General features: G+C 45.7%; 38 protein-coding genes, 1 tRNA gene and 12 pseudogenes. 21 read left to right on the top strand and 30 right to left on the bottom strand.

Annotation, left to right across the window (positions count from 1 at the left end; translation table 11 throughout):
• The first annotated feature begins 162 nt into the window (after nt 1-162).
• Nucleotides 163-2,701: pseudogene (locus UA76_RS25020) on the top strand (Ig-like domain-containing protein).
• 70 nt (nt 2,702-2,771) lie between these two features.
• On the opposite strand, the pseudogene UA76_RS21550 reads toward UA76_RS25020, so the two are convergent.
• Nucleotides 2,772-3,532, bottom strand: a pseudogene (locus tag UA76_RS21550) (YggN family protein).
• 124 nt (nt 3,533-3,656) lie between these two features.
• Nucleotides 3,657-4,132 (bottom strand): annotated as a pseudogene (locus UA76_RS21545) (GreA/GreB family elongation factor).
• An 86-nt stretch (nt 4,133-4,218) separates the two neighbouring features.
• Between UA76_RS21545 and UA76_RS21540 the strand changes: the two are divergent.
• Entirely contained in the window at nt 4,219-6,147 is a 1,929-nt protein-coding gene (locus UA76_RS21540; protein WP_047049911.1) for a RecQ family ATP-dependent DNA helicase, read from the top strand.
• Between the two features lie 29 nt (nt 6,148-6,176).
• On the opposite strand, the pseudogene dinB reads toward UA76_RS21540, so the two are convergent.
• Nucleotides 6,177-7,180 (bottom strand): annotated as a pseudogene (dinB, locus tag UA76_RS21535) (DNA polymerase IV).
• A gap of 222 nt (nt 7,181-7,402) precedes the next feature.
• Between dinB and UA76_RS21530 the strand changes: the two are divergent.
• Nucleotides 7,403-8,617: a response regulator gene (locus UA76_RS21530; protein ID WP_047049975.1), complete on the top strand. Its 1,215-nt coding sequence runs from the start codon at nt 7,403-7,405 to the stop codon at nt 8,615-8,617.
• 65 nt (nt 8,618-8,682) lie between these two features.
• On the opposite strand, the gene nqrM is transcribed toward UA76_RS21530, so the two are convergent.
• The 9 genes and pseudogenes from nqrM to UA76_RS21485 form a co-directional block, all read right to left on the bottom strand.
• A complete protein-coding gene (gene nqrM / locus UA76_RS21525) occupies nt 8,683-8,937 on the bottom strand; it encodes a (Na+)-NQR maturation NqrM (protein WP_047049909.1) in 255 nt (84 codons plus the stop codon).
• 45 nt (nt 8,938-8,982) lie between these two features.
• Nucleotides 8,983-9,978 (bottom strand): FAD:protein FMN transferase, encoded by a 996-nt coding sequence (locus tag UA76_RS21520; protein WP_047049907.1) that lies wholly within the window; start codon nt 9,976-9,978, stop codon nt 8,983-8,985.
• Nucleotides 9,979-10,135: 157 nt separating this feature from the next.
• Nucleotides 10,136-11,361, bottom strand: a pseudogene (nqrF, locus tag UA76_RS21515) (NADH:ubiquinone reductase (Na(+)-transporting) subunit F).
• Between the two features lie 33 nt (nt 11,362-11,394).
• A complete protein-coding gene (gene nqrE / locus UA76_RS21510) occupies nt 11,395-11,991 on the bottom strand; it encodes an NADH:ubiquinone reductase (Na(+)-transporting) subunit E (protein WP_047049905.1) in 597 nt (198 codons plus the stop codon).
• 7 nt (nt 11,992-11,998) lie between these two features.
• Entirely contained in the window at nt 11,999-12,631 is a 633-nt protein-coding gene (locus UA76_RS21505) for an NADH:ubiquinone reductase (Na(+)-transporting) subunit D (protein WP_047049903.1), read from the bottom strand.
• Nucleotides 12,631-13,398, bottom strand: a complete 768-nt coding sequence (locus UA76_RS21500) for a Na(+)-translocating NADH-quinone reductase subunit C (protein WP_047049901.1) — start codon at nt 13,396-13,398, stop codon at nt 12,631-12,633. Before UA76_RS21500 ends, UA76_RS21505 begins: the two co-directional genes overlap by 1 nt.
• Nucleotides 13,388-14,629, bottom strand: a complete 1,242-nt coding sequence (locus tag UA76_RS21495; protein ID WP_047049899.1) for an NADH:ubiquinone reductase (Na(+)-transporting) subunit B — start codon at nt 14,627-14,629, stop codon at nt 13,388-13,390. Before UA76_RS21495 ends, UA76_RS21500 begins: the two co-directional genes overlap by 11 nt.
• A 4-nt stretch (nt 14,630-14,633) precedes the next feature.
• Nucleotides 14,634-15,973, bottom strand: a pseudogene (locus UA76_RS21490) (Na(+)-translocating NADH-quinone reductase subunit A).
• 431 nt (nt 15,974-16,404) lie between these two features.
• On the bottom strand, nt 16,405-16,710 hold the full coding sequence (locus tag UA76_RS21485) for a BolA family protein (protein ID WP_047049896.1): 306 nt from the start codon (nt 16,708-16,710) through the stop codon (nt 16,405-16,407).
• 156 nt (nt 16,711-16,866) lie between these two features.
• On the opposite strand from UA76_RS21485, the gene UA76_RS21480 reads away from it, so the two are divergent.
• The 8 genes and pseudogenes from UA76_RS21480 to csdA all read left to right on the top strand — a co-directional run bounded on the left by UA76_RS21480 (nt 16,867) and on the right by csdA (nt 24,506).
• Nucleotides 16,867-17,997 (top strand): methyltransferase, encoded by a 1,131-nt coding sequence (locus tag UA76_RS21480; RefSeq protein ID WP_047049893.1) that lies wholly within the window; start codon nt 16,867-16,869, stop codon nt 17,995-17,997.
• A gap of 61 nt (nt 17,998-18,058) precedes the next feature.
• Nucleotides 18,059-18,628, top strand: a complete 570-nt coding sequence (locus tag UA76_RS21475; protein ID WP_047049892.1) for a YajG family lipoprotein — start codon at nt 18,059-18,061, stop codon at nt 18,626-18,628.
• The gene (locus tag UA76_RS21470; RefSeq protein WP_047049890.1) at nt 18,628-19,173 is read left to right on the top strand and encodes a peptidylprolyl isomerase; all 546 of its coding nucleotides are present in this window, start codon (nt 18,628-18,630) and stop codon (nt 19,171-19,173) included. Before UA76_RS21475 ends, UA76_RS21470 begins: the two co-directional genes overlap by 1 nt.
• 51 nt (nt 19,174-19,224) lie before the next feature.
• A pseudogene (locus UA76_RS21465) lies at nt 19,225-20,588 on the top strand (AmpG family muropeptide MFS transporter).
• A 360-nt stretch (nt 20,589-20,948) separates the two neighbouring features.
• Nucleotides 20,949-21,695 (top strand): outer membrane protein OmpK, encoded by a 747-nt coding sequence (locus UA76_RS21460; RefSeq protein WP_047049888.1) that lies wholly within the window; start codon nt 20,949-20,951, stop codon nt 21,693-21,695.
• Between the two features lie 113 nt (nt 21,696-21,808).
• Nucleotides 21,809-22,699 carry a 2-dehydropantoate 2-reductase gene (gene panE / locus UA76_RS21455; protein ID WP_047049885.1) on the top strand — a complete coding sequence of 297 codons (891 nt, stop codon included), beginning with the start codon at nt 21,809-21,811 and terminating at the stop codon, nt 22,697-22,699.
• Nucleotides 22,696-23,295, top strand: a complete 600-nt coding sequence (locus UA76_RS21450; protein WP_047049883.1) for a DJ-1 family glyoxalase III — start codon at nt 22,696-22,698, stop codon at nt 23,293-23,295. Before panE ends, UA76_RS21450 begins: the two co-directional genes overlap by 4 nt.
• A complete protein-coding gene (gene csdA, locus UA76_RS21445) occupies nt 23,295-24,506 on the top strand; it encodes a cysteine desulfurase CsdA (protein WP_047049881.1) in 1,212 nt (403 codons plus the stop codon). Before UA76_RS21450 ends, csdA begins: the two co-directional genes overlap by 1 nt.
• Before the next feature lie 127 nt (nt 24,507-24,633).
• Here the strand turns inward: csdA and csdE are convergent, their stop codons facing one another.
• The 4 genes and pseudogenes from csdE to UA76_RS21425 all read right to left on the bottom strand — a co-directional run bounded on the left by csdE (nt 24,634) and on the right by UA76_RS21425 (nt 27,561).
• Nucleotides 24,634-25,062, bottom strand: a complete 429-nt coding sequence (gene csdE / locus UA76_RS21440; protein ID WP_047049879.1) for a cysteine desulfurase sulfur acceptor subunit CsdE — start codon at nt 25,060-25,062, stop codon at nt 24,634-24,636.
• Between the two features lie 12 nt (nt 25,063-25,074).
• Nucleotides 25,075-25,884 carry a tRNA cyclic N6-threonylcarbamoyladenosine(37) synthase TcdA gene (gene tcdA / locus UA76_RS21435; protein WP_047049973.1) on the bottom strand — a complete coding sequence of 270 codons (810 nt, stop codon included), beginning with the start codon at nt 25,882-25,884 and terminating at the stop codon, nt 25,075-25,077.
• Between the two features lie 82 nt (nt 25,885-25,966).
• Nucleotides 25,967-27,033 (bottom strand): annotated as a pseudogene (gene mltA, locus UA76_RS21430) (murein transglycosylase A).
• A gap of 105 nt (nt 27,034-27,138) precedes the next feature.
• Nucleotides 27,139-27,561 carry a DUF2850 domain-containing protein gene (locus UA76_RS21425; RefSeq protein WP_047049877.1) on the bottom strand — a complete coding sequence of 141 codons (423 nt, stop codon included), beginning with the start codon at nt 27,559-27,561 and terminating at the stop codon, nt 27,139-27,141.
• A gap of 135 nt (nt 27,562-27,696) precedes the next feature.
• Between UA76_RS21425 and argA the strand changes: the two genes are divergently transcribed.
• Together argA and UA76_RS21410 are read left to right on the top strand one after the other, a co-directional pair.
• Nucleotides 27,697-29,034 (top strand): amino-acid N-acetyltransferase, encoded by a 1,338-nt coding sequence (gene argA / locus UA76_RS21420; RefSeq protein WP_047049874.1) that lies wholly within the window; start codon nt 27,697-27,699, stop codon nt 29,032-29,034.
• Nucleotides 29,035-29,243: 209 nt separating this feature from the next.
• Nucleotides 29,244-29,423: an SPRY domain-containing protein gene (locus UA76_RS21410; protein WP_047049871.1), complete on the top strand. Its 180-nt coding sequence runs from the start codon at nt 29,244-29,246 to the stop codon at nt 29,421-29,423.
• Between the two features lie 52 nt (nt 29,424-29,475).
• Here the strand turns inward: UA76_RS21410 and recD are convergent, their stop codons facing one another.
• The 5 genes and pseudogenes from recD to UA76_RS21390 all read right to left on the bottom strand — a co-directional run bounded on the left by recD (nt 29,476) and on the right by UA76_RS21390 (nt 40,351).
• On the bottom strand, nt 29,476-31,629 hold the full coding sequence (gene recD, locus UA76_RS21405; protein WP_047049870.1) for an exodeoxyribonuclease V subunit alpha: 2,154 nt from the start codon (nt 31,627-31,629) through the stop codon (nt 29,476-29,478).
• A gap of 70 nt (nt 31,630-31,699) precedes the next feature.
• A complete protein-coding gene (gene recB, locus UA76_RS21400) occupies nt 31,700-34,129 on the bottom strand; it encodes an exodeoxyribonuclease V subunit beta (RefSeq protein WP_420340935.1) in 2,430 nt (809 codons plus the stop codon).
• Nucleotides 34,126-35,352 (bottom strand): UvrD-helicase domain-containing protein, encoded by a 1,227-nt coding sequence (locus UA76_RS25760; protein ID WP_420340934.1) that lies wholly within the window; start codon nt 35,350-35,352, stop codon nt 34,126-34,128. Before UA76_RS25760 ends, recB begins: the two co-directional genes overlap by 4 nt.
• A 428-nt stretch (nt 35,353-35,780) precedes the next feature.
• Nucleotides 35,781-39,290, bottom strand: a pseudogene (gene recC, locus UA76_RS21395) (exodeoxyribonuclease V subunit gamma).
• A gap of 92 nt (nt 39,291-39,382) precedes the next feature.
• Complete coding sequence (locus UA76_RS21390; protein ID WP_047049868.1) at nt 39,383-40,351, bottom strand: TDT family transporter; 969 nt, start codon at nt 40,349-40,351, stop codon at nt 39,383-39,385.
• 117 nt (nt 40,352-40,468) lie between these two features.
• Here UA76_RS21390 and UA76_RS21385 point away from each other — a divergent pair, with 117 nt between their 5' ends.
• The 5 genes and pseudogenes from UA76_RS21385 to UA76_RS21365 all read left to right on the top strand — a co-directional run bounded on the left by UA76_RS21385 (nt 40,469) and on the right by UA76_RS21365 (nt 44,556).
• Nucleotides 40,469-41,374, top strand: a complete 906-nt coding sequence (locus UA76_RS21385; RefSeq protein WP_047049866.1) for a LysR substrate-binding domain-containing protein — start codon at nt 40,469-40,471, stop codon at nt 41,372-41,374.
• A gap of 129 nt (nt 41,375-41,503) precedes the next feature.
• A pseudogene (locus tag UA76_RS21380) lies at nt 41,504-41,795 on the top strand (YebG family protein).
• 210 nt (nt 41,796-42,005) lie between these two features.
• Complete coding sequence (locus UA76_RS21375) at nt 42,006-42,752, top strand: copper homeostasis protein CutC (RefSeq protein WP_047049865.1); 747 nt, start codon at nt 42,006-42,008, stop codon at nt 42,750-42,752.
• A gap of 27 nt (nt 42,753-42,779) precedes the next feature.
• Nucleotides 42,780-43,715, top strand: a complete 936-nt coding sequence (locus UA76_RS21370; protein WP_047049863.1) for a LysR family transcriptional regulator — start codon at nt 42,780-42,782, stop codon at nt 43,713-43,715.
• 457 nt (nt 43,716-44,172) lie between these two features.
• Nucleotides 44,173-44,556, top strand: a complete 384-nt coding sequence (locus tag UA76_RS21365) for a hypothetical protein (protein WP_052772127.1) — start codon at nt 44,173-44,175, stop codon at nt 44,554-44,556.
• Here the strand turns inward: UA76_RS21365 and phoU are convergent.
• The 7 genes and pseudogenes from phoU to phoB all read right to left on the bottom strand — a co-directional run bounded on the left by phoU (nt 44,557) and on the right by phoB (nt 53,161).
• Nucleotides 44,557-45,254 (bottom strand): annotated as a pseudogene (gene phoU, locus UA76_RS21360) (phosphate signaling complex protein PhoU).
• A gap of 54 nt (nt 45,255-45,308) precedes the next feature.
• Nucleotides 45,309-46,127, bottom strand: a complete 819-nt coding sequence (gene pstB, locus UA76_RS21355; RefSeq protein ID WP_047049862.1) for a phosphate ABC transporter ATP-binding protein PstB — start codon at nt 46,125-46,127, stop codon at nt 45,309-45,311.
• A 2-nt stretch (nt 46,128-46,129) separates the two neighbouring features.
• Nucleotides 46,130-47,776 carry a phosphate ABC transporter permease PstA gene (gene pstA / locus UA76_RS21350; RefSeq protein WP_047049860.1) on the bottom strand — a complete coding sequence of 549 codons (1,647 nt, stop codon included), beginning with the start codon at nt 47,774-47,776 and terminating at the stop codon, nt 46,130-46,132.
• A gap of 17 nt (nt 47,777-47,793) precedes the next feature.
• On the bottom strand, nt 47,794-50,001 hold the full coding sequence (locus UA76_RS21345) for an ABC transporter permease subunit (protein WP_047049859.1): 2,208 nt from the start codon (nt 49,999-50,001) through the stop codon (nt 47,794-47,796).
• 172 nt (nt 50,002-50,173) lie between these two features.
• Complete coding sequence (locus tag UA76_RS21340) at nt 50,174-51,145, bottom strand: PstS family phosphate ABC transporter substrate-binding protein (RefSeq protein WP_047049858.1); 972 nt, start codon at nt 51,143-51,145, stop codon at nt 50,174-50,176.
• 9 nt (nt 51,146-51,154) lie between these two features.
• Complete coding sequence (gene phoR / locus UA76_RS21335) at nt 51,155-52,453, bottom strand: phosphate regulon sensor histidine kinase PhoR (RefSeq protein ID WP_047049856.1); 1,299 nt, start codon at nt 52,451-52,453, stop codon at nt 51,155-51,157.
• Between the two features lie 18 nt (nt 52,454-52,471).
• Nucleotides 52,472-53,161, bottom strand: a complete 690-nt coding sequence (gene phoB, locus UA76_RS21330; protein ID WP_047049855.1) for a phosphate regulon transcriptional regulator PhoB — start codon at nt 53,159-53,161, stop codon at nt 52,472-52,474.
• Nucleotides 53,162-53,378: 217 nt separating this feature from the next.
• On the opposite strand from phoB, the gene rdgC reads away from it, so the two are divergent.
• From rdgC to UA76_RS21315, 3 genes are all read left to right on the top strand, one after another.
• Nucleotides 53,379-54,293 (top strand): recombination-associated protein RdgC, encoded by a 915-nt coding sequence (gene rdgC, locus UA76_RS21325; RefSeq protein WP_047049853.1) that lies wholly within the window; start codon nt 53,379-53,381, stop codon nt 54,291-54,293.
• 165 nt (nt 54,294-54,458) lie between these two features.
• Complete coding sequence (gene trhP / locus UA76_RS21320) at nt 54,459-55,859, top strand: prephenate-dependent tRNA uridine(34) hydroxylase TrhP (RefSeq protein ID WP_047049852.1); 1,401 nt, start codon at nt 54,459-54,461, stop codon at nt 55,857-55,859.
• A gap of 14 nt (nt 55,860-55,873) precedes the next feature.
• Nucleotides 55,874-56,128, top strand: a complete 255-nt coding sequence (locus UA76_RS21315; RefSeq protein WP_047049851.1) for a YfhL family 4Fe-4S dicluster ferredoxin — start codon at nt 55,874-55,876, stop codon at nt 56,126-56,128.
• Nucleotides 56,129-56,179: 51 nt separating this feature from the next.
• Here the strand turns inward: UA76_RS21315 and mepA are convergent.
• Nucleotides 56,180-56,901: pseudogene (mepA, locus tag UA76_RS21310) on the bottom strand (penicillin-insensitive murein endopeptidase).
• 588 nt (nt 56,902-57,489) lie between these two features.
• A tRNA-Trp gene (locus UA76_RS21300) sits at nt 57,490-57,566 on the bottom strand.
• Nucleotides 57,567-57,671 lie beyond the last annotated feature (105 nt).

Raw genomic sequence — 57,671 nt, 5'->3', positions numbered from 1 at the left:
TGCGTGATGTCAGCCCAGAAGTTATATGTAATAGATGTATCAATATAACTTTCACTAGTGAAGTGACGCGAAAAGATTCCTAACTATCAGTCATTTACCCACCATCACACCTTTTGTCGTCTAGACCTATAGTGTCCACAAACAGATTACAAGGAGAAAGGGATGGGCTCTAATGTACTCAGAGTAGCAATACTGACCGCGGTAGGGATGAGTTCCCAAGCATATGCATACAACTGTACTGGGTTGGCGCCATGGGATAGCAGTACCGTTTATACTTCTGGAGACGAAGTTCAGAATACGAATCAAGCCTACAAAGCGCGCTATTGGACACAAGGAAATGATCCAGCAAGCAATTCTGGCCCTTGGGAAGCGTGGGAGTCCTTGGGGCAATGTAGCGGGGATGGTAACCTGCCTCCTGAGGTTGATATCTCGTCACCACTGAACAATGCCTCAATACCTGAAGGTACCATCACGACCTTGCAAGCTAATGCCAGTGATCAAGATGGCAGTGTGGTCAGTGTCGAGTTCCTAGCTGGCACTCAAAGTGTCGCGACCATAACGCAAGCGCCTTATCAAGTAGACTGGACTGCGCAACTTGGTACGTCCTCAATCACCGCTATTGCCACAGACGATAAAGGGGCGACTAGCCAATCTCAAGTGGCCATTAGTGTGACACCAGCAGGTGGCTTAGTTCCACCAACAGTCTCACTCACAAGCCCAACCGGCAGTGAAACCTTAACTGCGGTGATGATTTACTTATGAGTGCCGACGCCGCTGACTCAGATGGCGATGTAACTCAAGTAGAATTCTTCGTAAATAATCAATGGGTTGCCACCGATACCACCGCCCCTTATCAACATAATTGGAGTGCTCAAGCAGGTACGCATAGCTTTAAAGCGATAGCCACGGACAATGACAATCAATCGACAACCAGCCAAGAAGTGAGCGTAACCGTCTCTTCTGGTTCTAGTGGTGGCTGTGCTGGAGCCCCGGCTTATGTTGCGGGAACCAGCTACAACACGGGCGATGAAGTTCAAAACCTCAATAACAAATATCGCTGTGATGTCGCGGGCTGGTGTTCATCAAGTTCCGATTGGGCATATGCACCGGGTGATGGTTTATATTGGACTGATGCATGGACCGACTTAGGCGCTTGCTCTACACCACCGGTCGTGTCGATTACTTCACCTCAAGATAACCAAGTCGTACTTGCGGGTGCGAATGTTGCGATAGAGGCCACGGCAGCAGATGCCGACGGCAGTATCACGCAAGTAGAGTTTTTTGCCAATGATCAGAGTTTGGCCGTTGTCACTCAAGCTCCATACCGCCATGAATGGTCTGCCACTCTTGTTGGTGCTAATACCCTTAAAGTGGTTGCCACAGACAATGACAACAATCTCGGACAAGATGTGGTGAACATTACCGTCAGTGATCAAGATCTGGTGGTGTCACTGACTTCTCCGACATCAGGGCAAACTGTTGGCTTAGGTAAAGCCGTCAAAGTCGCTGCTGATGCAACATCGCTTACTGCCGATGTGCAAAGCGTTGACTTCCTCGTTAATGGTTCCATCGTCGGGACAGATACAACAGCCCCTTATGAGTACAGTTGGACACCAACAGCAGTAGGAAGCTACAGCGTTTCAGCTGCCGCTGTTGATACCGCAGGCAGTAGAGTTAACTCTGCTGCAGCCTCTGTGACCGTGGTGGAGCAGACTGAGAAAACACATAAACTCATCGGTTACTGGCATAACTTTGTTAATGGCGCGGGCTGCCCGATTCGCTTAGCAGAGATGTCTAAGGCATGGGATATCATCGATATAGCCTTTGCCGAAAACGATCGCAATAGCATGGTACGGTTCACTTCAACCTCTACTCCGGTGACATCCACAGTTCTTGTCCAGCGCTTGATCCAACGCAGTTCAAGCAAGATATGGCTGCGCTACAAGCTGAAGGTAAAAAGTTCGTGCTTTCACTTGGTGGGGCAGAAGGCACCATCACACTCAACACCGATGCCGATGAAGCCGCATTTATTAGCAGCTTAACAGCAATCATTGCGGAGTGGGGTTTTGATGGACTGGATGTCGACCTAGAAAGTGGTTCAAACCTACTGCACGGTTCGCAGATCCAGGCACGTCTTGGCCGCGCGCTACTGCAAATTGAGCAGAACATGGGTGGCGATATGTACCTCACCATGGCACCAGAGCATCCTTATGTTCAAGGTGGTTTAATTGCTTACACAGGTATTTGGGGTGCTTACATTCCGGTGATCGACGAAGTGCGTAGCACGCTAGATATCCTGCATGTTCAGCTCTACAACAACGGTGGGTTACCAAACCCTTATACACCGGGCGCAGCACCTGAGGGCTCTATCGACATGATGGTTGCACAATCTAAGATGCTAATTGAAGGATTTGAGCTCGCAGATGGCACCATGTTCGCACCACTTCGTGATGATCAAGTCGCGATTGGCCTGCCATCAGGTCCAAGTTCGGCGAACTCCGGCCAAGCCCCTACGCAAAACATCCTTGATGCACTCGATTGTCTAACTAAAGGTGTGAAGTGTGGAACCATCAAGCCTGACTTCAATTATCCAAACTACGCAGGTGTGATGACGTGGTCGATCAATTGGGATGAGCATGATGGCTTTAACTTCTCAGTTCCTGTTGGCAACAAACTGACGGAAATGAATACTGGCCAGTAAATTCTAAGTTGTCTTGAAAAGCAAAAGAGCGCCAAACTGGCGCTCTTTTTTCTATCTCTCAGACACATTTTTAAATCGTGAATGTTTGATAATCTTTCAAAGCCGGAATCTTTTTATGTAGCTGCTGCTCTTGCTCGACCATGTCATCCAAAGAGTCACACAAGTCTTCGCCTTGCTGCTTGATCTCCGCGGAGTGCTCGTCCAAACGTTTTTCTATTTTCGCTTTAAGCTCGGCCATGGTATCAGCCAACTCGGTTAGGTTAATACTGCCCTCTTGCTGCATCTTCTCTGACAAAGCGTTAAACGCACTGGTCACAAACTCAGTGTTAAACATACTTTTGGCTTTTTCGAAATCTAGCACCCAACGCTCGACCATAGAGTCGAAGCTTTCGGCAGGGATGACCAAGTCCCCTTCCTTGTAGTAACGCGATTCTAGGTTGACAAAGAACTCTGTCATGGATTGCTTAAGCTCTTCAAACGCCTCGGGCGCATCTAAACTCACTGCCACATCATCAATGATGTCGTTGGTAGATCCAAGCTGTCTTTCGCCAATTTCCTCGCTTTCGGTAAGTACTCGTTCATACTTTCGCGATACTGTTCAATCGCCGCTTGCTGGTCTTCAGTTAACTCGATTTTTTCGCCATGGATATACAAATCGTTATTGGCCTCTATGCGAGCGCTTGAACCATTAATTTGGACGACTTCCATGGCCTTGCCATCCAAGTGGATCTCATTTTGCACATCAACACGGCACTGGGCTGCGTGTGCACCAGCCGTAATAAAAGGCGTTGAAGCCATGATGGCTAACGTAACCGTTTTGATTACGCTCATTCTTGAAACATTTATTTTGGGAACGTGCATAGTGACTCCATATACTTTCACTATCATGCCTTTAAGTATAAACAGGCGAAAAACGACACTGCGTCAGTCTAACGTCAATTAGATGAACGCTAAATTAACAAACGGTTAGAATCTCATAAGTAATTGATTCATCACCAATCAATACCGACACCTCATCGCCAGATTGCTGCTTCATCAGTGCTTTACCTAAGGGGCTTGGGGAGTTAGAACCGACACTTCTCGACCTTGCCATGTGACCACCAATCCGCCTGCTCTCGGACCTATAAAGAACTGTTTTTCGTTGTCGTCTTCATTAACGACCTTAACAAAAGCCGTCAGCTGTACTTGTTCGAGGTCTTCTCTCAGCACAAGTTCCCGATAAACTCGAATATCTTCTTCACACTCTTTCAGTCGCATAGCTTGACCATGAGCCAAATAGGAAGCCTCTAATGCTAACGTGTCATATTTGTGTTCCGGCACCGTCTCTTCGTCGGTCGCAGCATCAATCGCTCTTTGCGCAGCCGAGAGTGTCACCAAACGAGTTTGCTCTAACTGGTGGATAATTATTTGCTGCAACTCTGATTTATTCATTCTTTTACCCACCTATTTTTACTCAGCTCAAGGATAGATTCGGGTACAATTATGCACAACTCATCCAACAAAGATACCGCTCTACCATGCAGTCACCTAATTCCGTCCAGCAGACGCTCATCAATCAATTTGGCTTTGATTCGCTCCGAGAAGGACAACAGCAAGTCATTGATACCGTGTTATCAGGCCAATCATGTGCAGCGATCTTTCCAACAGGTTCGGGGAAATCTCTTTGTTATCAGCTACCCGCTCTGCACCTGCCGCACCTGACCTTGGTTATCTCTCCACTGCTGGCATTGATGAAAGATCAGCTCGCGTTTTTGCATAGCAAAGGTGTGCCCGCAGCCTCTATCGATTCAAGCCAAGAACGACTGCAGATCCAACAAACCATGCAAGAAGCAAGAGATGGGCGATTAAAAATATTGATGATTTCAGTCGAAAGATTGAAAAATGAACGATTTAGACAATTTATCTCTCAAGTACCGATTTCGATGTTGGTTGTCGATGAAGCGCACTGTATCTCGGAGTGGGGTCATAACTTCCGCCCAGATTATATGAAGCTGCCTAGCTATCTAAACCAACTAAACATCCCTCAATCTCTGCTTCTAACCGCGACCGCTACACCGAACGTTATTGCAGACATGCAAAGCAAGTTCAACATCGCGCCTGAAAACACCGTTGTGACAGGTTTCTATCGCAGCAACTTAGACTTAGATATTCAGCCATGCGCGGAGACGGATAAGCCTCAAGCACTCGAAGCGCTCATAGAGCAAGACCCAACGCTGCCAACCATCGTTTATGTGACGCTGCAGAAAACTGCAGAAGAAGTTGCCACAATGCTTTCACGTCGCAACATCAATGCATTGGCCTATCATGCCGGCTTAAAAAGTGATGTACGAGAAAGCATTCAACAACGCTTTATGAACGGTGAAGTCGATTGTATTGTCGCCACTATTGCCTTTGGTATGGGCGTCGATAAAGCTAACATTCGTCGTGTCGTTCACTTTGATTTACCAAAATCGATTGAAAGCTACTCTCAAGAAATTGGCCGCGCTGGTCGTGATGGTCTCCCGTCCAACTGTACGATGCTCGCCAACCAATCTGGGCTCACCACGCTCGAGAACTTTGTCTATGGCGACACACCCGATTTAGCCAACATTAAAACTGTGGTCGATGACATTTATCAGCACCAAGGGCAATGGGAAACCGTGTTATCCCGCCTGTCGAGTGATTCCAACATTCGCCAACTCGCACTCAAAACGCTTCTCGTATATCTGGAACTAGAAAACGTCATTGAGCCAACCTACAGTTATTTCGCGGAATATAGATTTAAGTTCAATCAAGACAGAGCATTTATTTGCCAGCAGTTTGAAGGCGAAAGACGCCAGTTTGTCGAGGCCATTTTTGAGTGCTCACCAAAAGCGAGAACTTGGTGTCAGGTTGATTTTGATGCGCTGTGGATGAACTACCAAGCGGATAGGCAGCGTGCGATAACTGCCATTGATTACTTCCATGAAAAAGGATGGATTGAACTGGAAAGTAAACAAGTGACTGATGTCTATAAAATTGTATCGAAAGACATACCAAATGATGAGCTTGCAGCAAAACTCCATCAACTATTCAAAGCTAAAGAGCAGGCTGAAATCAGTCGAATTCAAGAGATGCTAAGTTTTTTCCAATCGGAACAGTGCCTCAGCTCAGAGCTCGCTCGTTACTTCAGTGACAACAATGCCCCTCAAGCCTGTGGCCATTGTTCAGTATGTAGAGGAAATGTGGCGAGCTTGCCTGCGCAAACGCAGTACGACATTGACGATGAACAGCTAGGAGCATGGATATCACCGTTTATCAGTAAGTGTGAGGGAAGCGTCAGTGATGAAGCTATCGCGCGATTCTTATGCGGTATCACAACGCCATTAAGTACCAAGGTAAGGGCTCGCTCTATGAGTGGTTTTTCTACGCTCGAACATGTGCCTTTCGCAGAGGTCATTCAAGCGGTTAGTCGAATCAGAGATTAACGATAAAATGTGCTAAAAGATAAGTGCAGCTAACTAAAAAAGCTTAGTTGCTTGGTTTGAGCTTTCGATTTCAGCATGACGTTCAAGCCAAGCAGCCTGATCTCTCTGCCCTGCTGACGAGCCATAATATCACGCAATAAACCCTTAAAGTCCTCTAGCTCAAGCATGGAATGGGTATGCTCAATCGTTGTGAGTTGAAAGTCAGCGAACTTCATTTTAATGCCCTGCTTGGTGATCGACTTGTCAGGGCTCACTTTTTCCAATCGACGCTCAAGTTCAGGAAACAGCTTCTCTTCAATCACTTGCCAACACTCTTCATAGGTTGAAATGTTTTGGCTAAATGTCCTCTCCACACCAACCGATTTGCGCTCTCGTTCAACCACAACTTCACGCTCATCAATCCCATGGCTACGCTTCCACAACGAGGCTCCCAAACGTCCAAATCGCTTCAAAAGCTCTCGATAATCGGAATTTTTGATGTCTTCACAATGGTAAAAACCGGCGCCATGCAGTTTACGCAGACTGACTTTCCCTACACCTGGAATCTTTTCTAATGGCAAGTTGTCCACCACTTTTTGTACATTTTCAGGTGGGATAACAAACTGGCCATTAGGTTTGTTCATGTCCGACGCTACTTTAGCGAGAAACTTAATTGGAGCGACGCCAGCAGATGCAGTGAGATGAAGTTCTCGCCAAATATCATCACGAATAGACTGAGCAATTAGGGTAGCAGACCCTTGGCAAGCTGTTGAATGTGTAACATCCAGATAAGCCTCATCCAAAGACAGCGGCTCAATCAAAGATGTATAGCGTTCAAATATAGAGCGAATATGGCGAGAGGTTTCTTTGTAGACGTCCATTCGTCCGGGAACAACCAGTAACTGGGGCAGAGCTTTAGAGCTTGAGCCGTAGGCATAGCACTACGGATACCAAATTTTCGCGCTTGATAATTACAAGTGCTTAAAACACCGCGTTGACGCTCATGCCCGCCGACGGCTAATGGTCGATTGCGATAGTTCGGGTTATCACGCATCTCGACTGCTGCGTAAAAACAATCCATGTCTACATGAATAATTTTACGAACCACTTCCATAATCTATCCGAACCAATGAGAGCTGTATAAAAAAACAGTATACCAATAATCTTAAACGGAAGAAATATCCGCTTAAATTATGTATTTTTTAGCTCAATCTATAGAACTATCAAAATGAGCGATTATTATTAAAAGACTAGAATATAAAAATGGGTGGTAGACTTGAACAATAAAGTCCTTGTTGTTGAGGATAGTCGTGCATTCAGAAATTACCTCGTCCAACAACTAACTCAGTTAGGATGCGAGGTCACCGCATGTGAATCTGTAGAGCAAACCCAAGAAGCCTTACAACAACACAACGATTTTGCTTGCGCCGTATTAGATTATTGCCTGCCCGATGGGCAAGATGGTGAAGTTATCGATTTGGTCCTCGACCACAGACAGAAGGTCATTGTCTTAACGGCCATGTTTGATGTCGACACTCGTGAGCGCTTTATCGCAAAGGGTGTGATGGATTACATATTGAAAGACAGCATGAGCTCAGTATCTTACCTCATTCCTTTGGTAAAAAGGCTGATGAACAACGTCAATCATCATGCGCTCGTTGTGGATGATTCGAAAACTGTTCGTCGTCATGTCACCCAGTTACTTGAGCATCAATATATTCAAACCACTCAAGCCGAGAATGGTGAAGAGGCTCTCAAGGTACTCGCTGAAGAACCTAATATAAGCTTCATCATTACCGACCACGACATGCCTGAAAAAGATGGAATCAGTATGATCCGAGAAATCAGGCAGACCTTAGATAAAAACCGCCTTGCGATACTCGGCCTTTCCGCCAGTGATGATCGAACGATCACGGCTCAGTTTCTTAAAGCCGGGGCAAATGACTTTCTCCATAAGCCATTTAATCAAGAAGAGTTCTACTGTCGCGTTCATCAAATTTTGGACATGAGAGAGGCAAATGACGAGCTCTACAAACTCGCTAATCAAGACTCACTCACAGGATTATGGAACCGTCGTTATTTCTTTAACCAAGCGTGTAATGGCTGTGAGATCCGAAACATCGCCATGATCGATATCGACTTCTTTAAGAAGGTCAACGATACCTATGGTCATGATGGCGGTGATAGCATATTGGTGACCATTGCCAACATACTCAAGATCTACTTCAAAGATGATGTGGTTGCTCGATTTGGTGGTGAAGAGTTCTGTATTCAGCAATGCGGCCCCTACGATGACTTTGTCACTCGTTTAGAGCACATGAGAAAGCGCATTGAAAAAACGGCCGTTCCTCATGATGGTCACGAAATTTCGGTCACAATCAGTATTGGCGCAACTAATCTACAAGACAAGTTGGACCAACAGATCAAGTGTGCCGACGATAGGCTTTATAAAGCCAAAGAGAATGGTCGAAACCAAACCATTTATCAGTGATTGAACAATCTGCAAATAATAAAAAACTCGGCAATCGCCGAGTTTTTTGATGTTCGCTTTTTGAATCAAGCAATGCGATCTTTTTCCCAAGCCGCTTGCTTCTCTGCACGTGCCGCAAGCTTTTCAGCACGCTCAGCTTCACGCGCTTCACGCTTCTTACGCGCATCACAAGGCTCTGGACAGTTACACACCTTATCTACGCCAACGGCACCTAGGCCGCCGCAGCTACCTTTAACTACTTTCTTTTGGAAAATGTAACCGACCGACATCAGCACAATCACACCTAAGAAAGCTCCGAAAGTCATAATAAATGTTGTCATTGCTACCTACTCTTCTCGTTATTACGCTCTGCGGCGATTATCGATTCATATAAGCTTAAACGCCTCTGAAACTAATTCTGTAAATCCGTCTTCTGTTTTCACAATCATCAGCATCGGAATGCCATGCTGATTGGCGATTTCCATACCTTGTTGTTCACCCAATACCATTAGACCGGTTGAAAGGCCATCTGCTGTCATAGAAGACTCATTTAAAACCGTCACCGACACTACTTTATTGTTGATAGGAAAAGCGGTTTTAGGGTCGATGATATGTGAATAACGAATACCATCGCGTTCAAAATAATTTCTGTAGTCGCCCGATGTAGCAACCGCCATATTACCTGGCTCAATGATCTCTTGGATACTTCTCTCATCAACTGACGGCTTTTCAATGGCAATTCGCCACGGCACGCTTTCACGGTTAAGGCCCGCCACACGCATCTCACCGCCCACTTCCACCATGAAGTTTTCTATACCCAATGAGCCAATGTAATCAGCGACGACATCAACACCCCAGCCTTTGGCTATCGTAGATAAATCAACGTATAGATTCGGGATGTCTTTGCGAATCGTCGACTCAGTTGCCGATAGGTGCTGTATCCCCGTCATCTCGCGGCGCTTCGCTATCTCTTGTTCAGACGGTACCTTTTCGCGTCTCGCTTCTGGGCCAAAGCCCCATAAGTTAACCAACGGGCCAACTGTTACGTCTAAAGCTCCGTGCGTAAGTTGGTTCAAACGAATCGCTTCATTAACGACTTTTGCCGTCTGCCAAGACACTTCAAACTCATCGTCGCCTTGGTATTGGTTGAATTGGCTTAGCTCAGAGTCTTTACGGTACGTCGACATCTGCTGATTCACTTCTTCAAGCAGCCTGTCTACTTCAATTTGCACATCAGAAGAACTTGGCAGGCCTTCCGCTGGAATGTACTTAATGTTGTAGGTTGTGCCCATCGTCGGGCCAGTTAAATGCACTTGCTCTAACGGCTTTCCACAGCCAGCCAAAACAAAAATAGAAGTTAATGCAACAAGCCAAAATCTCACTTGCTTACTCCTGTAATAATTAACAATGCGAAAGGAAACATAAGTAAAAAAGCAAACTGCACGTAGAAACGAATGCGACTGTTTTACGTATGATGCCTTTAGAAAAACAAAGGCTGACTCAATAGAGCCAGCCATAATTTCAACAACTTAGTTGGGATTAACCACCAAAGTCATCAAGTAGGATGTTCTCATCCTCAACACCAAGATCTTTCAGCATGCCGATAACAGCTGCGTTCATCATCGGTGGACCACACATGTAGTACTCACAATCTTCAGGCGCTTCGTGGTCCTTCAGATAGTTTTCATACAGTACGTTATGGATGAAGCCTGTGTAGCCATCCCAATTATCTTCTGGCATTGGGTCAGAAAGAGCACAGTGCCATACGAAGTTGTCGTTTTCTGCTTGTAGGCCGTCGAAATCTTCTACATAGAACATTTCGCGCTTAGAACGTGCACCGTACCAGAACGACATCTTACGCTTAGAGTTAAGACGCTTAAGCTGATCGAAGATATGAGAACGCATTGGAGCCATACCCGCACCACCACCAACGAAGACCATCTCGTTGTCTGTGTCTTTCGCAAAGAACTCACCAAATGGACCTGAGATAGTACACTTGTCGCCTTCTTTTAGAGACAGATGAACGAAGACATGATACCTGGCGGTACATCAGGATTATTAGGCGGCGGCGTAGCGATACGCACGTTTAGCATAATAATACCTTCTTCTTCTGGGTAGTTCGCCATTGAGTAAGCACGGATTGTCTCTTCACTTACCTTAGACTCGTAGCGGAATAGGTTAAACTTATCCCAATCTTCACGATACTCTTCAGGTACATCGAAATCAGAGTACTTAACGTGGTGAGCAGGTGCTTCAATCTGGATGTAACCACCAGCACGGAAAGGTACTGACTCGCCATCTGGAATTTGAAGCTTAAGCTCTTTGATGAAGGTTGCTTTGTTATCGTTAGAGATAACTTCACATTCCCACTTCTTAACGCCGAAAATCTCTTCAGGAAGTTCGATATCCATGTCAGTTTTCATTGCTACCTGACATGCTAGACGCTCCCCTTCACGCGCTTCACCTTTAGTAATGTGGTCAAGCTCGGTTGGTAGAATGTCACCACCACCTGATTTAACTTTTACGCGACACTGGCCACAAGAACCACCGCCACCACAAGCAGAAGATACGAATACACCAGCACCCGCTAGTGCACCCAGTAGCTTGCTACCTGGCTGTGTAACGATAGCCAATGAAGGGTCATCGTTTACAGAAATAGTAATGTCACCTGATGGTACAAGCTTAGACTTAGCGAAAAGAATCACTAGTACTAAAGCCAGTACAATAAGGGTAAACATCACTACACCAAGAATAATAGTATTCATTGATTATTCCTTAATTGTTACGGTTTACCCGAATTACAGTTGAACACCAGAGAAAGACATAAAGCCTAACGCCATAAGACCTACAGAGATAAACGTAATACCAAGACCACGTAGACCAGGAGGTACATCAGAGTACTTCATCTTCTCACGGATACCTGCTAGAGCAACGATCGCTAGCATCCAACCGATACCAGAACCGAAACCGTAAACCACAGATTCAGCAAAGTTGTAATCACGCTGTACCATGAAAGATACGCCACCAAAGATCGCACAGTTAACCGTGATTAACGGAAGGAAGATACCCAGTGCGTTGTATAGTGGTGGGAAGAATCGGTCTAGAACCATTTCTAGGATCTGAACCAATGCTGCGATAACACCGATGAAGGTAATAAAATTCAAGAAGCTTAGGTCTACACCTGCAACCAACGCATTCTCTTTCAATACTAGATTGTAAAGAAGGTTGTTCACTGGTACAGCGATGGTTAGTACAACAACTACCGCAACACCTAGGCCGAAAGACGTCTTAACTTTCTTAGATACCGCTAGGAATGTACACATACCTAGGAAGAAAGAGAGCGCCAAGTTTTCGATAAAAATCGATTTAACTAATAAGCTAATGTAATGTTCCATGACGTCCTTACTCCTTCGCTTCCACTTGTTCAGGCTTCCATGTACGGATAGCCCAAATTAGGAAACCGATTAAGAAGAAAGCAGATGGTGCTAATAGCATTAGACCGTTTGGCTGATACCAACCACCGTTGCTTACTAGCGGCAGTACTTCTAGACCGAATAGCTTGCCTGAGCCAAATAGCTCGCGGAAGAAGCCAACAGTAATCAGTACGAAACCGTAGCCTAGACCGTTACCAATACCATCGATTAGAGACGGTAGTGGCGCAGACTTCATTGCGTACGCTTCTGCACGGCCCATTACGATACAGTTAGTAATGATTAGACCAACGAATACCGATAGCTGCTTAGAGATATCGTATAGGTATGCTTTAAGCACTTGGTCAACCACGATTACAAGCGATGCGATGATTGCCATTTGAACAATGATACGAACGCTGTTTGGAATGTGGTTACGGATAAGTGAAACAAAGAAGTTAGACAGAGCCGTTACAAATACTACGGCTAGTGTCATAACAAATGCTGTTTCTAACTTAGTGGTTACCGCCAACGCTGAACAAACACCCAGTACCTGAAGGGCAATCGGGTTGTTGTCGATAATTGGCGACACTAAGTTCTGTTTCATGTCTTTAGATGCTGACATTAGTTCAAGCCTCCATCACGAACATTGGTAAGGAAAGGACCAAAGCCCATATCACCCAACCAGAAATCGAAAGTGCCCTGAACGCCGTTGCCTGTCAAAGTTGCACCTGATAGGCCATCGACACCGTGCTCTGAACCTGCTGGAGCACCACCTTTAACCACTTGGATTGCTGGTTGATTGTTCTCATCGAACAGTTTCTTACCAACAAACTGAGCACGCCAAGATGGGTTCTCAACTTCACCACCAAGTCCAGGAGTTTCACCTTGCTCGTAGTAAGTGATGCCAGAGATTGTGTTACCGTCACTTTCAACCGCAACAAACGCGTACATCATTGACCATAGGCCATTACCGTGAACAGGGATGATTACCTTGTCAAAACCTGCATCAGATTTTACTAGGTAAACCACGCCAGTGTTTGCACGGCGAAGAATCTTGGCGTTATCTTGATCTGAAGTCAGACGAATTGACGTAGCAGGATCTTTTGCAGCTTTACGCTGATCGTAAGCCGCTGCGTCACCGTCGATGTACTCACCTGTTTCGAAGTCTACCAAGCGTGGCTCGATGTACTCAGCAAACAGCTCAGGTACAGAGCCTTCAGACTCAATTCCTGCAACTTCAACGATTTTGCTTTGCTTATCTAATACTGCGTTGGCTTGTTGTTGGCTACGAAGGCCAACAGCCGCTGCTGATACGACGATTGAACAAACTAAACTCAGTCCAATAACAACGCCCAGCGTCTTTTTAATGCTATCGTTATTACTTGCCATAGCGTGCTAGTCTCCGTTTGATGTTCTTCTCAACCACAACGTGGTCGAACAGAGGTGCAAACAAGTTCGCGAATAGAATCGCCAGCATCATACCTTCTGGGTACGCTGGGTTAACCACACGAATCATGACACACATACCGCCGATAAGGATGCCGTACCACCACTTACCACCGTTGGTAAATGAAGCCGACACAGGGTCTGTTGCCATAAAGAACATACCGAATGCGAAGCCACCTAAAACTAGGTGCCAGTGCCATGGCATATTGAACATTGGGTTCGTGTCTGAACCGATCACATTGAATAGCGTCGCTGTTGCAATCATACCGATCATTACACCTGCGATAATACGCCAAGAAGCGATTCGCATGTAGACGATCATTGCAGCACCGATCATTAGTGCAAGTGTTGATACTTCACCAATGGAACCTGGGATGTTACCGATGAATGCATCCATCCAAGTAATTGGAGCGCCAGTGATTGTGTTAACAAGTTCACCTGTACCACCTTGTGCCCATTGGCTAAGTGCTGTTGCACCAGAAAAGCCATCAGCAGCAACCCAAACTGTGTCACCTGAAATCTGCGCAGGGTATGCGAAGAATAGGAAAGCACGACCAGCAAGAGCAGGGTTTAGGAAGTTACGGCCTGTACCACCAAAGATCTCTTTAGCAACAACAACACCGAACGTGATACCCAAAGCAGCTTGCCATAGAGGAAGCGTAGGCGGAACGATAAGTGCGAATAGAATCGAAGTGACGAAGAAACCTTCGTTTACTTCGTGCTTACGCACCATACAGAATAGAACTTCCCAGAAGCCACCGACAACAAACACTGTTGCGTAGATTGGTAGGAAGAACGTTGCACCCAGAAGCATCTTACTGCCAACGCCTGCGTCCGCACCTAGAGAGCCGCCCAGCATTTCTGTTAACCAGTAGTGCCAGTTACCCGCAATGACGTCTGCAAGTTCGCTGCCTGCGTGCATAAAGTTTAAAGCTGCAATCGCTTGGTTACCCGCGTTGTACATACCCCAGAACATAGCTGGGAATACCGCGAACCAAACCATGATCATAATACGTTTTAGGTCAACGCTATCACGAACATGTGAGCTCTTTTTCGTAACCATACCTGGCGTGTAGAACAGGGTTGCTGCTGCTTCATAAAGCGCAAACCACTTTTCATGCTTACCACCAGGCTCAAAATGATGCTCAATATCTTCGAGAAACTTTTTAAGCATGAAATTACCCTTCTTTCTCAATCGTATCTAGCATTCACGAAGTAGCTGACCGTACTCGTATTTGCCTGGACATACAAAGGTACACAACGCTAAGTCTTCTTCATCAAGCTCCAAAGCGCCAAGCGCTTGAGCACTATCGATGTCACCTGCACATAGGTCACGAAGAAGCAGAGTTGGTTCCATATCCAAAGGAAGTACACGCTCGTAGTTGCCGATTGGCACCATAGAACGATCACTACCGTTTGTCGTTGTTGTCATGTTGAACAACTGGCCCTTAAATAAGTGGCCAAGGAAAGAGCGAGTAATAGAGAACTTGTTCTTACCAGGCATTGCCCAGCCGAACAGATCTTTCTCACGGCCTTCTCTTAGTACCGATACCTGAGCATGGTATCGACCAAGATAAGCGTGAGGCCCCGTCGCTTGAGTGCCTGAAAGTACTGAACCCGAGATAATACGAACTTCGCCAGGCATCAGCTCGCTATCTGTTAGATCATTCAAGCTCGCACCAATTGTCGTGCGAACTAGGCGCGGGTTGTTCACTACAGGGCCTGCTAGTGACACAACACGATCTGTGTAAAGTTCACCTGTTAGGAAAAGCTGACCAACAGCAATAACGTCTTGGTAGTTGATGCTCCATGCGACATTCTCTGTACTTACTGGGTACAAGAAATGCATGTGAGTACCCGCAAGACCTGCTGGGTGTGGGCCATGGAAAACATGTTCTTCTACATTGTTTTGCGTTGAGCGTGGCAAACTGGCGCCAGATTTACATACGTAAACCTTACCGTCAGTTAATGTAGAAATAACATCAAGACCAGCGACGAAAGCGTCTGCTTGCTCATTAATAATGAGCTCAGGGTGTGCAGCTAAAGGATTAGTATCGATAGCTGTTACAAAAATTGCCTGAGTTGAAGACTCAATTGCTGGAACCTTGCTGAACGGACGAGTACGGAAAGCAGTCCAAAGACCTGAATCAACAAGCTGAGTTTTAACCGTATTACGATCAAGACCCGCTAGTTGGCCAGATTCGAACTTATCGAATGTCACCTGCTCTTCACCTGCAACTTCAATCACAACTGATTGAAGTACACGTTTAGCACCACGGTTAACTTCGATGACTTTACCGCTTGCTGGAGAAGTAAACTTCACTCCTGGATTCTTCTTATCTTCAAAAAGAACTTGAGCTTTCTTTACTTCATCGCCTACGCGAACATGCATCGTAGGACGCATTCCAACATACTCTTCGCCAAGCAAGGCGACTTTATTGATGGTTTTACCATCATTAATCACCTGGGTAGGAGTTCCTGCAATAGGAAGGTCCAAACCCTTCTTTATTGTAATCATACGCACTTGCACTACTTTATCGGGAAAAAGATTCTTTTAATTGCGTAACTTTTAGACACGACATCAGTGTCCGGTTTTGGCGCGGTTTAAAACACCAAAATCGCAACATCCTATTAAAATACTCGTCACATACTTATGGCGAGTGTTATCAGGTGCGACAGTCTATCATCTTTTACAAAGTTGATGCCATGACCAATCACCTAATACATGGCTTTAATTGTATTGATTTAGCACTGAAAGGCTAAAGAATAGTCATAACTTTGAACCATCGCACAAACATCAATGACCCTAATTTTATCAAGGCTTTTAATGTTTGAAACATTCCTTAATATTTCCTGTTAATCCATTCACATTTGATACATGTTGTTATGCTGTTAACGTTTTGCTTATATTTCAAACAAAAAAAGGGTAGCAAACGCTACCCTTGTTAATTATTTTCCACCGCCCATACACATTGGGCTATCTGGCGCATTTCCTGACTCTGCCCATTCACTCTTGGTGTAAGTATGAATAGAGAGCGCATGGATATGATTGGCTAGCTCCTCGGCCAACACTTGGTTAACCGCACGATGCCTAGCAATTAGGCGTTTAGATTCGAATTCATCACTGACAATGACCACCTTAAAGTGGCTTTCAGAACCTTCAGGAACATTGTGCATATAACTCTCGTTCAGCACTTCAAGATGTTCTGGTGCGAACGCCTCTGACAACTTAGTTTCAATGACACTTTGAATCATATTTCTTCCTAATCTCACCAAAAGGGTTTTGGTTTCTTATACTTAGACTAATGCGGTTAATTCTACCTACCTTCAATCTTTTGGGGAAGGTTTGCCTTTGCACCGTCGCATTCATTTGCGACAATAAACCTGTTATTTCTCTATATGCAATTTGATATGAAAACCGAGCTCACACTACTTGAACGAACCCTCACTCTCCATCGCTATCCCAAAAGACACAATGAAACACTTCAAGCATGGGATGCGGGTGATGAGTACTTAATTACCCATGTTGAAGAGCTCGATTTACCGCTCAGCAGTCGCATCCTTGTTCTCAATGACCATTTTGGCGCCCTTTCTTGCTGGTTATCCGACAAACACCAAGTCACCATGATGAGTGATTCGTTTATTGCCCATCAAGGCACTAAACAAAATATACGCGCTAATCAGTGCAAGGACATTACCCTGGACTCTACGATGGATGACATTCCAGCAGATACAGACATCGTGCTGATGCAGATCCCGAAGATCAATCGTCACCTGATTTGGCAATTATCCCAGCTTCGTAAGTATCTTAAGCCGGGAACGCCAGTCATCGCCGTTAATAAAGCAAAAGAGATCCACACGTCGACATTAAAGTTATTTGAGAAGTACCTAGGTACAACCACCACATCATTAGCTTGGAAGAAACATCGACTTGTCTTTAGCACCCCTAATAGTAGCCCAATATCTGAGGTGTCACCGCATAACTACTGGCCTGTTGATGGTGAAAGCTTTGAGCTTGGTAACTTACCCAATGTGTACTCTGGCGAATCGCTCGATCTTGGTGCCCGCTTCATGCTTAAGCATTTACCTCGTGATCTCGGCAGTGCCAAAGTTCTGGATCTCGGTTGCGGAAATGGAGTGCTCTCAGTCAAGCTTGCTCAGCTCAACCCTGACGCGCACATAACCTCAGTAGACGAAAGTTACATGGCGGTGCAAAGTGCTAAAGAAAACCTGACAAAACAGTTTGGTGAGAGTGATAGATTCAACGCCATAGCAAACAATTGTTTAGATGGTTTCCCAGCACAAGAATACGATCTTGTCGTTTGTAACCCTCCCTTTCACCAGCAACAAGCCATTACCGATCATATCGCTTGGCAGATGTTCTGTGATGCAAAGCATGTTCTTAACACTGGTGGGCAATTAATAGTTATCGGTAATCGTCACCTCGGCTACGATGGTAAATTATCGAGACTATTCGGCAAGTCGAACGTAAAAACGCTCGCTTCCAACAACAAATTTGTTATTTTACAAGCAACTAAATAACTCGTTTCACGTCGTTATCGTCGACGCTACGTTGATAAAGATATAAGAAAAGGAAATTACCATGAGAAAACTGGTTCTAGCAGCTTCAGTGGCTTTGCTTGCAGCATGTTCGGCGCCTCAGCAAGAACAGATTAACTTCATGCCAAAAGCTACGCTGAGTAACAGTGACCTCGTGCAAGGCAGCACTTTTACTCTAACCAGTAAAGACGTTCGTTCTGCGCAATATGTTGCTCTTGTCGACAGTGGTCGTTCAAACATTGAGCCTATCCACTCTAAGCAAAATGTTCGCATTGCTATCGAAAATGCGCTGGCTGAGCAATTTAACTCTCAAGGCTTCCGCTCTACAGTAAACAGTGAAAACTCTGTTGTTGTTGAGATCCAAGAAGCGCTCGTGACAGTGAAACACAGCGTGATGGAAAATGAGATGGACGGCAAAGTAACCATCGAAGTAACGGCTGAAACACCAAAAGGCAAACTGGTTAAAACTTACACGGGCACGGGTTCTCGTTCAGGCATGCTGAGTGCGTCAAACGAAGAAGTTGAGCAAGTGCTTAACGATGTCACTAATCTCGTTGTTCAAGAAATAGCAAACGACAGTGAGCTTCGTACTTACATGCAGGAGCGCTTCTAATGTTGCGTGCGTTCATTGCATCACTGGCTCTCGTTAGCTGCTCACTATTAGCTGCACCAAAAGTTCTGGTTGAGACCAACCTCGGTCCATTTGAGATTGAGCTGTATGAAAAGAAAGCACCAATTTCGGTCGAGAACTTTCTTCGCTATGTCGAAGACGGCAGTTATGAGGGCAGTATCTTCCACCGCGTTATTCCTAATTTCATGGCGCAAGGTGGCGGGTTTGATAAAGACTTCAAACGACTAGAGACCTATGCACCAATTAAAAACGAAGCGGATAATAATGTTGCTAACAACACGGCGACAGTTGCAATGGCTCGAACAAACGATCCCAATTCGGCAACCCGTCAGTTCTTTATCAACTTCAAAGACAACCATTTCCTAAACAAAAGCCGAAGCTCTGACGGATACGCAGTGTTTGGCCGTGTGACAAAAGGCTTTGAAGTCGTCCAAGGTATGGCTAAAAAACCAACTCGCAGCGTAGGACGTATGCAAGATGTGCCGGTTGATCCTATCGTGATCACTAACATTAGCGTTATAGAATAACTTCTAAAGGCTCCTTCTTCTGGAGCCTTCTTTTTCTACAAGGACTTGTTTATGTCTTCACCTTCCCTCTCGTGGAAAGAAACGATCCGTTCTTACCTTGATCGACGCCTAATGTGGGTATTCATGCTTGGGTGCTCAAGCGGTTTTCCGTGGGTGCTGATAGGCTCAAACATGTCCGGTTGGTTGACTGATGCGGGCCTTACTCGTGCCGCGATCGGATACTTTGGTAGTGTATTCGCCGTTTACGCGATCAACTTTATGTGGGCACCTTTGGTGGATCGCGTCAAATTGCCATTACTGCATGGATGGTTAGGCCAGCGCAGAAGCTGGATCCTTCTTTGCCAAAGTTTGATTTTGATCTGCACCCTGTTCATTGCAGGTGTCGATCCAGCAACAAACCTTATGTTTACTTCGATGCTTGCTCTGGGTATTGCGATAGCATCATCGACACAAGATATTGCGATCGATGCGTTTCGTATTGACACTTTCCCTAAGTCACAAGCCAATAAACTGCCTCAAGCCTCTGCGATGGCGGTGATTGGTTGGTGGACCGGCTATTCCTTACCTGGCTACTTAGCCTTTATTAATGCCGATTCGATTGGCTGGAACGGCGTTTACTATGGAATGGCGTTAATCGTTGTAGTTTTGATGATATTCACTGTGCTCGTGGGTGAGCCAAAAACCAACCGTGAAGCATTGCAAGCTGAAGCAGAGGCAAGACACAGCAAAGTAGTCGGTTCTAAAGTTGCCGCCTGGTTCTCGGTAACAGTGATTGAGCCGTTCTTGGATTTCTTCAAACGTAACGGCGTACAAGTTGCCATTACTCTACTTCTGTTTGTGTTCTTATTTAAGATTGGCGAAGCCTTCTTAGGCCGTATGTCGATCACCTTCTATAAAGAAGTCGGCTTTAGTAATGAGCAAATTGGCTATTACTCGAAGCTGATTGGTTGGGGGCTACGATCGTCTTCACTCTCGTAGGCAGTATGTTCAATGTGAAGTTTGGTATCGTTCGTGGCTTGATGATTGGTGGTATCGCTATGGCAGGCAGTAACTTAATGTTCTCTTGGATTGCCAAAGTTGGCCCAAGTGAAACCTTGTTCCTTGCAACGATTTTGGTGGATAACTTTACTACCGCATTTTCGACCGTTGCGTTTGTGTCATTCTTAACGGTACTGACTGGGCAAGCTTTCTCAGCTACTCAATACGCGCTTCTTGCTTCATTGGGTAACTTCGGCCGTACTACGCTCGCCTCCTTTAGCGGTGAGTTGGTCGACTACCTCAACGACTGGTCGCTATTCTTCATCATTACCGCCTTAATGGTGATTCCAAGCTTAATTATGCTGTATTCACTCCGTCACTATTTTGCGGACCTTTTGGATAAAGCCAAAAAGCGAGATGAATTAGAATCTAAATAACCTGATCGGTTTTATTTAAGGGAAGCGTTCGCTTCCCTTTTTTATTTCTAGCGACAGCTAAAACTGAATGCATAATACCCACACTAACTAAATGTGTTGTTTATCCATCGTACGTATAGTTTTTAGGCAAACCATTGCGCAATCGATAACTCACTCAAAAATTATGCAACGGTGTGAAAGTTCCATTAAATTTACGAAAAACGATCAATAGTGAGATCAATGTCACAAATTAAATTTAGTTTTTGCATCCAATACACTTTTAATTGAGATTTATATCGTTATTATTCTCCCCAAGTTTCGCAGCACATTAATTATGCAGCGACAAAAATTTCCCGTTCCATATATACAGAGAATGTCCCCATGAAAAAAACACTTTTATCTCTAGGAATCATTGCTGCAGCTGCAGCTGCTCCTGTTCAAGCTGAATACCTATACGGTTGGGGTGATGTAAGCCTTAACTACCTAGATTGGTCTAAAGGTACAGAAGAGCGTAACGGCGGTTTCAAAAACGACTTCATGTTCCTAGAGCTTGAAGGTGGTGCTGGTTTCACTTGGGGTGAACTATACGGCTTCGCTGACTTTGAGTTCCAAGACGGCAACCCAGCTGGCGACAGCAGCGCTATGGCGATGTCTACTAAAGGTTCTATCGCAGTTAAAACAGGTGTAGAAGAGCTACGTTTCTACGCTCAAACATACTCTACAGAGAACCAAGGCTTCCACGCTCGTAACACTGTCGCTGGTCTTTCTTACAACTTCTCTGGCGATGCTTGGTACTTCAACCCATTCGTTGGTTTCCACTACACTAACACTGGTGGTTTCGCTGACATGAACGGTGGTATGTTCGGTTGGGTAACTGGCTACAACTTCAACCTAGGTGAGCAGAAATTCTCTATCACTAACTGGCACGAATCAGAATTTGCACGTGCTGATGAGTACGTAGCAAACAGCGGCGAGACTGACGATCTGTCTTACAACGGTGCTCTTGCAGCATGGTGGCACGCAACTTCTGAAATCAGCACTGGTGTTCAGTACCGCTACGCTCACAACAAGCTAGGTCAAAACCAAACTGACAATGCAATCATCTACACAGTTAAGTACAACTTCTAATTGTTGAACTGATTGAACAGATAGAAAAAATGGCGCTCTTTGAGCGCCATTTTTATTGGCATCAAGCCAACGGTTGATTATGCTTATGCCTTAGATTAACTGTTGGAATCACCGTGAATATTGTTGTTCTTGGCCCCGGTGCCGTCGGCTCTTTATGGGCTTATAAACTAAATCTCGCTGGCCACAACGTCTCTGTTTATAGTAGTCAAAACCTCCCAAACCTTTCTTTAGAGCTCGATGAACAGCCCGCACTCAGTTTTGTAAATCAAAGCATCGAATTACTAACTAAGGCAGACGTGTTACTGGTTACCGTCAAAGCTTGGCAAGTCGAAGCAGCTATCGAACCTCTGATTAAACACATTGATGAACGATGCATCGTGGTGTTTATGCACAATGGCATGGGCGCTGTTGATACCGTTGCACCTCTACTAGATCGAAACCCTTTAGTGCTTGCTACCACGACTCACGGTGCTTATAAGCCTAGTCGTGAGAAAGTACTTCACACAGGACACGGCAACACGCTTTTGGGTGGTTACAACTCAAAAGGAAGCCGATGCGACTTTTTGGCCGAGGTATTCAATCATGCACTCGCTAATTGCCAATGGACAGAAAACATCAATCTAGCGTTGTGGAACAAGCTTGCGATTAACTGTGCGATTAATCCATTAACAGCCATTGAGCAATGCAGAAATGGCGATCTAGCGAAAGAACATTATCAAGAGAAGCTTAACCAAATCATTGATGAGGTGTGCCAAGTCATGCGCGCCGAAAAAGTTCCTATTACCCGCGAGCAGCTAGAAGAGACCGTTACTCAAGTGATTAAAGCAACGGCCGAAAACTACTCTTCTATGCACCAAGATGTTTTCTATCAGCGCAAAACCGAGATAGACTTTATAACAGGCTATCTGTTGGTCTCGGCGAAGCGACACAATATTTCAGCGCCAACCAATCAAGCCCTTTACGACAACATTAAAACCATCGAAAACAGTTGGACTCAATCATGACCAAAAAAGTACTTGTCCCTATTGCACCTGGCACCGAAGAAATGGAAGCCATTACTATCATCGACATGATGGTGCGAGCAGGCTATGACGTCACGGTAGCCAGCGCAGATTTTGAAGGTCAATTAACAATGAAGGCCTCACGCGGCGTCACATTAACTGCAGATTGCAAACTGGTGGACATTGCCGATGAAGAATTTGATGCAGTCATCCTACCGGGTGGTGTTGAAGGCGCAGAAAATTTCCGTGACAGCACTGTATTGATGGAGATCGTAAAACAGCAGATGTACGACGGGCGATTAGTTGCCGCAATCTGCGCGGCGCCAGCATTGGTTCTTCAGCACCATGGATTGTACCCAAATGCAATCATGACAGGCCATCCAAGTTTCGAATCTCACTTCCCTGCAAAGAACTGGCGTGTAAAACGAGTGACCTATGATGTTAACGACAACGTGTTAACCAGTCAGGGCCCGGGGACTGCATTAGAGTTTGCTATGGAAATCATCATATTGCTCTCGGGTAAAGCACATGCTTGGACTGTAGCTGAGCCTATGGTGACAATTCCGACTCTGCAATATCACAAACAGGGTGATGCATAATGCTTGATGTACAAGCAATCAGAGCTCAGTTCCCAGCGTTACAGCTGATGGTTAATGAGCAACCCTTGGTTTACCTTGATAGCGCCGCAACCACACAAAAGCCGCAATGTGTGATTGATGCCATCAGCCGTTACTACAGCCAACAGAATGCTAATGTGCATCGTGGTAGCCATAGCTTAACAGCCAAAGCCACCAGCGAGTTTGAAGCGGCTCGCCAATGCATGGCTGATTTCATTGGCGCGTCATCAAGTAAAGAGATCATCTGGACAAGAGGGGCGACCGAAGCCATTAACCTCATTGCCCAAACTTATGCTCGCAGTACATTAAAAGCGGGGGACGAAATTCTTGTTAGTGAGATGGAACATCACGCAAACATAGTGCCTTGGCAGATTGTCGCTGAGCAGAGCGGCGCTAAAGTCATTAAAATCCCAATGACGACCGAATGCCAACTCGATTTTGATGCTTACCAATCTCTTATTTCAGATAAGACCCAAATCGTAGCGCTTGCTCAAGTGACCAATGTCACTGGGACTCGTCAGCCGATCGAATCTGCGATTGAACTTGCGCATCAACATGATGCAATCGTAGTGGTCGATGGCGCACAAGGCATTGTTCATGAAAAGGTTGATATGCAGAAGCTAAATGCCGATTTCTACGTATTCTCCGGGCATAAGCTGTTTGCACCTGCGGGTATTGGCGTGTTGTATGGAAAGCAATCTCTGCTTGAGTCTATGCCACCATGGCATGGTGGTGGAAAGATGGTGGAGTCGGTGTCTTTCGAAAAAACCACCTTTACCCAGCTACCTGGCAAGTTCGAAGCAGGAACGCCAAATGTGGCAGGCGCGATTGCCTTGGCTGAAGCCGTCACTTGGTACCAGTCTTATGCATTAGCCGATGTCGAAGACCATATCCACCAACTGCAAACTTCATGTTATGAGGCCTTAAAAGGCATCGACGATATCGACATTCTTGGCTATCAGCCAAACTCTAGCGTTATTACTTTCGTGATCGATGGGGTGCATCATCAAGATATTGCTACCCTACTCGATCAGCAAGGTATTGCCGTTCGCGCGGGTAATCACTGTGCTCACCCTCTGATGGATGCACTGGGTGTTAAAGGGACGGTGAGAATTTCATTCGCCATCTACAATACCCAACAAGATGTCGAGCGAGTGGTACAAGCTATCGAGAAAGCAGTCGATATGCTATAAGCAACAAGCGATGAAAAACTCACGCTCAAAGCATTCGCAGTAAAATCTCTCCCCTCCCCACACACATTGAAAAAAGGCTTGCCAACATTGGTAAGCCTTTTAGATTCTACTCAGCACGATTAACTCGCTATTGCGCCACGCTCTTTATCTGTTCAACAATCGCTTTCAAGCCATTGCCACGAGATGGGCTGAGATGGGCAATCAATCCAAGCTGGTCAAAATAAGCATCAATATCGAAGGCTTTTATCTCATCACTGGTCTTACCGTTAAACGCAGCTAAAACCAAAGCAATCAGCCCACGAACAATGCGCGCATCCGAATCAGCGCAGAATTGCCAGACATCGCCTTGCTGTTGACTCACAAGCCATACCGAGCTTTCACATCCGGCCACCGTCACTTCAGAAGACTTAAACTCTTCCGGCATTTTAGGCAGTTTCTTACCCCATTGGATGACCTGACGGTATCTGTCTTCCCAGCCTTTCAAATCTTGCATTACAGCAGCAATTTGGTCGCTAGTAATATCACTGCCAAACGGGTTTTGAGGGAAATCGAGCATACTGACCTAAGCCTACTTTGAGTACTTTTGAATAAGTTTTTCAACAATACGCGATACAGCAACAAAACCAAAGGTTGCCGTTACCACAGTTGCCGCACCAAAACCGCTCGCACAATCCATTCGCTTTGGACCTTCAGCGGTTGATTTAACGCCGCACACCGAGCCATCTGGCTGTGGGTACTTTAACTGCTCTGTGGAAAACACGCACTCAATGCCAAACTTGCGCTGTGGATTCTTCGGGAAATTGTGAAGGCGACGTAATGTATCTTTGAGCTTTTTCGCCAAAGGATCTTGAATTGTCTTGGTCAGATCCGCCACTTTAATTTGTGTTGGGTCTACCTGACCACCAGCACCACCCGTAGTGATCACTTTGATCTTATTGCTTCGACAGTAAGCAAGTAGCGATGCTTTGGCTTTTAGGCTGTCGATCGCATCCAACACGTAGTCATAATCTTTGGTTAGATACTCATGTTGGTTGTCTGGCGTGATGAAATCGTCAATCAGATTGACTTTACATTCTGGGTTGATCAGCTTGATTCGCTCAGCCATCACTTCAATTTTACTTTGCCCAACAGTACCAGACATCGCATGAATTTGACGGTTAATGTTGGTCACACATACGTCATCCATATCAATCAGAGTAATCTCACCAATACCCGTTCTAGCGAGCGCCTCTGCCGCCCATGAACCTACACCACCGATACCAATAACACACACATGCGCGGCGCGAAGGATCTCTACTTCGCTGTGCCCATAAAGTCGTCGAGTTCCACCAAAACGTTGGTCGTAACTGTCTGAAGCTGGCGTATCAAGTTGTCGCATATTGAAGGTCCACATCGGTAAAAACAAAGAGTGCGTTTTATACGCACTCTTGGGTAAAAAGTCTAGGTATTCAGGTTAGGGGCTAATTATTAACCTCAGGGGATAGCGCCCATGGTGATTGCGTTGGTGAGTTCTCTAAACCCAATTTCCAGACTCGACCAAAGTGACGGTAATGCCCTGCATCAATGCCCGCTCTTGCGCCAATGCCATGGTACAAATCTAAGTGATTCTGTTTCACGGCTCCGCCAGTATCTAGAACAATAAGCAAGCGCAGTTGATGTGCACCACTCCAAGTACCATCCGCATTTAGCAAAGGAACTTCTGCTAGAATCGGTGTCCCCATTGGGAACAAGCTACGATCACCCGCTACTGAAGCCATTGGCAATAATGGAATACCTGCGGTACCCGTTACCGGAGCCGCAGCTTTCGGCTGGAAGAACACAAACGACGTGTTTTGCTCAAGCACCTCTCGGACCACATCATCATCGTTAGCCAGTACCCACTCTTTAATCGCTTTAAGCGACATCTCTTCACGAGGGACTTCACCGCGCTCAATCAGTACTCGGCCAATACTCACGTAAGCTTTGTTATTTTTGCCTGCGTACGCGAAATATTCCAACGTATCATCGTCTTCGAAATGCACATAACCGCTGCCCTGCACTTCCATAATAAATGGATCGATACGGTTAGCCGCGTAGCCAAGCTCTAACCCTTGGCCTTCTAAGGCCCCGTTATAGATCTCAGCTCGTGTTGGGCAATCTTCACTGCATTCTGGTAAACCATATACTGGATATTTGTACTCTTCATTTGGCTCATGACGCAGCTCCATCACCGGAGAGAAGTAACCTGTGAACATCACATTACCTTGCTATCACCACCTGCTAATTGCGCAGCTTGAACACCATAACTCGCTAGCTCGTTCGGATCGCCGCTTTGCATGGCCCAGTCACTCAATTGACGATACAGAGGCTCATAGACTGCAGCCATGGAAGGTGAACGGGTGATCACCTCATCAGCTTGGCTATTGAACTTGGTAAAATCAGTAGGGACATTCGTCTCGATAACTTCAACTTGATTGAGAGGCTTTGAGAACTCGCCATCAAGGTATTGTTGCGCACGCTCTGTAGGCTGAGCACAGCCAAAAAGCATAGCGACACATGCAAGTGGGGTAAACTGTTTAATCACAAATAGATATCCTTAAATTGAGTCGTTCGAGCATGACAAACTCTCTGATAAATCTCAATCGTATTAAGGCTACCTGACACCAATTTTATGGTTTTCTAACAATTTAAAGGTGGGGTTATAGTGCTCATCCGATTCCAACATCATTTCAGTGTTGGATTCATTGCGCATTTTATAGCGGTACTCTACCCCTCCCGCCATATAAGAGAAGTACCATCCATCATAATCAAAGTCGGTAGCAACCAGATTTCCATCTACTGATACGCCTTCAGAACTCAAGATGATTTTTTGTACTGCGTAACTTGCTACATTTTGCTCAACCCATACACCGTAAATCTCTTTCTTTGGGAAAAAATGACTCATCATCCTGTCATACACCGTTGCGTATAATATGATCGTCACCACCCCTCCGATGAGTACAATCGAAATCAGGATCTTTTCGACCGATTTCTTGGGTTGACTACCCAACTTTTCTTGCTTCTTCGCTTTGCTCATATTGATACCTTAGGAGGGCTTTCAAGCCGCACCAACTTCAAAGTTTCTTTCCGCCCTCTAAGACCGAAAAAAACAGTTTACAAGTGAATATAAATACAATATGTTCATATAAGTATTCACTAAGAGCATAGCCAATTGAAAATTCGTAGTACCGCTTTAGTCAAAGGTTTTCGCCAATCGACCCCTTATGTGAATGCACACCGTGGAAAAACCATGGTGGTCATGCTTGGGGGAGAAGCGGTTGAAAACAAAAATTTCTCTAACATTATTAGCGACCTTGCATTACTGCACAGTCTGGGCGTCAAAATTGTTTTAGTTCATGGTGCTCGCCCGCAAATCAATCGCATCTTAGAAGCGAATCAATACCAAACGCCCTATCACAACGGGGTGAGAGTCACTGACGAGAAAGCGCTTAACTTAGTGATGCAAGCAGCAGGTCAGCTTCAACTTGCCATTACGGCTCGCCTATCGATGAGCCTGAACAATACGCCAATGGCAGGTACCCAACTTAATGTGATGAGCGGTAATTTCATTACCTCTCAACCATTAGGTATAGATGATGGTGTGGATTACTGCCACAGCGGGCGTATCCGCCGCATTGATATCGAAGGCATTAATAGAACCCTAGAACAAGGGTCAATTGTACTGCTCGGCCCAATTGCTAGCTCAGTGACCGGCGAGTCATTTAACCTACTTTCTGAAGAGGTGGCGACTCAAGTTGCGATCAAGCTTGGAGCAGACAAACTGATTGGCTTCTGTTCAGAACAAGGGGTGATTGACGAAAATGGCAATGCTGTCGCCGAACTTCTGCCAAATCAAGCGGAAAAGATTCTGCAACACTTACAGTCGGGCGAAGGCTCTTGCGACTCTGCCAGCACAGGAACACTTCGCTTCCTACGCGCCTCCATCACCGCTTGCCGAGCAGGCGTACCTCGAAGTCACTTGGTGAGCTACAAAGAAGATGGCGCGCTTATTCAAGAACTGTTCTCCTTTGACGGTATCGGTACTCAAGTGGTCACCGCTAGCGCCGAACAAGTACGAAATGCCTCAATTAATGATATCGGGGGTATCTTAGATCTCATTCGCCCGCTTGAGCAGCAAGGTATCTTAGTGAGACGATCTCGCGAGCAGTTAGAGCAGGAAATTCACCAGTTCACCATCATTGAGAAAGATGGATTAATTATCGGCTGCGCGGCGCTCTACCCATACAAAGAAGAACGTATGGCGGAAATGGCCTGCGTGGCGATTCATCCAGAATACCGCGATGGTAATCGAGGACTGTTACTACTCAATCACATGAAGCTGCAGTCGAAATCTCAAGGCATTGAACAGATCTTCGCTTTGACAACGCACAGCCTGCACTGGTTTAGAGAGCAAGGCTTTATGGAGATAGAAGTCGAAAGTTTGCCGACCACCAAACAGAATCTGTATAACTATCAACGACGTTCAAAAGTCCTCGCTCTAAAGGTATAACCCGAAAATCTCACTTATAAAACAAAATAAAACCAGTTTCATAATATTTAGAGCAATATTTACTTTTAATGGTATGAGATATTGGTTAATATTCACGCTCCTCAGCTTGAGGAGCTGCCTTTCGGGGTCATTGGACTCTTTGCCTAACTCAGTTGGGCCCGCATGGATTGCCTTAAACACTAAAACAAGTCGATAAGAGCAAAAAGTCTATGAGAACCGTCATCTGTAATTCGGTACAAAGCTTTTGGGATATGGCTGATAACCATTTCTTAGAAGGACTGGACGTCCACTGTGTCTTTCCAGTCAATGAAGGCTTAAAAGCGTTTATTTTGAACTATCAAATTCGCTATAAAATTCGCAGTATCTCATTTTCAGATGCAATCAACTAAGCGGATACCTTTGCCAAGTCTCCATGGATGGGACTTACCTTCACTCCCCTAATCAGCTCAATCGCTCAACCAAACCACTGATTCGCTGCGTTTTCACTCTCACACCACGCTTTAACACATTCATATCCGCGTATAACACTAACCGCTTCTTCGCACGAGTGATCCCTGTGTAAATCAACTCTTTGGTCAAGATTGGCGTAAACTCAGCCGGTAACAACATCAAAGTAAAATCGAATTCACTGCCCTGAGATTTGTGTATGGTCATCGCGTACCCAGTTTCGTGCTCTGGCACTCGGCTCGGCAAAATTGCCTTAACGCTACCGTCTGGTAACTCGAAGAACACCTTCAAACGCTGCTCTGGATCTTCACTGTCACGCATACACAAACCAATATCACCATTATACAAACCCAAGCCGTGATCATTGCGCGTTACCATAATTGGCCTGCCGTGATACCAAAGCTCGTCTTGAGTTCGAATCAACTTTCTCGCAGAAAGTGCTCGCTCCACTCTGCTATTTAGACCAGCTACACCAAAATCCCCTTCGCGAATCGCACAAAGCAACCGGCAGCGACCAAACAGTTTTAGCGCCGCTTTTGCCCGCTCTCGCTGTGTTTCTGGATTCTGAGTTTCAGGATTGGTGACTACCTCATCCAAACGCTTAAGATAAAACCCATACTCTTTGACCAACGTTTGCAACATGTGGTTATAGTTCTGGCTGCTAAGCGGGTAGTGCTCAATATCAGCAAAGCCACTTTGCCACACTTTTTCAAGCTGGCTAACTTGCCCCATGTTTACCGCTTTCGCTAGTTGACCGATTCCTGAGCGCGCGTCAAAACGGTAACTCTTTTGCAGCATACACAAGCTATCCGCGATTGGGCTATTCACATGACGCTTTTGATTCATCAGTTGAGTAAAACCGGTCAGCGAGGCCACTTGGCTCGACTGGTTAGCGCTGTAGCCATACTGTGAAAATGAGCAAATATCACCTAACACTGCACCCGCCTCTACCGAAGATAACTGGTCTTTATCACCGAGTAAGATAAGGCGAGCATTTTTCGGCAAGGCTTCCACCAGCTTATACATCATCGATAGATCTACCATTGAGGCTTCGTCAACGACTAAGATATCCAGATGCAAAGGGTTATCTTGATGATGTCTAAACTCGACACTCCCCGGGATCGCGCCTAACAATCGATGTAAGGTACTCGAATCGGTCGGTATCGCAGCTTTGAGCTCCGGCGATACTGGCAAGGCTTCAACCGCCGCACCAATGGATTCGGTTAAGCGAGCAGCAGCTTTACCCGTTGGAGCCACCAACTTAATAATTGGGGAGCTTCCCGCTTGCTGACTTTGCGTAATCAGCGCGGCAAGAAGTTTCGTTACTGTGGTCGTTTTACCCGTACCTGGCCCACCAGAAATGACGGCAAACCGACGAGTCAGCGCCACTGAGGCCGCCACCTTTTGCCAGTTAACACACGCCGACTGCGGCACTAACTGTTCTAGCACCTCGAGATCGTCCACTCTTGTTGCACTGATTAGCGCCTGATTGATTGCTGGCCAATCAAGGGGGTCAGTATTAACCACGTCAAGGTGATCCAATACCAATTGCTGACGCTGAATTTCGCTGGTATCCGAACCCAGTTGCTTGAGTGCATTAAACAGAAAGTGATAGCTACGCTTAAATAGATGGTTAAGAAGCGCTGTGAGTTCAGAAATACTCTCACTGGTCAATTCGACGGGCTGGGCAAGCTCTCCGATTCGAGCCGCCAATGCCACTTCATAAAACCAGTACCGCTGCAGGTAGAGCCTCTTCCCATCAAACACCATAGGTAACGCACCAACTTGAGTGCTATTGCCATCAAAGCCGTTTGTTTTACGCACCAATTCGCTTTGTTCAAGCAAATGCATCCAGTCAACTTTGGCGAGGCGTTCAATCCATGGTTCGGCACTTTCTCCAAACAAACCCAACTGATTGGCTAACCCAGCTGCGAACACTTGAGAATGATAAGCTTGATCTGGTGTATTGAGTTGCAAGCAGATATGACCGTGACTAAGTTGCTGACTTAACGCTGCTGCAATGAAGCCAATCTCATCTTGATTTTGCTTTGCTTGGGAAGCAATAAAGCGGGCAAACTGATAATCGAGCTGCCTAATTGCGCCTTTTTCCACTAAAAGCTGTAACAGCGTAAACATGTTAGTTCCCATTAGAAAACAGTCCCATTAATAAACAGCCTCATCAATAAACAACCCATTATTAGATAAACGCATTACAGTCCTAGCTCCATCTGCCTTGATTGTCACTTTGGTTTTCAACTGGCTTTCCATCAATTAGGTAATCCATATCGCGTAAAAACTCTTGTGTCGGTTTGGCAGAGAAAACTCCGTGGTCGGATTCGCCATCCATACCGCGTAAGAAGAGATAATAGACACCGCCAAAATGTTGCTCATAGCTATAGTCAGCCAATCGACTGCGTAAGAAACGGTGCAGCGCCAACGCGTAAATTTGATATTGCAAGTCATAACGATGATCAGCCATGGCCGCTTTTAATGCTTCACCATGATAAGCATGGACCTCATCGCCTAGGTGATTCGATTTCCAGTCGAGAACGTAATACTTACCTTCATGCTCAAACACCAAATCAATGAAACCTTTAAGCATGCCTTGCACCGTCTGGAATCCAAGATCCCCTGCTTTGGCAGAAAGTGGGTCATGCTTTTGAATCACGCGGTTTAAGCTAGACGACGCAAGCACTTCAATCGGCAATAGGAATTCCATTTCGACCAAACGCTGGGCTGGCCCTTTCTGGTTAAGCAATATCGGGCTCTGCTTACTACTAGCACGACTTGATTGATTAGTATGCGTGCTTGCAGGAGTGGTTAGCGGGGTGCTTAACACCGTATCCACCAGCTTGACTAACACTGGTAACCAAGCCTCATCAAGCTGTTCGCGTTCTAACAGCTCTGTGATAATCGCCAAGTTAGAGTCACTACCCGCAGGCTCAGTAAACTCAACTTCCTCGAACAGTGTATGAAGGAAAGTTCCGGGATTGGCACCACGGGGAAAAGTAAAGATCGTCTTTTCAGGCTCAATAAACTCAAGCGATTCCTCTTGATCTTCACCTACCGAATCGATGTCAAACCCGGTTAACTCTTGAGTCGCATCATAATGAGAATGAGCGCCTTGTTTAATCAAACCGGAGTAACTGGTGATTCGCCACTGACGATCAATACTATTAGCAAGCTGCTTGGCAGACAAAGGACCTATCGCCGATTGCGGCGCTTGATATCTCTCCTGAGTTAGCTCAGGAGCACTCTCCAACACAGCTGCAGGATTATTGGATGTTTGCGCTTCAATGGCTTTGGTCAAATCATTGATCCCACCCTCTTGACCGTCTTGCAGCAAGTAACCCATCGCACTCAAATGGACACCTGTCGGCTCTTTGGTAGAACGCCCATTTCTAAGCGGCGATGCACCAACAAAACAGCCATAAACGGCACGCGTTAAAGCTACATAAATCAGTCGAAGATCTTCAGCCAAGCGCTCTTTATCCGCTTGCGCTAGGGCTTGATCACTCGCGGTGATGTCGAGAATAGTTTGATCCGAGTCAGCATCGTAATATTTCGCTTCACTGGCCGCTCTGTGACTAAACACGAAAGGTAAGAAGACGAGATCGTACTCCAAGCCTTTTGACTTATGAATAGTAACGATCTGTACCAGATTTCTTTCCGACTCCAGGCGTTGGATCTGATCATCGCCGCCTAAACCTTGCTCAGCATCGCTGATAGTTTCTGCCAGCCAACGCAGTAAGCCATGATCGCTATCGAGGTCTTGTGTCGCTTGCTGAAGTAGCTCGCCAATATGCATAAGATCAGTCAGTACACGTTCGCCATTTTGCGAACGCAATAGACGTTCAGCGATGTGTCGTTTACTCATTACCGAGCGCAGCATTGGCAGCACGCCACGGCTCACCCACAGCTTTCGATACTCTTTAAACTCATTGACGGCGTTATCCCAGACAACTTCATCATTATTGAGTAGGTCTAAGGCATACGCATCCAGAGCGAATAACTCTGAAGCTAAACAAGCTCGCAGCGAACGATCGTTGTCTGGTGTTAATACTGCTTGCAGTAAGCGCTGAACATCTTGAGCTATCGAGCTAGTAAACACACTATCGCGGTTTGACAGATAAACGCTGGCAATACCTTGTTCTGCGAGGGCTTGTTTGACCATGCGCCCTTCACTACCAGTTCGAACCAGAACTGCAATATCTCCCGCTTCAATCGGCGCAGTCTTGTCACCATTGATAAGGGTCGCCTGACCTTGAGCAGAGGCGGTCAAGATGGTTTGAATCTGGCTCGCCGTCGCGTTTGCCATCTCAACGAGATATTCCCCTTTCGGTAGCGGTTTGTCTTCTGCTTCTTGCAACCAATACGTTAACGCGGGTTGAGCCTGGCCGTTCAATTGCCAACTTCTTTTGTCTGCATTCGGGCTCGGGCTCACAGGTAAGAAAGGAATGTCGCTATCGTAGATAAATGGACTTTGTGGCGTGGCAAAAACTTGGTTCACACTCTCAACCATATCAGCACTGGAACGCCAGTTAGTACCAAGGGTGTAATGCGCCTTAACCTGATTTCTAGCCTTGATGTAGGTGAAGATATCCGCACCACGAAATCCGTAAATGGCCTGCTTGGGGTCACCGATCATGAATAGGCCACATTCGGATGATCAAGATAGATGCGGCTAAAAATGCTGTATTGCAGTGGATCGGTATCTTGGAACTCATCAATCATCGCAACCGGATACAAGGTGCGTATGCGATCCATGAGTAGGCTCTGTTCATCGATATCAATCGAAGCGGATAGTTGCGTAAGAAGATCATCAAACGACAGCCACTGTTTCTGGCTTTTCGCTTGTGCCAGCATGGCTCGGCAGTGTTCAATCGCGTGAGCCATCAAAGGTGCTTTCAAGCTGATAGGGTTGGTAAGAAAGGTTTCAATAGCGGTGAAAATCTCATGCTGAGGCGGGGTACCCTTTGGCGTTTTCTCTATTAAAACGCTTTGGCTAAATTTCTCTAACTTGTCCGGAAAACCATAGCCATTGGTAGGAGATTGCGCCCACAACGACACCTCTTCTAACCAGTTAGGCAGTGACTTTTTGGTGTAGCTACGTTTGTTAACATCAGACTGCGAAATCAAAGCTTCAAGCTCATCACTAACCGCATTCCACTGAGCTTTTAGCTCATCGATGGCCGAAAGGTTTGTCTGGTGCAAATCATTGAGATCACCGGACATTGCCTCAACCGACAGGGTTAACGGCGCGCCCGTTAGGTAATGGCCAATATCGGATAATAATGCCGCTGGGCTTGCCCATAAGTTTCGCACTTCTGATGCAAGAGCTAACGGCAGCGAATAGAAGTTTCGACGCCAATAATCAGCGGCCACTTGAGCTTTCAAGTGACTTTCATCGGTCACGAATTCATTATTAAATCGACTGCCCGACTCAAACGCATTTTGCGTGAGCATACGCTGGCAAAAGCCGTGAATGGTGTAAACAGCCGCTTCATCCATCTGCCTTTCTGCATTGAGCAAAATAGAAGCCGCCGCTGGATGATCTTTTACTTCTTCAAGCAGTGGTTGAATAACCGGATCACTGCTAACGCCACGTGCAAAGGCGATCCTCGCATCATGAATTCGCGCACGAATACGATCTCGCAGCTCGGCAGTCGCCGCCTCGGTAAACGTCACAACAAGAATCTGATCCACCGTTAGCGGCTGTTGATGCTTAGTTTGATCATCCCCGTGGCCCAACAGCAAACGCAGATATAAACCTGCAATCGTAAAGGTTTTACCTGTCCCTGCAGACGCTTCAATTAGCCTTGCGCCATTAAGTGGGAAAGTCATGGTATTTAGTTGCGTTGCCGCTGTCATATTCGCTCTGACCTTGAAGTTCTATTTGCTAGAAAGCTCATATTTTGTACGAGTTCCGCCTAAGCGAAATACGTAAATCTTAAAATGTCATTGGGCTCATGCCCGTAAAGTTAGGACCAGTTCACAGTTTGTTTTTTGGGGAACGTGATCCGCCCTGAAAAAATTCATCTTCTATCAGCATCTGCTGAAACATTCGAGGGTTGTGAGATCTTTCTCACGGATACGTAATTAACAAGTCGCTAGTATTCCTGCCACGAGTTACCAAGTAACCGAAAGAATTTCATGTCACTTGCTTTAAGCGACATTACCCAAATAATGGTCCCTCTGACCTGTGGCCGTACAGCGAACGCCCTACACTATAATGATTTACTGGCGGCCACTTTAATTCCCTTTTTAGTACCATCCCTTTTAAAATCATCTTTAATAGCCTAATCATCGAAGGCGCTCTTTGCGTTGAGTCTTGGCGTTTGAAGAACAAGGCCGGTTAAAGTGCGAGATTGTGCGGCCAGCTCATCATTCCATTGCGACCAAACGCGTGCAATATAAGGATCGCTGCCTTCACCACTCATCATATAACCATCGTTAAAAGCACCTTCCATTTTCTTGAAGCACTTCTCTTCGTCATCCACCCATTTTCCTCGGCTAAAGCCCGCTTCTACACCCGCTAAAGCGGTTCTTGGGAAATAAGCCAGAGGTTCATTCATACCCTGATAAAACAGGCGTACGAGCTCACTGAGTAAACCTTTCGCGTAGTCAGAAGATTCCAATGGTGGATAGATAAGATGTACCACGCCTTCCTTGCGATCGTAACCAAGGATATGCGTCGTCTTTAAATGACCCGAGGCGGACATGGCTAGGTGGTCAATCCAAGCGGAAAGGTAATCTTGCGAGCGCACTTTGCCGCTGCGATATCTCACCAACCCCGGTTGATAATTCTGCGTCAGCCAGCCGACGAGATGAACCGTTTTACCCTCACCAAGAACGTCGATGCTTAGATTGATATCGATATCATCTTGAGGGCTGGCACAGATAAATCCAAGCTCTTGAGCAATCTGTTCTGCTTGTACGCGGTTGGTCTCAAACTCTAAATCACCAAATGCGCCAACCGGTAATTTACCCTGAGCACGTTGATGCTTCACAAACTGTTCAAACACAAGAGCAGTATCGTTTTGACCAGAACGTTGCGCGCTGAGTAGCTCATCTAAAAGCTGATCGCGCAGTTGATAACTTTCTAGACCATTGAGTATGAATGGCTCGTCATCTTGCATGACCGCTTGTGGCGGCTCGAACACCACCTTCAAACGTCGGTTGTAAAAGTATTGAACAGGAAGACGCCAAAATCTCTGCAACTCAACCAAATCAAGCTCTATCGGGAATGTGGCATCAAGTAGGTAATCGCTTAATGTTTGAGGCTCCTCATCAGAAGCCGACGGATTCATCGTTCTCTCTTCGATAGATTCCATATCCGAGACTTCTTGTCCCTGCGCACTCAATGCTGGTAACCACTCTTTGGCATAACTGCCACCGGCTTCACGGAACGCCAGTGGGCTAAACGGCACCATGGCATGAGAAAACTTAATATGACTCAGCAGGCGCTTACCTGACTCATCAACACCCAGATTTTGTTCGCCCTGCAAACAGTAGTTTTGCTGACAATACTCCATCAGTTCGGACACCAATACTGATGGTACGCGCTCAGTGTTGTCTTGAATCGAACGGCCAACATAGCTGATGTATAAACATTGCTGCGCAGATAACAGAGCTTCTAAGAACAGGTAACGGTCATCATCTCGACGAGAACGATCGCCCGGCCTTACGCGACCTGTCATCAAATCAAAACCTTCAGTCGGCATGGAGCGAGGGTATACACCATCATTCATGCCCAGCAAACAAACGGTTTTAAATGGGATTGAGCGCATCGGCATCAAGGTACAGAAGTTCACTTGCCCCGCTAAGAATCTCTGGCTAATTCGAGCGCCAGACAACTTGCTGTCGAGATATTGACTGATGATCGATGGTGCTAACGACTGCTCAAAATGCGCGTCGACAAGCTGATCTTTTAAGTTCGACAGGCAATCTCTGATCGACTTAACCACCAGCTCTCCCTCCAGCTCAACGCTAAAGAAATCTTCCAATAGGTTAGAGAGCACCTCGCGCCATTCATCGATCGTTTGCGATTGGGCAAGCTTGCGATGATAGAGCTTATCTTCTCAATAAAGTGCGCCAGTTTTCCCGCCAGTTCAGCGCTCATGCCTTGAACTTCATTGTAAGGTGCAAGTGGCACATCACCTTGCAGGTAAAGGCTATCGTCACTGCCAGAAATCGAGTAGCCAAGAAGCATACGCGAGATGCCGAATTGCCAGGTATTTTGCTGACTGGCAGGCAGCCCGAACTGCTCTGCGGTGGTTTCATCGAGCCCCCAACGAATGCTCGACTCTTCCACCAGTGTTTGGCGGTGGCAAATTCATCTTCAGATATCTCAAATCTTGCCATAATGGACGGGGTTTCAAGCAGCTCCAACAACTCGGAAGCTAGGCAGCGACTAGTCGGCAGTTGAACCAATTGCATGAACGCCGCCAAAATTGGGCTCTCTTGGTCAGCAGTTCTATCTGAAATTGAGTACGGGATAAAACGCTCACCTGGCGCATTACCAAATACCGCTTGTATCGCTGGGCTGTAAGCATTGATATCGGCGACCATCACAATGATGTCGCGCGGTTTCAAACTTGGGTCGGCATCAAACATCGCCAATAACTGGTCATGCAGCACTTCCACTTCACGCATAGGGCTGTGGCAGGCATGCAGCGTCAGAGAGCGGTCTTGAGCATCGATGGTCTGTTTGTGGTGGCTAGAATCGAGAATGCTGTCGTCTTGATGCTCTTCGAGATTGAGTATGTCCGCTTGAATCTGCTCAAGCAGTGACGCCCTCTCGTTATCAATAAAGAAATCGTGCTCTTCACTTTCCGATTGTGACAGCAAGTAGAGATTGTCTCGTCCTAGTTTACCCATGGAAGCCAGTAAACTGTTTCCTACTGCATGCTGAGTATGCAGCTCATCTTCAGCCGCATTGTCTTCAATGCCGCCTTTGAGTGGCGACACTTCACTCTCAAACTCGACACCTTGATCACTCAGCACAAATCGTTTGTGCTTCTGACTTTCAAGGCGGGCTAAGTATTTTCTATCTCGAATATCACCCCAGTAGTGCTGACAAGGGTTGGTAAACATCAAATGAACATCAATATGCTCACCCAACGCTTTTAACGCTTCCATATAGCGTGGTGGCAGAGATGAAATACCAAAAATGAACAGTCGATGAGGCAGCTTATTGATATCGACTTGCCCTTGGCTAATGCCTCAATAAAGCTGTCGTAAAGGTTGGCACGATGATAGTGAGAGTGCCCATGTCCAACAATCGCCTCATACAACGACTGCCATAGAATAGGTTGCCAAGGATGCTCATCACCGATTTCGGTCACTTCAATACCTTGCTCCCAGCTAGCAATCCACTCAGGGCGATACACCAAGTAGCCATCGAAAATATCGGCGATTTTTTCACACAGTTGATAAAGCTTGGATGAGTCTTGATCGTCTGCTAAATAGGTATTGAGAGGAGTAAATGCTTCCTGATCCAACAACTTGGGCAGAATCAACATCAGCTTCCACGTCATCGCCTCCTTGTTGAAGGCACTTCGTTTCGGCACATCGGGTAAAACTCGAGTGAACATCTCCCAAATGAAGGTCGCTGGAAGCGGAAAATCAATGTTAGCTGCTACACCAAATTCTTTCGCCAGTTCCATTTTAAGCCACTGAGACATACCTGGGCTTTGCACCAAGATTTGCTCTTTCTCAAATGGATTACTCAACGGTTCAGTTTTAATTATATGAACCAATAGAATTTTAAGGGTGTCGACTTTGTTGGAATGATAAACAGTAAACAAAATTCACTCGTCTAGAATCAGCGCTAATGCAGTCAGATTAGCACAACTAATTCCCTGAATTCAGTGTTATAAACCAACTGCGTTATGAAATTCTACGCGTGATGCATTACTGCTCGATTTGGCCAATAAAAGTAGAGATAACAAATACCAACGTATGTCACCAAAGCCGTAGCGATCACCAATTCGACTACCGCCAGAGTTTGGACTTGATTGATGTATTTAGACGCCATACCAATTTCTGTCATCCAATCGGTTAATTTAAATAGCGCCGTCGCACCAATCACCATAGGAAACGTAAATGCGGCGTATCCTGCACTAAATGGCAACCTCAGTAGACGGACAAAAGCAAGATAGATAATCATCGTCATCAACACGGCAATACCAAACAAAAGCCCGATCAGAACTGGTGAAGGCTCAGCAGACATGGATAAGTACCCAGCAAGAGTCAGACTTGCAGGGGCAGCCATGATCGCCATTGTCGGTTTTGCCGTATCTGGAATTTGCTCAGAAAACATGAAGCGATAAATCATTAAAGGCAACATGATGGCATAGGCGAGCATGCCGAAGATAAGAGCACCATTCGCAATCATCTCCAACGCTGGATTACCCGAATAAGAGACATTAGCCACTACGATTCCGACAGGTGGAACAAACCAACTTGGGACCAAATGATGCAGCTCGAAATTTTGGGCTCGGTGGTATAAAAAGCTCACTAAAAACGTGACGTGCAAAAATACCGCACAAAGCCAAATCACATCCCCAGCAATGGGGCTTATCTGGCCGATAGAGTTCGATATGATCATCACGGCCATCGCAAACGTCGGTACAACACTGCCAACCACAGGATGAGCAAGATCTTCTTTTAACATGTGTCGATGAAGTAAAAACTTCACTGCAAGAATCATCAATAGAATGCTCGAGATTGCAGCACTCACCCACTGTCCATAGCCATTAAGATCCACTAGGTTTTCCCAACACCAGCCTAAGCTCGCGATTCCCAATGCCAGCCCCGCCATTGGCGTTGGTGCTTCCATCAATTTCGTTTTCACTCGTTGAATCATAACGCTTCTTCTATCGACTCAGGAAAGTAGAGCTATTTTAACGACATGTACTGTTTTAAGATATCTGCTATTTTAAAACTTACGTTAAGATTTTCTAAACACTTTTAAGGTAACTCTGTGGCTTATAATGTTTCGCTAAGGCAACTGCATGTTTTCTCAACCATTACGCAGCACAAAACCCTCACAGCGGCGTCTGAAGCGCTGTTTCTATCCAAAGCAGCGGTCAGCATGGCGCTGTCCGAGCTAGAAAAACAGATTGGTCATCCACTGTTTGATCGAGTGAATAATCGATTAGTCCTCAATCAAGAAGGCCAAAAGTTACTCCCTCTTGCCGACGAGCTTTTGCATAGGGCTAACGACATCGAGTTGATGTTTGATGGCGATACGACACTCACGGGCCAGTTGAGGATTGGAGCGAGTGATACGATTGGTAACCAAATTGCCCCCTACATGCTCAGCGACTTTAGAAAAAGTACGGATCATACTCAGCAAAGCCTGTTCATTTCCAACAGTGCGCAGATTTGCCAGATGTTAATCGACTACGAACTGGATATCGCTCTTATCGAAGGAAGCACGCCTCACCCAGACTTACTGTCTGTGCCATTTAGTCACGACGAAATGTGTGTCATTGCATCGCCAATTCATCCGCTTAGCCATGGAAGCGAAATTACCTTGGATCAGCTTGAGGGGAACGATTGGATACTTAGAGAGTCTGGCTCTGGATCGCGTGAGTTTTTCACCCAGCTCATTGCCCCGCGGCTTGTGGATTGGCACGAGTCTTTTCAGCTCAACACTACCGAAGCATTGATCAACAGCGTATCGGCAGGGCTAGGCTTAGCGTGTCTGTCTAAACTTGCTGCCAGCCCCGCTATTCAGGATGGGCGCGTCGTACAAATACCACTCCCCTTAAACATGCAACGTAAGTTCTGTTTATTGGTCCATAAAGAGAAATACCAAAACCCACTACTCAAAGCCTTTATTAGTTTTTGTCAGCAGTGGCAACAAAACGACGCAAGCAAATAAGTGAAGCTTATTGGTTGGCGATATGAACAGCACTCGCCTCTCACATTTGCGCCCTCGCCTAGACTTGCGCGCTCAAAAGCTGTATAAACAGCCAGTAATAGAAACATTTAAATTGTTAGAGGATTAACCATGGCTGTAATCGTCAAGTACGTGGTGGAACGCAACGGAGAAGAGAAAATGACTTTTACCTCTAAAGCCGAAGCTGACGCTTATGACAAAATGCTGGATATGGCAGACGAGCTGTTTACTCTGCTAGGAAAAAGTGAGCTTCTAGAAGATGAAGCTAAACAAGAAGATCTGGCAATGTTCCTAGCTCAAAACAAAGAAGAAGTGCTGTTTGCATTAGGTGCAAAAACGCAAACCTGCTCCTAAAAAACCAAAAGCGGTAAAAGAGCCTGAAGCACAAGATGACGCGGCTTAACGCCAACTTTAGCGTTTAATATGTACTTTGAAGCCCAGTGATTTTTCACTGGGCTTTTTGTTAGAAAGCTATGCCAAAAATGTGGGAGTAATAGGGAAATGCAATAGCGAAACTTTTCCCTTATTTCATTTTCATACAATCAGTAAACTACAAAAATCCAAGCATTCAGCTTCTGGGCTCCTACCGATTTATATTACACAGGTAATTCACATGCGCTTCCAACTTGAAGTTTGTATCGATAACTTAGAATCTCTTCATAATGCCATTGCGGGTGGTGCTACCCGTATCGAGCTTTGCTCATCATTAGCACTAGGCGGTCTGACTCCTAGTTTTGGCTTCATGAAACAAGCAGCCAGGTACTCTTCCATTCCCATCTATGCGATTATCCGCCCACGGGAAGGTGACTTCCTTTACTCAGAACAAGACTATGACGCCATGCTGTTAGACATTGATGCTGCTCATGAAGCAGGGCTGAATGGTGTTGTTATCGGTGCCCTCACCGCTAATGGCGATATCGACATGCCTAACGTAGAACGTTTAACCAAGCGAGCTCAGAAGCATGGCCTTGGCATCACTTTCCATCGCGCAATTGACCAGTGCAGAGATGTTGAAACAGCTCTTGAGCAGATTATCTCCCTTGGCTGTGAGCGAGTACTAACTTCTGGGTTAGCCAAAACAGCTCAAGAAGGAAAAGAACGACTAAAGAGAATGCATCTGCAAGCTAATGGCCGCATTAAAATCATGGCGGGTGCAGGTCTAAACCATAGCAATGTATTGGAGATTGTCGCTCATAGTGGCATTGATGAAGTACACCTTTCTGGCAAGTCCTCTCGAAGCAGTGAGATGACCTATTTGTCAGAAAGCGCTAAGATGGGAAATGGTGATGACTATTCAATCCCAGTCACGGACTCCAACATGATCCGTTTGGTAGACGAAAAGCTCAGAAGCCTAAACTAAGACATTTAAACATCGCGGGCTCATGAAATGGCAAAAGACCTGTTCTACAACCTAGACCTCAACTTACTGCGTACCTTCATTGTGCTCGCTCAAGAGCTCAATATGCGCAAAGCATCTGAGCGCCTACATGTTTCTCAGCCTGCGATCAGTCAGTCTTTGCAAAAATTACGCAATCATTTCGACGATGAGCTGTTTGTAAAAGTGCGAACAGGGCTAGAGCCTACTGCCATGGCGGAATGTTTAGTTGAAGCCATTACACCACATATTGATGGACTCGCAGCAGCGCTAAATGACTCACAAGAATTTCACCCTGAGCTTATCGAACAAACCATTCGCATTTCTATCACATCGATTGTCCTGTCCGGTATTTCAGGTTTACTGTATAAGAAAATACGCGAGCAGGCACCCAATGCAAAAATTGAGCTGCTCACTTGGACAAAAAGTACCCTAAAAGAGATCAGTAAAGGCCAAGTTCAACTAGGTATCAGCTACGATGCTCCACATACAAAAGAAGTGTACAGTCATCCGCTAACAACCATTTCACCAAAAGTTATTGTACGCCAGAATCACCCTCTAGCAGCTCTGGACTCTATTTCCTTAAAAGATGTCGTTGATTACGATATTGCAGCTTTAATGGTGCCCAATTGGAGTGATACTGAAAGTATTGCTCAAAGGGTGCTAAAAGAAAGCGGGTTTGATGTAAAAGTCGGCGTTCGTTCGGAAATGCTGCTGGCGTTGATTGATATCATTCAAATCAGTGATATGTACCTGCCACATAGCAGCCTTTTCCCTATTCACCAATTTCCAAGCTTAAAGTCAATCGACGTGGAGGTAGAACAAAAGTACAGGTCATTTAATATTTCAAGCTACCACCACACCAAAGACCGAAACAGTAGCTTAATCAAATGGCTAAACAAACTCATACGTGAGTCTCTAAACGAACTACAATCACTCAATAAGTAGAGGTGGTTATATCCTGTTCTGATTGACCACTTCTAACCATGCTTCCCTTTTGTTTTCATACACCTTGTATGAATCTAGGTATTAGATAATAAGTAAAACCCCACCCACAACCTAAGAATCATTAGCACTTCTTATCGCAATCATAATACCCAATGATTGGCGTGATAAACGTCAACTCAATTATCTTCTCGTACAGAAATCCTGATGAGCCCGAAGCTGAGTTCAAACGGGAGTATTAGAAATCCCTCAACGAGAAAGAGTAGAATTATGGCAGTTTCATTTTGTACATCGTTCAAAAAAGTAAAGTCGTCACACACAATCATACTAGCTTGCGTAGTGACTGCCATCCCAAACGTAACTCAAGCAAAGTCCGTTCACCTCGCAACAACAGGTAGTTGGGGCCAACAGTAACGGCTCTGGGTGGGGAGTTCAATTAGGCGTTGCTGATACATTTGGTTTGGAGGCAGTTTATGCCAATATTGGCTACAGTTCATTTGATGAACTTTATATAGATGAGAAAATCAAAACGTATCGATTAGGCGTCCAGTTTCCGCTAGAAAAATCCCCGATGTTTGGCCCATTAGCGTACTCACCAAACTTATCGTTGCAATTAGAAGCTGGTCTTGTTGAGTATGAAGGCACAAATTACGCGTGGTGGCATGAGAAAGAGGACTACCGCTCTACGAATGGTGTAAGCATTGCAGCAGCGTGGGTTAACAACTTCAGCGACAACATGGCGTTTATGATCGGAGGTGAAATGAATTACCTTGATCGCAACAAAACTCACTTGCCTTACAACGTGAGCTTTATGCTAAATACTGGTGTCGTTTTTCAGTTTTAACTAGCGAAGCGCATCGTCGATACTTTGTTCGCCCAAATGGCGAACATCTTTACCTTTTACAAAGTAAATGATGTATTCACAAATGTTCTGACAACGGTCGCCAACTCGTTCTATCGCACGAGCGGACCACATGACTTGCAAGATGCTTGGAATATTTTTTGGATCTTCCATCATATAGGTCATTAGCTGTCGAATAACCGCTTCATATTCAGCATCGATCTTGTCGTCTAGCTTATAAACTTCTGCCGCTGCATCCACATCCATACGAGCAAAAGCATCAAGCACTTGATGAAGCATCCCAATCGCTTGGCGACAAAGTGGCTCTAGAGAAACATGGAACTGGCTCTCTTTCGAAGCAGGGCTTTCGATAGCGACATACGCAATCTTAGTGGCAACATCACCAATTCTTTCCAAGTCTGTGATGGTTTTAATGATGGCCATAATCAAGCGCAGATCTTTTGCCGTAGGCTGGCGCTTGGCAATAATGCGCGTGCAAGCTTCGTCAATAGACACTTCCATCGCATTCACTTTGTGATCGTCGCGCACTACCTTTCGGGCAAGTTCAATGTCCTCTTTATGCAGCGCTTGCATCGCAAACGATAGCTGCTGCTCCACCAGCCCCCCATGGTTAAAACATGAGTTCGGATGGATTCTAGCTCGACATTAAATTGACCTGAAATATGACGACCAAAGTTCATTATTGCTCCCTTGTTGATAAAATTATAAATAGCTATACGTTTTAACAGTTTAGCTTAGCCGTAGCGTCCTGTGATGTAGTCTTCTGTCTGTTTTTTTGCAGGTGATGTGAAAATGGTATCCGTATCACTATATTCGATTAATTGCCCCATATGGATGAAGGCGGTGTGGTCGCTTACACGCGCGGCCTGCTGCATATTGTGAGTAACGATCACTACGGTATATTTGGTTTTAAGATCGTTAATCAGCTCTTCAATCGTTAATGTCGATATTGGATCGAGTGCTGAAGTAGGCTCATCCAATAGGAGTACCTCGGGCTCTATCGCAATCGCGCGAGCAATCACAAGTCGCTGTTGCTGACCGCCTGAAAGCCCAAAGGCATTCTCGTGTAAACGATATTTCACCTCATCCCACAATGCAGCTGCACGTAGTGAACGTTCTACCGCATCGTCCAGAGTTCGACTGTTTGAGATACCTTGCAAGCGCAAGCCATAGACCACGTTTTCATATATCGACTTGGGAAACGGGTTAGGCCTTTGAAACACCATACCCACTCGGCGTCGGAGCGTGGCTACATCAACATCACGGTGATACACATTCTTTCCATGAAGCTTAACTTTGCCTTTTACGCGACATCCTTCGACCAGATCATTCATTCGGTTGATGCATCGCAATAGCGTCGATTTACCGCAACCAGATGGGCCGATAAACGCCGTCACCTGCCCCTTTGGAATACGCATCGAAATGCCCGTCAATGCCTGCGTGTTTTGATAGAACAGGTTGAGATCTTCAATAGCAATGGCGGTCTGCTCGTCGCTTAAGTTATTCACATCGAGCGGGGCTTCATAGCCTAGTGTTTGATTGACTGAAAACATGATTAATCTTGTCCTAACGTTCGGTACTTTTCACGCAGATTATTTCGAATGCTAATTGCGGTTAAGTTTAAGCTAACGATGACCGTAACGAGTAAAAATGAGGTTGCGTACACCAATGGGCGCGCGGCTTCGATATTGGTTGTTTGAAAGCCTACATCGTAAATATGAAAGCCCAGATGCATGAACTTGCGCTCTAAATGCAGAAACGGGAACTGACCATCGACTGGCAGGTTAGACGTCATTTTCACCGCGCCCACCAACATCAAAGGGGCAACCTCGCCAGCGGCGCGGGCTATCGCTAATATTAGCCCAGTGATGATAGCTGGGCTCGCCATCGGCAGAACTATGCGCCAAAGCGTTTCAGACTGAGTTGCACCTAACGCCAGTGAACCATGCCTAACAGAGCTTGGAATTCGTGTTAAACCCTCTTCCGTTGCCACGATAACAACCGGCAGCGTCAGCACTGCCAAGGTTAATGCTGACCAAAGCAAACCTGGCGTACCAAAGGTTGGCGCAGGTAAGCGCTCGCTGTAAAGAAGTGAATCTATCGAGCCACCTAGGGTATAAACGAAAAAGCCTAAGCCAAACACACCATAAACAATCGACGGTACGCCCGCGAGGTTAATTACCGCGACTCTGATAATCCGAGTAAATGCGTTGTTTTTAGCGTACTCATGTAAATAGATTGCCGCTATAACGCCCAATGGCATCACAATGACCGACATGATCAGTACTAATAAAACCGTACCGAAAATAGCAGGAAACACACCACCTTCTGAGTTAGATTCGCGTGGATTTTCAGATAAGAAGCGCCAAACCTGAGTCGCCCAATGAGCTGCTTTCTCAGGCAAACTCATATCATTAGGATACCAAGCGCGAAGAATCTGGTTGAGCGGAATCTCTACTTCTTGCCCTTGCATATCTCGCATGATCAAAGCTTGCAGACTCAATTGTGCCCTAAGTGCATCTAACGTTGATTCAGCTGCCAATAACTGCTGTTGATAGTATGCCAACTGTTCACGATATGAAGTCGCAAACTCTTCTGTTAGAGAATCATTAAGTTCCAATCGACGTTTTTGCAGTCTTAAACGCTCCACCTGACGGCTGGCCGAGCGAATATCTTGTTCGATAAGAGCATCAATTTCTTCTTTGAGCTGCGTAGAAAACTGCAGACCCAACTCAAGATTATCGTCAATCTCGTCTGAAACCGTGTTATCAGCATGACGATAACTAACAGGGACGCCAAAGAAGTCACCATTGCGTGTCCGTTCCACTACCATCCAACCAGACGGTGTCGTCACGCTCTCAATATCGATATCAAGAATCGAGATAAAGTCAGCATCATAATGGTCGCGATTCGCAATTTTGATGCTATGCCTGGTAACAAGCCCTTTTTCCCTCACTTCAGAGGGCAGTTGGTAGTCCATTTCACGCAGGTGATTAACGGGGATTGCTTCGCTATCATAGATCTGGCCAACCAACACATTGCCTTGAGTGGTCTGCCACTGATGAAGATTAGCAGGCCAAAAATACGATAGCCCCTTCCAACCGATAAGCAGCAATAAGCCCAACACAGACAGCAAGCTGATACTTACCGCACCGCCTGTTAGCCATATCCAAGGAGAACCGGATTTAAGCCACTTAAACATGAACCACCTGACCTAAATTACAGAGCACGATACTTCTCCCTTAAACGCTGTCTCACCCATTCCGCGAGTGAGTTTACGGCAAAGGTAAAAATAAGCAGAAGCAGAGCGGCTAGGAACAACAGCCTAAAGTGAGAACTTCCCACTTCTGACTCTGGCATTTCTACCGCAATGGTTGCAGATAAAGTGCGCATACCTTCCAAGATGTTCCAATCCATGATCGGTGTGTTGCCTGTCGCCATGAGCACTATCATTGTCTCGCCCACAGCTCGGCCCAGTCCCATCATAATTGCCGAGAAAATACCAGGGCTTGCAGTGAGTAACACCACATAAATAAGGGTTTGCCATGGGGTCGCACCCAGCGCCAATGAGCCGTCTGACAAATGTTTAGGCACAGAGAAAATAGCATCTTCCGCAATGGTAAATATGGTAGGAATAACCGCAAACCCCATTGCAAAACCAACAACTAAAGCATTGCGTTGATCAAAGTCGAATCCATGATTTGCGAAGTAAAGACGAATATCCCCATCGAACATAGCCGCTTCGATATTGCCACTTTGAGTCATGGATAGAACAATGGTGCCCGCTAAAATAGGCATCAAAATTAAAGCATGCCAGCCATTGGGTAACTTACTTGTAAATGCCTTAGGCAGGATGTGCCACACCACACCACAAATCACCGTCATCATGGGTAGGAAGATTAACAGACTCACGACTGCTGCTAGATGATTCTCAACAATAGGAGCAAACCAAAGCCCTGCTAAGAAACCAATAATTACCGTAGGTAAAGCTTCCATTAGCTCGATAGAAGGTTTTACCACGCGGCGCATCTGCGCAGACATGAAGTAAGCCGTATATATTGCCCCCAGCACAGCAATCGGAATAGCAAACAACATCGCATAGAAAGCGGCTTTTAGCGTGCCAAACGCTATAGGCACCAAGCTAAATTTGGCCTCAAACTCATCACTTGCTGACGTGGTTTGCCAAACAAATTGAGGCTCTGGGTAGCTTTCGTACCAAACCTTTTTCCAAAGTGAAGAGAACGAAATCTCAGGGTATTCATTGTCCACTTCGGAAACAGACAAAGCGCCATCGGAATAGGTTAACAAGAACTTCTCGTTTAGAGACATCGCCGCCGCACTTGGCGCTTTATCAAATGCTCGCTCGAACAAAGATAGTTTTTCGCTCGTCGTATAATGACTTTGCACTGTACCGTTGGCATAGAAGCTGTAAAAGCCTTTACGGTAAGTGTCTGGCAGTATTGATTTTAGCTCCGAGGCTAACTTGAAGTGGCGAATAGGCGTCAAGGTGCGTTCACCGTCGGTTAATACATCAAACCATTGCGATACTTGCCCGTCTTGATAAGACACCAATAGTGAGTAAGCCCCTGATAATAGAGCGATATCAACCACTAGCTTCTCTTCGTCGCCCAAGGTGACGATTTCACGAACTTGATACTCTCGACTGGCCGAGCTAAGAGAACTTTGCACCGCAACAATCAGGTCATTACCAACACGAAGATACAATTGCTCACCATTGGGTGTCAGCAATATCTGCTCTACATCGCTAATGGGTTGCGAGAACTGGAACTGATGAGTATTCACTTCATCTTCGTACCAATATGCCGTCACTCTATCTTGTTCATCGCGGGTCACAATTACTGCGCTACCTTCATTGGCAGTAAAAGCAAATTGCGTCACTGGTGAGTCTACACTGGGTAGCGTGATAGAAGGTTGATCGGAAAAATAGAACACTTCAGGATCAAACGTACGTTTGTTCCCTTCTAACGTGACAGAAAATTCAGGTTGAAAAAGAGAAACTTCACCTTGCTTTGACGCTATGCCCAACCACCCCAGAGCTGGCATAGACTGGGCAAAAAGATCAGGGGTGACATGTGAAACGTAAGCCGCTTTTTGCGCTTGATTGTCATTGCCATCTAAAGCCCAAAAAGTCAGAGTTCCATCTTCGGAAAGGAAGTAAGCGTGTTCGCCATAATCATTCAGCCCAATGGCCACAGGCTGCTCAGCGGAGATGGCTTGCTGTTTGATTGCAGGTTCAAGTTGTGAGCTTGAGAACAGCGGCAGGACCATCATGGCTAAATAGACAAAAATTAGCACTAGTGCAGCTAAAACACCGACACCACCAAAAGAAACAGCCATGCGAAACAAACGATCTTTATACAGTCGTTTACGGTCACGTTCCCTCAATGAAAAGTCGGCTGATGCCATGTTACCAATTACTCGCTATTACTCAGACTCAGAATATGTCATTTAGATGACAGTTATATTACAGAAAGCATTAAACAACTGATATTAGTAGCCGTTTACATTGCGTGATTACAAACACAAACCCTTCTCTTCGACCTCGACACTGATGCCGACGGTACAAGTCAGATGCCCCTTACTGCTCTAGATCGTAGATACCCACTTTCGCCAGTTCCTGTGCAGCAATCTCTGCCGATATAGGTACATAACCATCTTTCTCAACCAGCAATTGTCCTTGCTGAGAAAAGATGTAGCGGACAAATTCACGCTCAACGGGTGACAAAGGCCTACTTGGATGTTTATTAATATATACATAGAGATAGCGAGATAGTGGGTACTCACCTGACAAAACATTTTCGTAAGTCGCACTGATGTAGTCACTGCCTTGTTTTGCGACCGGAAGCAGTTTCACTCCCGACACTCGATAACCAATACCAGAGTAACCAATTGTGTTAATCGACGATGCCACAGATTGAACGACAGAAGCAGATCCCGGCTGTTCATTGACATTATTGCGAAAGTCACCATTACACAGTGCATTCTGCTTGAAGTAGCCATAGGTTCCCGAAACCGAGTTACGACCAAACAGCTGTATGCGTCGATTGGCCCAATCGTAATCTAGACCCAGCTCATTCCACTGAGTCACTGGAGTAGCACTACCACAGCGCAAAGTGGATGAAAAGATGCTATCTAACTGGGTAAAGTTGAGCCCATCTATCGGGTTATCTTGGTGCACAAATACACCAATAGCATCAATCGCAACCCGCAGTTCTGTCGGTTTATAACCATGGGCACGTTCAAAAGCTTCAATTTCTCGATTGCGCATTGGACGGCTCATTGGGCCAAACTGCGCCGTTCCCTCTGCTAAAGCAGGCGGCGCTGTGGACGAGCCAGATGCCTGAACCTGCCCGTTAACACTTGGGTAAAGGTGTGTGAACTCCTCAAACCATAATGTGGTCATCCCCGCCAGCGTGTCAGACCCCACAGAATAGATAGAACCCGACAAGCCCTGAACTTTCTCGTAAGAGTGGAGGTCTTGCGCGTTAACGGCAGATACACTACAAACACTAATAAGGGTGGCGATTGCCTTGATAACTTTCGATTTCATAAATACCAGTTAGTTAACTGTCAATCGGCTTGGTAATACGAAAGAGAACTTACTCCCTTCTCCGACTTCACTGTGTATTTCCAAGTGCGAGTCATGATGCGACAAGGCATGCTTTACAATGGCTAGGCCCAAGCCACTACCACCAGTATCGCGCGAGCGCGCTTTATCTACTCGATAGAAACGCTCCGTTAAGCGATGAAGATGCTGAGGCTCAATGCCATCACCACTGTCTTGGACCTCTAAACAGGCACCTTGTGGTGAGTTAAACCAGCGCACGTGAACGTCTGCACCAGCAGGCGTGTACTTCACCGCATTGTAAACCAAGTTTGAAATCGCGCTTCTTAGCTGGTCATCGTCACCAAGCACACGAAGTGATTTATCAACCTCAAAGGTGAGTTTATGGTTATCATCACCACTTAAACTCACGGCTTCTTTCTCTAATACTTCCAACATCGCAGGAACGTTAACCACGTCTTCAAGCTCATGCATCGGCGCTGCTTCAATCTTCGATAGCGTCAGTAGTTGATTCACCAAGCTGTTCATTCGATTGAGCTGTTCAGTCATCACTCCATGAGCTTTGCCCCACATTGGGCCGACGACCATGTCTGGATCTTCGGTCATTTCAAGATAACCTTGCAGAACCGTCATGGGCGTTCTTAACTCATGAGACACATTGGCAAAGAAGTTTCGACGCATACCTTCCAGCTGTTTAAGTTGGCTAACATCACGCACAACCATCAAATGCTCACCTTCAGTGTAAGGTACGATACGCAATTCAAGCATACGCTCCACATTGAGAGGAGAACGCATCTCTAGAGGTTCAGAGAAATCACCTTTGTTAAGGTACTTGATAAAATCAGGAGTGCGAATCAAGTTCGATATTGGCTGGCCAGAATCATCAGGCCAACGGAAACCAAGTAAGTGCTGTGCAAGCTTGTTACACCAGACAATATTGCCTTCACCACGAAATACAACAACCGCATCCGGCAGCGATTCTGCACCATTTCGGAATCGGCGAATCAAATTCGTTAGCTCTTTGCGTTTCTTACGCTGGCGCTGCTGAAGGCGGTAAATACCGTTAAATAAAGATTCCCAGTTACCCGAGCCCGAAGGCGGAGTAAGGCGTTTTTCGTCCCACAACCATGCGGACAATCGCATTTGATTGTGAAGATGCCATACAAGCTGCAAAGCCGTGGCAGCTAATAGCAACCACGGCATAAATCCAAATATCCACCCGACAATTATCCAAGGGGTGTAAAAAAAAGCCAGCTCCCAGGCCAGCTTTTTCCAGGTTAACCTTTCAACCATTTTTACTCCGTAATGGTATTACGCTTTCGTTGAGAAGCGGTATCCAGCTCCTCGAACTGTTTGAATCAATTTGTCGTGTCCTGCTGACTCTAGTGCTTTACGCAAGCGACGAATATGAACGTCCACGGTACGGTCTTCTACGTACACGTTGGTTCCCCAAACGTTGTTCAGCAGTTGCTCACGGCTGTATACACGCTCTTGGTGAGTCATAAAGAAGTGCAGCATTTTGAACTCAGTCGGCCCCATATCTAATGGCGCTTCATTTGCAGTGACGCGGTGTGATACTGGATCTAGCTTCAGGCCTTGTACATCAATCACATCTTCTAGAGCCGTTGGTGTTACGCGGCGAATGACTGCTTTCAAACGCGCTACCAGCTCTTTAGGAGAAAAGGGCTTAGTGATGTAATCATCTGCGCCGACTTCGAGTCCGCGTACTTTGTCTTCTTCTTCACCGCGAGCAGTAAGCATCACTACCGGGATATTACGTGTAAGCTCTTCACGCTTCATATGTTTGATGAAGTTAATACCGCTGCCGCCAGGCAACATCCAATCGAGAAGGACAAGATCAGGGAAGGGTTCGGCCAATTTCGTCACTGCTGAGTCGTAATCTTCTGCTTCAACAGCTTGATAACCTTTTTGCTCAAGTACAAAGCACAACATTTCACGAATTGGTGCTTCATCTTCAACAACCAGAATCCTTCTAGACATAACTGTGTAACCCTATGTTTGATTAGCCATAATTGAGGGAATTACCCTCTGCAACAGTGAGCATTATCACTACTAATTATGACACTTTTGTGACCTTTGAAAACAATTTTTCATATAACTTTCTCCCCAATTTCATTGCGATATTTTGAAATTGCGATAAGACAACACTAGAAAAATTGCCTATGATTGGCAGCCAGTATTTAGGTTAGGAAGAATTATGTGGTTTAAAAACTGTTTAGTTTACCGTTTCAATCGTGACATTGAGTTCAAAGCAGATCAGTTAGAGAAACAACTCAATGAGTTTCGCTTTACACCTTGTGGTAGCCAAGATAAGCAGAAGTTTGGCTGGGTAGCCGCTATGGGTAGGCACGGAGACATGATGACGCATGTGTCTGAAAACCGCATTCTGATCTGCGCAAAGAAAGAAGAAAAGATGTTACCCGCTTCTGTTATCAAGGAGTCTTTAAACGCTAAAGTTGAGACCATGGAAGCGCAAGAAGGGCGTCCTCTTAAAAAGAAAGAGAAAGATAACCTCAAAGAAGACATCATTATCGATCTTCTACCGAGAGCCTTTAGCCGCAGCAGCCATACAATGGCGCTAATTCTGCCTAAAGAAGGTTTTATCCTAGTTGATGCAAGCAGCTACAAGAAAGCTGAAGAAGTTTTAGCCTTACTGCGTAAATCAATGGGCAGCCTACCAGTTGTGCCAGCTATTCCTGAGCAAGCGGTTGAAAGCACTCTGACAGAATGGGTGAAGTCTGGGGATACTCCGCAAGGCATCACGATGCTGGATGAGGCAGAACTAAAATCGGTTCAAGAAGATGGCGGCATCATCAAAGTTAAGAAGCAAGAACTCTCAACAGATGAAATTCTTAATCACCTAAATGCTGATAAGGTCGTCACGAAACTGGCTATCAACTGGCAAGATCAGATTGAATTTTTGTTAGCAGAAGACGGCAGTATTAAGCGCCTTAAGTTCTCTGAAGATCTGCGTGACCAAAACGATGACATACCGCGTGAAGATCAAGCCGCTCGCTTTGATGCAGACTTCTCTCTGATGAGCAGCGAACTTTGTGCTTTCTTACCAAGCCTTTACGATGCATTAGGCGGTTTACCTCACCCTAACGCCTAGGTCTGTACAAATATTAAACATAACGCCCTCACCCTTTTTGAGGGCGTTTCTTCATCAAAACCCATATTCTCCTAGTCACAGGTCACATTTTGGCGTAAAATTTGCGCCCCTTTAGTCCCATATGGTGGGACTTTCCTGACTTGAAATCAGATTAGAGAATAAGCAATGTCTACAAACCCAACATTCGTACCTGAGCTACTATCACCGGCAGGTAGCTTGAAGAACATGCGTTATGCGTTTGCCTATGGCGCCGATGCGGTATATGCAGGTCAACCTCGTTACAGCCTTCGTGTACGTAATAACGAGTTCAACCACGAAAACCTGAAAATCGGTATCGATGAAGCTCATGCCCTAGGTAAGAAGCTTTATGTGGTTTGTAACATTCAGCCGCACAACTCTAAGTTGAAAACTTTCATTCGCGATCTTAAGCCAGTTGTCGAGATGGGCCCGGATGCTCTTATCATGTCTGATCCTGGCCTTATCATGATGGTTCGCGAAGCTTTCCCAGAAATGCCAATTCACCTATCAGTTCAAGCTAATGCGGTGAACTGGGCAACCGTTAAATTCTGGGCTGCGAATGGTGTTGAGCGCGTGATTGTTTCTCGTGAACTATCACTTGAAGAGATCGAAGAGATCCGCGAGCACTGTCCAGAAACTGAACTCGAAGTGTTTGTTCACGGCGCTTTATGCATGGCTTACTCAGGCCGCTGCCTACTGTCTGGCTATATCAACAAGCGTGACCCTAACCAAGGTACATGTACTAATGCATGTCGCTGGGAGTACAAAGTTGAAGAAGGTAAAGAGAACGAAACAGGCGATATCGTAGAGAAGTTTGATCCTACTGAAGCGCAAGCTGTAGAAGTGCAGGACGAGCGTCCTGAAACCACTATCGGCCGTGGTAAACCAACTGATGAAGTCGTTCTTCTGTCTGAAGCGCATCGCCCAGAAGAGAAAATGGCTGCGTTTGAAGATGAGCATGGTACTTACATCATGAACTCAAAAGATCTTCGCGCTATCCAGCACGTTGAACGTCTAACTAAGATGGGTGTTCACTCTCTAAAAATCGAAGGCCGTACTAAATCATTCTACTACTGTGCTCGTACCGCTCAGGTTTACCGTAAAGCAATCGATGATGCAGTTGCTGGCAAACCATTTGATGAGAGCCTAATGGGCACACTAGAAAGCCTTGCTCACCGTGGTTACACCGAAGGTTTCCTGCGTCGCCACACACACGATACTTACCAGAACTACGACTATGGTTACTCTGTATCTGATGCTCAGCAATTTGTTGGTGAGTTTACTGGTAAGCGCCGCGGTGACTTTGCAGAAGTTGAAGTGAAAAACAAATTCATCGTTGGCGATAGCCTCGAATTAATGACACCGAAAGGCAATGTCGTCTTCAACTTAGAAGCAATGGAAAACCGTAAATCTGAGTCTATTGATGATGCAAAAGGCAACGGCCACTTTGTATTCATCCCAGTACCACAAGATCTAGACTTAGAATATGGCCTACTGATGCGTAACCTAAATTCAGGTCAAGACACGCGCAACCCAACAGGCAAGTAGTACGGTAATTAATAATGGCTTTACTCATCACTGATAAATGCATCAACTGCGACATGTGTGATCCTGAGTGCCCAAATGGCGCGATCACCATGGGCGATAGCATTTTTGAAATCGACCCACTGTTATGTACGGAATGTAAAGGACACTACGAGAAACCGACATGCCAATCAGTTTGCCCGATTACAAAGTGCATTATTACCGACCCAGATAACATCGAAACCGAAGAGCAGCTTCTGGAAAAGTTCGTCATAATTCAGGGTTTAGCATAAATAGAAAGAGCGCCAATCGGCGCTCTTTTAGTATCTCTACGAATTAGAAAACTACCTATTACGTAGCATCGCTATACACTGCTCTGGCATGACCGGCACTGCTTTCGGTTTATTACTCTTTGGCTTAGACAACGGCTTACCTTCCTCAGGCTTCCAACTCGCGAGTTCTTCACCACAACCATCTCCAGCCGGAGGAACAGCTTGAGGCCGGCAGCTATTGTCACCCCGAGGCAATCTAGCCTCACATGCATGTGAACATGATGCCCCCACCATGGGCGCACTTTTCGTAACCACTCTCGATTTGTACTCGACTCCACATTACACAGCTTCTGCTTAATTATCGGATGAACAAAAATTCTAGCTACTTCAGGATTGGAAGCCGCTAATTTAACCATTTGAAAGTGCTCATCTTGCCAGTTGCTTTCATTAGCTTGATATTGCTTTTCATCGATTAAGCTAATTGCTTGAGGATCGGCTAGTTCATCACTAGAAAGCCGTGTTTCTTCAAGTCGAAACCAGATATCGATATCTAAGCCGTTTTGGTGACTTGAGTGACCAAAAGAGAAGCGTCCACCTTGTGCAAGTGACATATCACCAATAAGCAGCTGCTTATTGGTCTGTTGCTGAAATTGGCTAGCAAAGCTCTCGATAAAATCGATAGATGCTTGGTGGCCATAGTAGCGTGCTCGCTCAGGGCGAATAACCTGATAACCCACTCCCTCAACAGGCAAGGCATGTGCTCCGGCTAAACAGCCGTTGGCGTAACTACCTATTGATTGAACAGGCTCATCGCTTGGCTCTTTAATTTGCTCCCAGAACGATGCATTTACAGCAAATGAGACGTTGTTAAAACAGCAAAAATACATCTAAAAAAGATTCGTCTTTCCATGAAATAGACTCGCTTCATCCTAGACAAGTTAGATTGACATATAGCCTGCTAGCATAATTGATAGAGAAAACTCGACAAGACTTCTTGATCAGTAAATACGGTGTAATCACAACCCCAGAAAATAACGAATGAAAATGAATGAATATAAACGTGTAGAGTAATAAAGCGATTCAGGTCGTAAGAGCTGCGTATACAGAAAAGCCCCAGTCTTTCGACTGAGGCTCTAAATATGGTAAGACTTGAGGGATTCGATTTCCCAAAGCACTCTGTTTTGGGAAATCGGGGGAATCCGCTGCTCTGTTACTGAGATGTTTTATCACCACAAAGCAAAAAGGCCCTAACATTTCTGCTAGAGCCTTAAATATGGCAGGGGTGGAGAGATTGGACCGGGCTGGCGATCCAGCTCCCAACATTGCTTCGCAGAAGCAACAGATGTAAAAAAGCCCCAGCATTTCTGCTGAGGCTTCTAAGATGGCAGGGGTGGAGAGATTCGAACTCCCAACACGCGGATTTGGAATCCGCTGCTCTGCCAATTGGAGCTACACCCCTATCTTCGTGTTTAACGAGACGACTCTCTAATAAGTGGCGGAATGGCCAGGCTTGCGTTCAAGCGGGACTCATTCGACCGAAGGTCGAAACCTTCAAATAAATGGC

Source organism: Vibrio mexicanus (assembly GCF_001012815.1).
Lineage (GTDB): Bacteria > Pseudomonadota > Gammaproteobacteria > Enterobacterales > Vibrionaceae > Vibrio > Vibrio mexicanus.
This window is presented reverse-complemented; position numbering and strand designations above follow the sequence as displayed.

Bases quoted from the DNA above. Each gene is read 5' to 3' on its own strand.
- UA76_RS21540 (WP_047049911.1), top strand. From the start codon at position 4,219: ATGCAGTCACCTAATTCCGTCCAGCAGACGCTCATCAATCAATTTGGC.
- nqrM (WP_047049909.1), bottom strand. From the start codon at position 8,937: ATGACAACATTTATTATGACTTTCGGAGCTTTCTTAGGTGTGATTGTG.
- nqrE (WP_047049905.1), bottom strand. From the start codon at position 11,991: ATGGAACATTACATTAGCTTATTAGTTAAATCGATTTTTATCGAAAAC.
- UA76_RS21505 (WP_047049903.1), bottom strand. From the start codon at position 12,631: ATGTCAGCATCTAAAGACATGAAACAGAACTTAGTGTCGCCAATTATC.
- UA76_RS21500 (WP_047049901.1), bottom strand. From the start codon at position 13,398: ATGGCAAGTAATAACGATAGCATTAAAAAGACGCTGGGCGTTGTTATT.
- UA76_RS21495 (WP_047049899.1), bottom strand. From the start codon at position 14,629: ATGCTTAAAAAGTTTCTCGAAGATATTGAGCATCATTTTGAGCCTGGT.
- UA76_RS21485 (WP_047049896.1), bottom strand. From the start codon at position 16,710: ATGATTCAAAGTGTCATTGAAACTAAGTTGTCAGAGGCGTTCGCACCA.
- UA76_RS21480 (WP_047049893.1), top strand. From the start codon at position 16,867: ATGAAAACCGAGCTCACACTACTTGAACGAACCCTCACTCTCCATCGC.
- UA76_RS21475 (WP_047049892.1), top strand. From the start codon at position 18,059: ATGAGAAAACTGGTTCTAGCAGCTTCAGTGGCTTTGCTTGCAGCATGT.
- UA76_RS21470 (WP_047049890.1), top strand. From the start codon at position 18,628: ATGTTGCGTGCGTTCATTGCATCACTGGCTCTCGTTAGCTGCTCACTA.
- UA76_RS21460 (WP_047049888.1), top strand. From the start codon at position 20,949: ATGAAAAAAACACTTTTATCTCTAGGAATCATTGCTGCAGCTGCAGCT.
- UA76_RS21450 (WP_047049883.1), top strand. From the start codon at position 22,696: ATGACCAAAAAAGTACTTGTCCCTATTGCACCTGGCACCGAAGAAATG.
- csdA (WP_047049881.1), top strand. From the start codon at position 23,295: ATGCTTGATGTACAAGCAATCAGAGCTCAGTTCCCAGCGTTACAGCTG.
- csdE (WP_047049879.1), bottom strand. From the start codon at position 25,062: ATGCTCGATTTCCCTCAAAACCCGTTTGGCAGTGATATTACTAGCGAC.
- tcdA (WP_047049973.1), bottom strand. From the start codon at position 25,884: ATGCGACAACTTGATACGCCAGCTTCAGACAGTTACGACCAACGTTTT.
- UA76_RS21425 (WP_047049877.1), bottom strand. From the start codon at position 27,561: ATGAGCAAAGCGAAGAAGCAAGAAAAGTTGGGTAGTCAACCCAAGAAA.
- UA76_RS21410 (WP_047049871.1), top strand. From the start codon at position 29,244: ATGAGAACCGTCATCTGTAATTCGGTACAAAGCTTTTGGGATATGGCT.
- recD (WP_047049870.1), bottom strand. From the start codon at position 31,629: ATGGGAACTAACATGTTTACGCTGTTACAGCTTTTAGTGGAAAAAGGC.
- recB (WP_420340935.1), bottom strand. From the start codon at position 34,129: ATGATCGGTGACCCCAAGCAGGCCATTTACGGATTTCGTGGTGCGGAT.
- UA76_RS25760 (WP_420340934.1), bottom strand. From the start codon at position 35,352: ATGACAGCGGCAACGCAACTAAATACCATGACTTTCCCACTTAATGGC.
- UA76_RS21390 (WP_047049868.1), bottom strand. From the start codon at position 40,351: ATGATTCAACGAGTGAAAACGAAATTGATGGAAGCACCAACGCCAATG.
- UA76_RS21375 (WP_047049865.1), top strand. From the start codon at position 42,006: ATGCGCTTCCAACTTGAAGTTTGTATCGATAACTTAGAATCTCTTCAT.
- UA76_RS21370 (WP_047049863.1), top strand. From the start codon at position 42,780: ATGGCAAAAGACCTGTTCTACAACCTAGACCTCAACTTACTGCGTACC.
- pstB (WP_047049862.1), bottom strand. From the start codon at position 46,127: ATGTTTTCAGTCAATCAAACACTAGGCTATGAAGCCCCGCTCGATGTG.
- pstA (WP_047049860.1), bottom strand. From the start codon at position 47,776: ATGTTTAAGTGGCTTAAATCCGGTTCTCCTTGGATATGGCTAACAGGC.
- UA76_RS21345 (WP_047049859.1), bottom strand. From the start codon at position 50,001: ATGGCATCAGCCGACTTTTCATTGAGGGAACGTGACCGTAAACGACTG.
- UA76_RS21340 (WP_047049858.1), bottom strand. From the start codon at position 51,145: ATGAAATCGAAAGTTATCAAGGCAATCGCCACCCTTATTAGTGTTTGT.
- phoR (WP_047049856.1), bottom strand. From the start codon at position 52,453: ATGGTTGAAAGGTTAACCTGGAAAAAGCTGGCCTGGGAGCTGGCTTTT.
- phoB (WP_047049855.1), bottom strand. From the start codon at position 53,161: ATGTCTAGAAGGATTCTGGTTGTTGAAGATGAAGCACCAATTCGTGAA.
- rdgC (WP_047049853.1), top strand. From the start codon at position 53,379: ATGTGGTTTAAAAACTGTTTAGTTTACCGTTTCAATCGTGACATTGAG.
- trhP (WP_047049852.1), top strand. From the start codon at position 54,459: ATGTCTACAAACCCAACATTCGTACCTGAGCTACTATCACCGGCAGGT.
- UA76_RS21315 (WP_047049851.1), top strand. From the start codon at position 55,874: ATGGCTTTACTCATCACTGATAAATGCATCAACTGCGACATGTGTGAT.